The 51,946-nt window shown below is 38.0% G+C and carries 61 protein-coding genes; 55 read left to right on the top strand and 6 right to left on the bottom strand.

All coding sequences use genetic code 11. The features are described 5' to 3' along the window. A partial coding sequence (locus tag CRG87_RS05805; RefSeq protein ID WP_458118140.1) for a DNA-directed RNA polymerase subunit beta occupies positions 1-551 on the top strand: 551 nt, incomplete at its 5' end. A 16-nt stretch (positions 552-567) separates the two neighbouring features. Beyond that, positions 568-4,227 carry a DNA-directed RNA polymerase subunit beta' gene (gene rpoC, locus CRG87_RS05800; protein WP_074425755.1) on the top strand — a complete coding sequence of 1,220 codons (3,660 nt, stop codon included), beginning with the start codon at positions 568-570 and terminating at the stop codon, positions 4,225-4,227. 67 nt (positions 4,228-4,294) lie between these two features. Here the strand turns inward: rpoC and CRG87_RS05795 are convergent, their stop codons facing one another. After that, positions 4,295-4,663: a DUF3021 family protein gene (locus tag CRG87_RS05795; protein ID WP_074425754.1), complete on the bottom strand. Its 369-nt coding sequence runs from the start codon at positions 4,661-4,663 to the stop codon at positions 4,295-4,297. Between the two features lie 172 nt (positions 4,664-4,835). Further along, complete coding sequence (locus CRG87_RS05790) at positions 4,836-5,525, bottom strand: prepilin peptidase (RefSeq protein ID WP_074425753.1); 690 nt, start codon at positions 5,523-5,525, stop codon at positions 4,836-4,838. 180 nt (positions 5,526-5,705) lie between these two features. Here CRG87_RS05790 and rpsL point away from each other — a divergent pair, with 180 nt between their 5' ends. The 40 genes from rpsL (at position 5,706) to CRG87_RS05590 (ending at position 33,538) form a co-directional block, all read left to right on the top strand. Further along, positions 5,706-6,113, top strand: coding sequence for a 30S ribosomal protein S12 (rpsL, locus tag CRG87_RS05785; protein WP_046307589.1), 408 nt, complete (start codon positions 5,706-5,708; stop codon positions 6,111-6,113). Between the two features lie 15 nt (positions 6,114-6,128). After that, positions 6,129-6,599, top strand: a complete 471-nt coding sequence (gene rpsG / locus CRG87_RS05780; RefSeq protein WP_046307588.1) for a 30S ribosomal protein S7 — start codon at positions 6,129-6,131, stop codon at positions 6,597-6,599. A gap of 23 nt (positions 6,600-6,622) precedes the next feature. After that, positions 6,623-8,725 carry an elongation factor G gene (fusA, locus tag CRG87_RS05775; protein WP_074425752.1) on the top strand — a complete coding sequence of 701 codons (2,103 nt, stop codon included), beginning with the start codon at positions 6,623-6,625 and terminating at the stop codon, positions 8,723-8,725. A gap of 386 nt (positions 8,726-9,111) precedes the next feature. Then, positions 9,112-9,420, top strand: a complete 309-nt coding sequence (gene rpsJ, locus CRG87_RS05770; protein WP_046307586.1) for a 30S ribosomal protein S10 — start codon at positions 9,112-9,114, stop codon at positions 9,418-9,420. 25 nt (positions 9,421-9,445) lie between these two features. Next, positions 9,446-10,075: a 50S ribosomal protein L3 gene (gene rplC / locus CRG87_RS05765; protein ID WP_046307583.1), complete on the top strand. Its 630-nt coding sequence runs from the start codon at positions 9,446-9,448 to the stop codon at positions 10,073-10,075. A 14-nt stretch (positions 10,076-10,089) separates the two neighbouring features. After that, a complete protein-coding gene (rplD, locus tag CRG87_RS05760) occupies positions 10,090-10,722 on the top strand; it encodes a 50S ribosomal protein L4 (protein WP_046307581.1) in 633 nt (210 codons plus the stop codon). Then, complete coding sequence (gene rplW, locus CRG87_RS05755) at positions 10,719-11,024, top strand: 50S ribosomal protein L23 (RefSeq protein ID WP_046307577.1); 306 nt, start codon at positions 10,719-10,721, stop codon at positions 11,022-11,024. Before rplD ends, rplW begins: the two co-directional genes overlap by 4 nt. A gap of 15 nt (positions 11,025-11,039) precedes the next feature. Next, complete coding sequence (rplB, locus tag CRG87_RS05750; protein WP_046307576.1) at positions 11,040-11,876, top strand: 50S ribosomal protein L2; 837 nt, start codon at positions 11,040-11,042, stop codon at positions 11,874-11,876. A gap of 18 nt (positions 11,877-11,894) precedes the next feature. Continuing rightward, entirely contained in the window at positions 11,895-12,176 is a 282-nt protein-coding gene (gene rpsS, locus CRG87_RS05745; RefSeq protein ID WP_046307575.1) for a 30S ribosomal protein S19, read from the top strand. Positions 12,177-12,195: 19 nt separating this feature from the next. Continuing rightward, positions 12,196-12,549: a 50S ribosomal protein L22 gene (rplV, locus tag CRG87_RS05740; RefSeq protein ID WP_046307574.1), complete on the top strand. Its 354-nt coding sequence runs from the start codon at positions 12,196-12,198 to the stop codon at positions 12,547-12,549. 13 nt (positions 12,550-12,562) lie between these two features. Continuing rightward, positions 12,563-13,234: a 30S ribosomal protein S3 gene (rpsC, locus tag CRG87_RS05735; protein ID WP_046307570.1), complete on the top strand. Its 672-nt coding sequence runs from the start codon at positions 12,563-12,565 to the stop codon at positions 13,232-13,234. Further along, entirely contained in the window at positions 13,234-13,674 is a 441-nt protein-coding gene (rplP, locus tag CRG87_RS05730) for a 50S ribosomal protein L16 (RefSeq protein WP_046307568.1), read from the top strand. The genes rpsC and rplP overlap by 1 nt, the downstream gene beginning before the upstream one ends. After that, a complete protein-coding gene (gene rpmC, locus CRG87_RS05725) occupies positions 13,664-13,861 on the top strand; it encodes a 50S ribosomal protein L29 (RefSeq protein ID WP_046307567.1) in 198 nt (65 codons plus the stop codon). Before rplP ends, rpmC begins: the two co-directional genes overlap by 11 nt. 18 nt (positions 13,862-13,879) lie before the next feature. Beyond that, positions 13,880-14,146 (top strand): 30S ribosomal protein S17, encoded by a 267-nt coding sequence (gene rpsQ, locus CRG87_RS05720; RefSeq protein ID WP_046307565.1) that lies wholly within the window; start codon positions 13,880-13,882, stop codon positions 14,144-14,146. Positions 14,147-14,178: 32 nt separating this feature from the next. Beyond that, positions 14,179-14,547: a 50S ribosomal protein L14 gene (gene rplN, locus CRG87_RS05715; protein WP_034980437.1), complete on the top strand. Its 369-nt coding sequence runs from the start codon at positions 14,179-14,181 to the stop codon at positions 14,545-14,547. A gap of 17 nt (positions 14,548-14,564) precedes the next feature. Next, positions 14,565-14,816 (top strand): 50S ribosomal protein L24, encoded by a 252-nt coding sequence (rplX, locus tag CRG87_RS05710; RefSeq protein ID WP_046307564.1) that lies wholly within the window; start codon positions 14,565-14,567, stop codon positions 14,814-14,816. Between the two features lie 14 nt (positions 14,817-14,830). After that, positions 14,831-15,373: a 50S ribosomal protein L5 gene (rplE, locus tag CRG87_RS05705; protein WP_046307563.1), complete on the top strand. Its 543-nt coding sequence runs from the start codon at positions 14,831-14,833 to the stop codon at positions 15,371-15,373. A gap of 12 nt (positions 15,374-15,385) precedes the next feature. Beyond that, positions 15,386-15,571, top strand: coding sequence for a type Z 30S ribosomal protein S14 (locus CRG87_RS05700; protein ID WP_046307561.1), 186 nt, complete (start codon positions 15,386-15,388; stop codon positions 15,569-15,571). Positions 15,572-15,593: 22 nt separating this feature from the next. Then, positions 15,594-15,992, top strand: coding sequence for a 30S ribosomal protein S8 (gene rpsH, locus CRG87_RS05695; RefSeq protein WP_046307559.1), 399 nt, complete (start codon positions 15,594-15,596; stop codon positions 15,990-15,992). A gap of 24 nt (positions 15,993-16,016) precedes the next feature. Then, positions 16,017-16,547 (top strand): 50S ribosomal protein L6, encoded by a 531-nt coding sequence (rplF, locus tag CRG87_RS05690; protein WP_074425751.1) that lies wholly within the window; start codon positions 16,017-16,019, stop codon positions 16,545-16,547. 24 nt (positions 16,548-16,571) lie between these two features. After that, positions 16,572-16,931, top strand: coding sequence for a 50S ribosomal protein L18 (gene rplR / locus CRG87_RS05685; RefSeq protein WP_074425750.1), 360 nt, complete (start codon positions 16,572-16,574; stop codon positions 16,929-16,931). Positions 16,932-16,947: 16 nt separating this feature from the next. Continuing rightward, complete coding sequence (gene rpsE / locus CRG87_RS05680) at positions 16,948-17,454, top strand: 30S ribosomal protein S5 (protein WP_046307555.1); 507 nt, start codon at positions 16,948-16,950, stop codon at positions 17,452-17,454. Positions 17,455-17,467: 13 nt separating this feature from the next. Continuing rightward, on the top strand, positions 17,468-17,653 hold the full coding sequence (gene rpmD / locus CRG87_RS05675; RefSeq protein ID WP_046307554.1) for a 50S ribosomal protein L30: 186 nt from the start codon (positions 17,468-17,470) through the stop codon (positions 17,651-17,653). 23 nt (positions 17,654-17,676) lie between these two features. After that, positions 17,677-18,117: a 50S ribosomal protein L15 gene (rplO, locus tag CRG87_RS05670; protein WP_046307553.1), complete on the top strand. Its 441-nt coding sequence runs from the start codon at positions 17,677-17,679 to the stop codon at positions 18,115-18,117. Further along, positions 18,117-19,412, top strand: a complete 1,296-nt coding sequence (gene secY, locus CRG87_RS05665) for a preprotein translocase subunit SecY (protein ID WP_046307552.1) — start codon at positions 18,117-18,119, stop codon at positions 19,410-19,412. The genes rplO and secY overlap by 1 nt, the downstream gene beginning before the upstream one ends. A 10-nt stretch (positions 19,413-19,422) precedes the next feature. Beyond that, a complete protein-coding gene (locus tag CRG87_RS05660) occupies positions 19,423-20,073 on the top strand; it encodes an adenylate kinase (protein ID WP_074425749.1) in 651 nt (216 codons plus the stop codon). A 71-nt stretch (positions 20,074-20,144) separates the two neighbouring features. Beyond that, the gene (gene infA, locus CRG87_RS05655; protein WP_046307550.1) at positions 20,145-20,366 is read left to right on the top strand and encodes a translation initiation factor IF-1; all 222 of its coding nucleotides are present in this window, start codon (positions 20,145-20,147) and stop codon (positions 20,364-20,366) included. A gap of 14 nt (positions 20,367-20,380) precedes the next feature. Next, positions 20,381-20,497, top strand: coding sequence for a 50S ribosomal protein L36 (gene rpmJ, locus CRG87_RS05650; RefSeq protein WP_046307548.1), 117 nt, complete (start codon positions 20,381-20,383; stop codon positions 20,495-20,497). Positions 20,498-20,520: 23 nt separating this feature from the next. Then, a complete protein-coding gene (gene rpsM, locus CRG87_RS05645) occupies positions 20,521-20,868 on the top strand; it encodes a 30S ribosomal protein S13 (protein ID WP_046307546.1) in 348 nt (115 codons plus the stop codon). A gap of 24 nt (positions 20,869-20,892) precedes the next feature. After that, on the top strand, positions 20,893-21,276 hold the full coding sequence (gene rpsK, locus CRG87_RS05640) for a 30S ribosomal protein S11 (protein WP_046307544.1): 384 nt from the start codon (positions 20,893-20,895) through the stop codon (positions 21,274-21,276). A 45-nt stretch (positions 21,277-21,321) separates the two neighbouring features. Continuing rightward, positions 21,322-22,260, top strand: coding sequence for a DNA-directed RNA polymerase subunit alpha (locus CRG87_RS05635; RefSeq protein WP_046307542.1), 939 nt, complete (start codon positions 21,322-21,324; stop codon positions 22,258-22,260). 26 nt (positions 22,261-22,286) lie between these two features. Continuing rightward, a complete protein-coding gene (gene rplQ, locus CRG87_RS05630; protein ID WP_074425748.1) occupies positions 22,287-22,670 on the top strand; it encodes a 50S ribosomal protein L17 in 384 nt (127 codons plus the stop codon). A 451-nt stretch (positions 22,671-23,121) separates the two neighbouring features. Further along, the gene (locus tag CRG87_RS05625; RefSeq protein ID WP_074425747.1) at positions 23,122-23,973 is read left to right on the top strand and encodes an energy-coupling factor ABC transporter ATP-binding protein; all 852 of its coding nucleotides are present in this window, start codon (positions 23,122-23,124) and stop codon (positions 23,971-23,973) included. Continuing rightward, a complete protein-coding gene (locus tag CRG87_RS05620) occupies positions 23,949-24,794 on the top strand; it encodes an energy-coupling factor transporter ATPase (RefSeq protein WP_101138696.1) in 846 nt (281 codons plus the stop codon). The genes CRG87_RS05625 and CRG87_RS05620 overlap by 25 nt, the downstream gene beginning before the upstream one ends. Positions 24,795-24,800: 6 nt before the next feature. Further along, entirely contained in the window at positions 24,801-25,598 is a 798-nt protein-coding gene (locus CRG87_RS05615; protein WP_101138695.1) for an energy-coupling factor transporter transmembrane component T family protein, read from the top strand. Beyond that, entirely contained in the window at positions 25,598-26,383 is a 786-nt protein-coding gene (gene truA / locus CRG87_RS05610) for a tRNA pseudouridine(38-40) synthase TruA (RefSeq protein ID WP_074425746.1), read from the top strand. The genes CRG87_RS05615 and truA overlap by 1 nt, the downstream gene beginning before the upstream one ends. 106 nt (positions 26,384-26,489) lie before the next feature. Further along, positions 26,490-26,933, top strand: coding sequence for a 50S ribosomal protein L13 (gene rplM, locus CRG87_RS05605; RefSeq protein ID WP_046307532.1), 444 nt, complete (start codon positions 26,490-26,492; stop codon positions 26,931-26,933). A gap of 13 nt (positions 26,934-26,946) precedes the next feature. Beyond that, positions 26,947-27,342, top strand: coding sequence for a 30S ribosomal protein S9 (rpsI, locus tag CRG87_RS05600; RefSeq protein ID WP_074425745.1), 396 nt, complete (start codon positions 26,947-26,949; stop codon positions 27,340-27,342). A gap of 112 nt (positions 27,343-27,454) precedes the next feature. Next, entirely contained in the window at positions 27,455-27,802 is a 348-nt protein-coding gene (locus CRG87_RS05595) for a DUF6176 family protein (RefSeq protein WP_074425744.1), read from the top strand. Between the two features lie 471 nt (positions 27,803-28,273). After that, on the top strand, positions 28,274-33,538 hold the full coding sequence (locus tag CRG87_RS05590) for a SpaA isopeptide-forming pilin-related protein (protein ID WP_074425743.1): 5,265 nt from the start codon (positions 28,274-28,276) through the stop codon (positions 33,536-33,538). A 140-nt stretch (positions 33,539-33,678) separates the two neighbouring features. Here CRG87_RS05590 and CRG87_RS05585 read toward each other — a convergent pair whose 3' ends face one another. Next, the gene (locus CRG87_RS05585) at positions 33,679-34,944 is read right to left on the bottom strand and encodes an ABC transporter permease (protein ID WP_074425742.1); all 1,266 of its coding nucleotides are present in this window, start codon (positions 34,942-34,944) and stop codon (positions 33,679-33,681) included. Continuing rightward, positions 34,944-35,624: an ABC transporter ATP-binding protein gene (locus CRG87_RS05580; RefSeq protein WP_074425741.1), complete on the bottom strand. Its 681-nt coding sequence runs from the start codon at positions 35,622-35,624 to the stop codon at positions 34,944-34,946. The genes CRG87_RS05585 and CRG87_RS05580 overlap by 1 nt, the downstream gene beginning before the upstream one ends. 244 nt (positions 35,625-35,868) lie before the next feature. Here CRG87_RS05580 and CRG87_RS08245 point away from each other — a divergent pair, with 244 nt between their 5' ends. The 5 genes from CRG87_RS08245 to CRG87_RS05560 all read left to right on the top strand — a co-directional run bounded on the left by CRG87_RS08245 (position 35,869) and on the right by CRG87_RS05560 (position 38,896). Continuing rightward, on the top strand, positions 35,869-36,018 hold the full coding sequence (locus CRG87_RS08245; protein WP_306452975.1) for a hypothetical protein: 150 nt from the start codon (positions 35,869-35,871) through the stop codon (positions 36,016-36,018). Beyond that, positions 35,967-36,182 (top strand): PadR family transcriptional regulator, encoded by a 216-nt coding sequence (locus CRG87_RS05575; RefSeq protein WP_306452977.1) that lies wholly within the window; start codon positions 35,967-35,969, stop codon positions 36,180-36,182. The genes CRG87_RS08245 and CRG87_RS05575 overlap by 52 nt, the downstream gene beginning before the upstream one ends. Then, on the top strand, positions 36,175-36,822 hold the full coding sequence (locus tag CRG87_RS05570; RefSeq protein ID WP_074425740.1) for a DUF1700 domain-containing protein: 648 nt from the start codon (positions 36,175-36,177) through the stop codon (positions 36,820-36,822). Before CRG87_RS05575 ends, CRG87_RS05570 begins: the two co-directional genes overlap by 8 nt. Beyond that, positions 36,822-37,694 (top strand): DUF4097 family beta strand repeat-containing protein, encoded by an 873-nt coding sequence (locus CRG87_RS05565; protein ID WP_083213199.1) that lies wholly within the window; start codon positions 36,822-36,824, stop codon positions 37,692-37,694. The genes CRG87_RS05570 and CRG87_RS05565 overlap by 1 nt, the downstream gene beginning before the upstream one ends. A 131-nt stretch (positions 37,695-37,825) precedes the next feature. Further along, positions 37,826-38,896: a S66 family peptidase gene (locus CRG87_RS05560; protein ID WP_165775964.1), complete on the top strand. Its 1,071-nt coding sequence runs from the start codon at positions 37,826-37,828 to the stop codon at positions 38,894-38,896. A gap of 67 nt (positions 38,897-38,963) precedes the next feature. Here the strand turns inward: CRG87_RS05560 and CRG87_RS05555 are convergent, their stop codons facing one another. Together CRG87_RS05555 and CRG87_RS05550 are read right to left on the bottom strand one after the other, a co-directional pair. Then, the gene (locus CRG87_RS05555; RefSeq protein WP_074425738.1) at positions 38,964-40,247 is read right to left on the bottom strand and encodes a glycosyltransferase family 2 protein; all 1,284 of its coding nucleotides are present in this window, start codon (positions 40,245-40,247) and stop codon (positions 38,964-38,966) included. After that, positions 40,244-40,738 (bottom strand): hypothetical protein, encoded by a 495-nt coding sequence (locus CRG87_RS05550; RefSeq protein ID WP_074425737.1) that lies wholly within the window; start codon positions 40,736-40,738, stop codon positions 40,244-40,246. The genes CRG87_RS05555 and CRG87_RS05550 overlap by 4 nt, the downstream gene beginning before the upstream one ends. A gap of 394 nt (positions 40,739-41,132) precedes the next feature. Between CRG87_RS05550 and CRG87_RS05545 the strand changes: the two genes are divergently transcribed. The 8 genes from CRG87_RS05545 to CRG87_RS05510 all read left to right on the top strand — a co-directional run bounded on the left by CRG87_RS05545 (position 41,133) and on the right by CRG87_RS05510 (position 51,727). Further along, entirely contained in the window at positions 41,133-41,582 is a 450-nt protein-coding gene (locus CRG87_RS05545) for a PTS sugar transporter subunit IIA (protein WP_074425736.1), read from the top strand. A 2-nt stretch (positions 41,583-41,584) separates the two neighbouring features. Then, the gene (locus CRG87_RS05540) at positions 41,585-41,902 is read left to right on the top strand and encodes a PTS fructose transporter subunit IIB (RefSeq protein WP_046307502.1); all 318 of its coding nucleotides are present in this window, start codon (positions 41,585-41,587) and stop codon (positions 41,900-41,902) included. A gap of 2 nt (positions 41,903-41,904) precedes the next feature. Continuing rightward, positions 41,905-43,005 (top strand): PTS fructose transporter subunit IIC, encoded by a 1,101-nt coding sequence (locus CRG87_RS05535; protein ID WP_046307501.1) that lies wholly within the window; start codon positions 41,905-41,907, stop codon positions 43,003-43,005. Positions 43,006-43,081: 76 nt separating this feature from the next. After that, entirely contained in the window at positions 43,082-45,889 is a 2,808-nt protein-coding gene (locus CRG87_RS05530) for a glycoside hydrolase family 38 N-terminal domain-containing protein (RefSeq protein ID WP_101138693.1), read from the top strand. A gap of 8 nt (positions 45,890-45,897) precedes the next feature. Beyond that, complete coding sequence (locus CRG87_RS05525; protein WP_074425734.1) at positions 45,898-48,519, top strand: glycoside hydrolase family 38 N-terminal domain-containing protein; 2,622 nt, start codon at positions 45,898-45,900, stop codon at positions 48,517-48,519. Between the two features lie 41 nt (positions 48,520-48,560). Continuing rightward, the gene (locus CRG87_RS05520; protein ID WP_074425733.1) at positions 48,561-50,492 is read left to right on the top strand and encodes a BglG family transcription antiterminator; all 1,932 of its coding nucleotides are present in this window, start codon (positions 48,561-48,563) and stop codon (positions 50,490-50,492) included. Between the two features lie 230 nt (positions 50,493-50,722). Further along, positions 50,723-50,983, top strand: coding sequence for a SemiSWEET family transporter (locus CRG87_RS05515; RefSeq protein WP_074425732.1), 261 nt, complete (start codon positions 50,723-50,725; stop codon positions 50,981-50,983). A gap of 291 nt (positions 50,984-51,274) precedes the next feature. Beyond that, positions 51,275-51,727 (top strand): hypothetical protein, encoded by a 453-nt coding sequence (locus CRG87_RS05510; RefSeq protein ID WP_165775963.1) that lies wholly within the window; start codon positions 51,275-51,277, stop codon positions 51,725-51,727. Positions 51,728-51,946 lie beyond the last annotated feature (219 nt).

Genomic DNA, 51,946 nt, shown 5'->3' with positions numbered 1-51,946 from the left:
TTTCCGTCGGAATTATGCACTATCTGAAATTAACCCACATGGTTGATGATAAGATTCACGCCCGTTCCATTGGGCCTTACTCATTAGTGACCCAGCAACCTCTTGGTGGTAAAGCGCAATTTGGTGGACAGCGTTTCGGTGAAATGGAAGTTTGGGCACTGGAGGCTTATGGTGCTGCATACACATTGCAAGAAATTTTGACTTACAAATCTGATGACGTTGTTGGTCGTGTAAAGGCATATGAAGCAATTGTTAAGGGTGACAGAATTCCTAAACCTGGTGTTCCTGAATCATTCCGTGTCCTTGTCAAAGAATTACAATCTCTAGGATTAGATATTCGTGTTCTTGATATGGATCACAATGAAATCGAACTTCGTGACATGGATGATGATTCAAATGAACATTTGAATATTGATACCCTGTCGAAGATGGCCGAAGAACAACAAAAGAAGAAGTTAGCCGAAGAAACCGCAAAATCTGAAGATGAAGAATCAGCCGAGATTGAAGCTCCAGTTGATGAGTCTGATGATGATAACAAGATTTCTAGATAAGTAGGGGGTTAAACTTTTGATCGACGTAAATAAATTTGAAAGCATGCAAATTGGCCTTGCTTCTCCAAATAAAATTCGGAGCTGGTCGTATGGTGAAGTAAAAAAGCCTGAAACGATCAACTACCGTACTTTAAAACCGGAAAAAGATGGTCTGTTTGATGAAAGAATCTTTGGACCGACCAAGGATTGGGCATGTGCATGTGGCAAATATAAAGGTGTGAGATACCGTGGTATCGTTTGTGATCGCTGTGGTGTTGAAGTTACCTCTTCTAAAGTTAGAAGGGAACGGATGGGTCACATCGAATTAGCAGCCCCAGTAACCCACATTTGGTACTTTAAGGGAATCCCGTCTCGAATGGGATTGATTCTTGATATGTCACCAAGATTGTTGGAAGAAGTTATCTACTTTGCGGCATACATTGTCATTGATCCGGGTGACACTGAACTTGAATTCAAGCAACTTTTAACTGAAGCAGAATACCGTGAAGAAAAAGCTAAGTATGGTAACCGGTTTGAAGCTAAAATGGGTGCCGAAGCAATTCGCGATTTGTTACGTAAAGTTGACCTAGAAAAAGAAGTTGCTGATTTAAAGAAGGAATTAGAAACTGCTACTGGTCAAAAGCGTACACGTGCAATCAGAAGATTAGACATTCTTGATGCATTTAAAGATTCTGGTAATAAGCCAGAATGGATGGTCATTGATGCTGTGCCAGTTATTCCACCGGACTTGCGTCCAATGGTTCAATTAGAAGGTGGCCGTTTTGCTACTTCTGATTTGAATGACTTGTATCGACGTGTAATTAACCGTAACAACCGGTTAAAGAGATTGCTTGACTTAAACGCACCAAATATCATTGTTCAAAATGAAAAGCGGATGTTACAAGAAGCCGTAGATGCATTGATTGATAATGGTCGTCGTGGTCGTTCTGTTGTTGGCCCCGGTAACCGCCCACTTAAGTCACTTTCACACATGCTTAAGGGTAAGCAAGGTCGTTTCCGTCAAAACTTACTTGGTAAGCGTGTTGACTACTCTGGTCGTTCAGTTATCGATGTTTCACCAAAATTGAAATTCTATCAATGTGGTGTTCCTCGTCCAATGGCACTTGAGTTATTCAAGCCATTTGTAATGCATGAATTGGTTAAGCGTAAGATTGCTTCTAACATTAAGAGTGCAAAACGTAAGATTGATCGTGAAGACGATGATGTATGGGATGTATTAGAAGATGTTATTAAGGAAAGAACTGTTTTACTAAACCGTGCGCCAACTTTGCACCGTTTGAGTATTCAGGCTTTTGAACCAGTTTTGGTACCAGGTAAGTCAATTCGTTTGCATCCACTTGCATGTGAAGCCTACAATGCCGACTTCGATGGTGACCAGATGGCTATTCACGTTCCTTTATCTGATGAAGCTGTCGCTGAATCACGTTTGTTAATGCTTGCAGCTCACCATATTTTGGCACCTAAGGATGGTAAGCCAATTGTTACACCATCTCAGGATGTAGTTTTAGGTAACTACTGGTTGACTCAAGCCGAAAAGGGCCGTGAAGGTGAAGGAATAATCTTCAATTCACCTGATGAAGCAACAGTTGCATATAATAATGGTGATATTCACTATCACACTATTATTGGTATGTCTGCCGATTCGATGCCTAAGAAGTCATGGCCTAAAGGTTTTGAACATGGCATTTTCATTACCACTTACGGCAGAATCATCTTCAATCAAATTTTCCCAGATGATTACTTCTACATTAATGAGCCAACTGAAGAAAACCTGAACCATCCAGTAAGCGCTAAGTACTTCTTAGAGCCTGGTGAAGATATCCATGAAAAGATTGATGATGTTGCTAGTGATTTAATCTCAACACCATTTAAGAAATCTTTCTTATCTGATTCAATTGCAACTATTTACAAGTACTACAAGGTTCAAAGGACTTCTGAATACCTTGATGACTTAAAGACACTTGGCTACACTAGTTCAACCACTTCTGGTATTACAATCGGCATGACTGATGTACCAGAAATTGAGGACAAGGACGAAAAGGTTGCTAAGGCGCACAAGCAAGTTGATGTCGTTTCTAAGCAATTTAGACGAGGCCTAATTACTGAGCAAGAGCGTCACGATCGTGTTATCAGCATTTGGAATGATTGTAAGGATCAAGTTCAGGACGAAATTGCTCAAATTTATGATCCTCGTAATCCAATTACGATCATGGCGGACTCCGGTGCTCGTGGTAACATTTCCAACTTTACTCAGTTAGCTGGTATGCGTGGATTGATGGCCACTCCTAACGGTGGATTGTTCGAAATTCCAGTTACTTCAAACTTCAAGGAAGGTCTATCAGTTCTAGAACTATTCATGTCCACTCACGGTGCTCGTAAGGGAATGACTGATACAGCATTGAAGACTGCCCAGTCAGGGTACTTGACTCGTCGTCTAGTTGATGTTGCTCAAGATGTTATTATCCGTGAAGATGATTGTGGTACTGACCGTGGTATCAATGTTCACGCCATCATGGAAGGTGACGAATTAATTGAGCCACTATACGATCGTCTATTAGGACGCTTTACTGCTGAAACTGTTAAAGATCCTAAGACTGGCGAAGCTATTGTTAGACCAAATGTCATGCTTGATGAAGAATTATCACATAAAATTTGTGATGCTGGTGTGACAGACGTTAAGATCCGTTCTATCCTAACTTGTGATACTTCCCATGGTGTTTGCCGTAAGTGTTACGGTATGAACCTTGCTACTGGTGAGGAAGTTGAAGTGGGGGAAGCAGTTGGTACGGTTGCTGCCCAATCAATTGGTGAACCTGGTACTCAGCTTACTTTACGTACATTCCACAACGGTGGTGTTGCCGGTGCAGAAGATATTACTCAGGGTCTTCCTCGTGTTCAAGAATTGTTTGAAGCACGTAATCCAAAGGGACGCGCTATTATCTCTGAAGTGGATGGTATAATTGATTCAATTCAAGAAAATCCAGCAGAGCATACACGTGAGATTACTGTTAAAGGTAAGATTGATACTAGAAGCTACAGTGTACCTTACACTGCATCAGTTGCAGTTAGTGAAGGTGATGAGGTTAGTCGTGGCTCCAAGTTAACTCTCGGATCAATCGATCCAAAGGAACTTATCCAAGTTACTGATACCTTAACAACTGAAGAATACATCTTGGTTGAAGTTCAAAAAGCATACCGGATGCAGGGTGTAGATATTTCTGATAAGCACGTCGAAGTTTTGACTAGACAAATGTTACAGAAAGTACGTGTACTTGATCCAGGTGAAACCAACTTACTCCCTGGTGAGATTATGGATATTGGTGAATTCAAGGAACGTAACACTTCAGTTATTATTTCTGGTGGTATTCCAGCCACTGCACAGAGTGTCATTCTTGGTATTACTAAGGCTGCTCTTGAAACTAACAGTTTCTTATCAGCTGCTTCATTCCAAGAAACTACTCGTGTATTAACTGATGCCTCAATCAGAGGTAAGAACGATCCATTACTCGGTTTGAAGGAAAATGTTATCATCGGTAAGATTATTCCTGCCGGAACTGGTCTTCCAATTTACCGTGATATGGAACCTGAAGCTGATGTTCCAAAACCTAAATCTGTTTATTCAATAGCTGATATTGAAAAGAAGATGCGGGAAGCTGACGAAGCTACAGAGTCATAAAATAATATAAATAAAAACTGTTCCGTTAGAAGTTACTAACGGAACAGTTTTTTGCTTGCTCGAATTATTACTTTAAAATCTTACCAAATAGAATATATGATATTGTCCATAAAATAATGCCAACAATCAGAAAGAAACCAAATATTTTTACTAAGTCTAGTATTGATTTAGTTGGGAACCAGCCACTGAATACTAAACAAGGATATATGGTAACCAACATGATTAGAAAATGAACGACAGATTGTTTTATTAATGACCAACTTTTGACATCATAAATAACAGAGGTTGCTGCAACTGCAGTTATTATTAGTCCCGTGATAAATGTCGATTTGACGCTATAATCATCGATATGTCGTAATTTCATAATCCATGATAATATACTCATAATGATAAAAGGTATGGCGCCACGTATTGCTGCAGATAAAATATAGTGCATCGTTTTTCCTCAATAAATTCTAAATGTTTTTATATAAAAGATTTTATCATAGGCTGAAATGCAAAAGAAAATAGGTGATAAAACTGGCTCATATTTAACTAAATTAATATTATGGTTAAATAGCAATCTTTTGATTTTCATCTTTAATTGGAGGCCTGATCTAAAAGACTTTTTATTTGCACAAAAGTTGAGTGACTACACCAATATAAATAAATGGAAGGAAAGCTACAGAATCCTTGCTACTTAACTCACCAATTTTAAAGAAAATAATTAAAATGACTGAGGCTACTAAAAAAGCTAAATTTGCAAATTGAGGACTAAAATAAAGAGCCAAAATTAGATAAACAAGTAAATCCCCACAACCCAATCTGTTTTTGAAGATTTCATAGACAAAAAGAGCAAAAATAGGAAAAAAGTGAATGAGATCAACAGAACTGATTTTTTTAAAATTTACTAGTAAGTGTATGGTTGCAATAATGGAAGCCGGAACAATGAATGCAACATCAAATTCTTTACTTTGATAGTCGCTAATAGCTGCAAGTAGTAGGCTAAATAGTACAAGTGCAGTATTAATGCCACTAATACTACTGAAATCAATTTTACAAAAGGCAAAGCCACCCAAAAATTCTACTAAGAAATATTCACAGGGGATGTGTATTTTGCAATAGTGGCAGCGACCTTTGAGCATTAAATAAGAAACTAAGGGGATTTCATCAAGTAAGCTCAGTTGCTGTTTACAATTAGTACATTTGGAACGAGTAAAAATAAAGTCCTCTTTGCCTGCTCTTTCAGCAATTACACATGCGTGGGAAGCCAAACAAGTCCCAATCAAAAAATTAGTCAATTGATAAAGTAAATTCATTTTTCCACCTCACATATTTAAATACGCAGAAAACTAAATTTTGCTTTTTCAAAAAAGAAAATTGCATTTTGTTGAAAAGGTAGTACAATAGTCTTTGTGTATTTTGGAGATAACTCAGGTCTAAAAAAGAAACTCCTGGGTGTGTGAACAAGATAATCAAATTTTAGGAGGAAAAAGTTTATGCCAACCATAAACCAATTGGTAAGAAAAGGCCGTCACACTAAGACGACTAAATCAAAGTCACCAGCTTTAAGCTATGGCTACAACAGTATGAAGAAGGAATTAGTAAACAACCCTGCACCACAAATGCGTGGAGTTGCAACTCGTGTTGGTACTATGACACCAAAGAAGCCAAACTCAGCTTTACGTAAGTATGCTCGTGTTCGTCTTTCTAACTTAATCGAAGTTACTGCCTACATCCCAGGTGAAGGCCACAACTTGCAAGAACACTCGGTTGTTTTAATCCGTGGTGGACGTGTAAAGGACCTTCCTGGTGTACGTTACCATATTATCCGTGGTGCCCTCGATACTGCTGGTGTTGATGGCAGAAAGCAAAGCCGTTCTAAATACGGTGCTAAGAAAGACTAAAGGAGGAGTTAAATAATGCCTAGAAAAGGACATATAGCTAAAAGAGATGTTTTGGCAGATCCAGTATACAACTCAAAACTTGTTACTAAATTAATCAACCACTTAATGCTTGATGGTAAGAGAGCTAAGGCATCTTCAATCCTTTACGATGCTTTTGACATTATCAAAGATAAGACCGGTAAAGAACCACTTGAAGTATTTGAAGAGGCAATGAACAACATTATGCCAGTTTTGGAAGTTAAAGCTCGCCGTATCGGTGGTTCTAACTACCAAGTCCCAGTTGAAGTTCGTCCTGAAAGAAGAACAACTTTGGGCTTAAGATGGCTTGTTTCATACGCACGTTTACGTAATGAACACACAATGGATGAACGTCTAGCTAATGAAATCATTGATGCTTCAAACAACACTGGTTCAGCTGTTAAGAAACGTGAAGATGTACACCGTATGGCTGAAGCTAACCGTGCATTTGCACACTATCGTTTCTAATTTTATAAGGAGAGAATGAATTTATGGCTAATAAACGTGAGTTTCCATTAGAAAAAACACGTAATATTGGTATCATGGCCCACATTGATGCGGGTAAGACTACCACTACTGAGCGTATTCTTTATTACACTGGTAAGATTCATAAAATTGGTGAGACCCACGAAGGTGACTCACAAATGGACTGGATGGAAGAAGAAAAAGAACGTGGTATCACTATTACGTCTGCTGCTACTACAGCTCAATGGAATGACTACAGAATTAACATCATTGATACCCCAGGACACGTTGACTTCACTATCGAAGTTGAACGTTCCCTACGTGTTCTTGATGGTGCCGTAACTGTTCTTGATGGTCAAGCAGGTGTAGAACCACAAACCGAAAACGTTTGGCGTCAAGCTGAAACTTACGGTGTTCCTCGTATTGTTTTTGTTAACAAGATGGATAAAATTGGTGCAGATTTTGATAAGTCTGTTACTTCTTTACATGAACGTCTAAATGCTAACGCAATCGCTGTTCAAATGCCTATCGGTTCTGCTGATACTTTTGAAGGTGTCATCGACTTAATCAACATGGTTGCTGATGTTTATGATGAAGACAAACTTGGCTCTAAGTGGGACACTATTCCAGTTCCTGATGAATACAAGGAAGAAGCAGAAAGACGTCGTAACGAGTTAATTGAACAAGTTGCTGACGTTGACGATGCAGTTATGGAGAAGTACCTTAACGGTGAAGAAATTTCTGTTGATGAAATAAAGGCTGCTCTTCGTAAAGCAACTTTGGAATTAAAGGCTTTCCCTGTCTTTGCAGGTTCAGCATTTAAGAACAAGGGTGTTCAAATGATGCTTGATGGTGTTGTTGATTACTTACCATCACCATTAGACGTTAAGCCTTATATCGCTCATGATCCTAAGACTGATGAAGAAGTTCAATTGATTGCTGGTGACGATAAGCCATTCTCAGCTTTAGCATTCAAGATTGCTACTGACCCATTTGTTGGTCGTTTAACTTACATTCGTGTTTACACTGGTTCACTTGAATCAGGTTCATATGTTTTAAACGCATCAAAGAACAGTCGTGAACGTGTAGGTCGTTTATTGCAAATGCACGCTAACTCAAGAAGTGAAATTTCTGAAGTCTTCTCAGGTGATATCGCTGGTGCTATCGGTTTGAAGAACACTACTACTGGTGACTCTTTAACTGACCCAGATCATCCATTGATTTTGGAAAGTTTGGAAGTTCCAGACCCAGTTATCCAAGTGTCAATCGAACCTGAATCAAAGGCTGACCGTGATAAACTTGATGTTGCTTTACAAAAGTTAACTGAAGAAGACCCAACTTTCAGAGCTGAAACTAACGCTGAAACTGGTCAAACTTTGATTTCAGGAATGGGTGAATTACACCTACAAATCATGGTTGAACGTATGAAGCGTGAATTCCACGTTGAAGCTAAGATTGGTGAACCACAAGTTGCCTACCGTGAAACCTTCACTAAAGAAGCTAAAGCACAAGGTAAGTTTGTTCGTCAATCAGGTGGTAAGGGTCAATACGGTGACGTTTGGATTGAATTTACTCCAAATGAAAGAGGTAAAGGCTACGAATTTGAAGATGCCATCGTCGGTGGTGTTGTTCCTCGTGAATTTATCCCATCAGTTGATGCTGGTTTGCAAGAATCAATGAAGAACGGTATCCTTGCAGGTTACCCATTGATCGATGTTAAGGCTAAGCTTTACGATGGTAGTTACCACGAAGTCGATTCATCAGAAGCTGCCTTCAAGGTTGCTGCATCTCTTGCTTTAAGAAATGCTGCTCCTAAGGCTGGTGCTGTAATTCTTGAACCAATTATGAAGGTACAAGTTATTACTCCTGAAGAATACTTGGGTGATGTAATGGGTTCAGTTACTGCTCGTCGTGGTACAATGGACAACATGGTAGACCGTGCTGGTGCCAAGGTATTGAATGCAATGGTTCCACTTGCTGAAATGTTTGGTTACGCAACTACTTTACGTTCATCAACTCAAGGTCGTGGTACATTTACTATGGTATTTGACCACTATGCTGCAACTCCTAAGTCAATTCAAGAAGAAATTATTAAGAGTCGTGGCGGTAACAACAATAACGCTGAATAATTTTAACTAAACAATTTGTTTAATCGAGCTATTGGTAAATCCAATAGCTCTTTTTTTGTTTAAAAATAAGCAATTTTCTTGCTTTATCGAGCTATAGATAGTAACTTAGGCGCTGTTGAAAATTTTTAATTTTAATTTTTGAAAAAAGTATATTAATTAATTGGTCAAAATTGAGAAAAATATCCTAAAACCCTTGATATCTAGCCATAAAATCGGTATACTAGTCTTTGTGCGCTTAGGGTATACTATGCTCTAATGCACATATTGTTGTAAAGCGTTGATGCAAAAGGTTGCGGCACACCAGGCTGCATTGCCACAGAGGTGGTGCCGGGAATTTTTGCGGAGGCTAGTCATCTTTTAAAAGAAGACGTTGAGGAGGTAATTCAATGGCAAGTCAATCAATTCGTATTAGACTTAAGTCTTACGAACATGGTATTCTCGATGAATCGGCTGCTAAAATTGTAGAAACAGCTAAGAGAACTGGTGCTGAGATCTCAGGTCCAGTTCCACTACCAACAGAAAGGGTTTTGTTTACTGTTCTTCGTTCACCACACAAGAACAAAGACTCACGTGAACAATTTGAAATGCGTACGCACAAGCGTTTAATCGATATTTTAAGTCCTACACCTAAAACTGTTGATTCTTTAATGAAGCTTGATCTACCAAGCGGCGTTGACATCGAAATCAAATTATAATTTTTAAAAAGAAAGAGGTGTAATCATGACCAAAGGAATCTTAGGAAGAAAAGTCGGTATGACTCAAGTCTTCACCAAAGATGGCATCCTTGTTCCTGTAACTGTTGTCGAAGCAACTCCTAACGTTGTTATGCAAGTTAAGACTGTTGAATCAGACGGTTACGAAGCAGTTCAATTGGGATACCAAGACAAGCGTGAAGTTTTGAGCAACAAACCAGAAAAAGGTCATGCTGAAAAAGCAAAGACTTCGCCTAAGCGCTTCATACGTGAAATCCGCGGAGTTGAGCTTAAGGACTACGAAGTCGGCTCAGAAATTACTGTGGACACATTTAAGGAAGGTGACGTCGTAGACGTTACTGGTACTACAAGAGGTCATGGATACCAAGGTAACATTAAGCGTTGGGGCCAATCACGTGGACCTGAAACTCACGGTTCAAGATACCACAGAGTTCCTGGTTCAATGGGTTCCATCATTAACCGTGTACCAAAGGGCAAGCGTTTGCCAGGTCACATGGGTATGAAGAAAGTTACCATTGAAAACTTAGTAATTGAAAAAGTTGTAGCAGACAAGAACGTATTACTTATCAAAGGTAACGTTCCAGGTGCTAAGAACTCATTAATTACTGTTAGATCTGCTGTTAAGAATAGTAAATAGGAAGGAGGACTAGAATGGCTAATTTAAAAGTTATCGATCAAAAAGGTAAAGATGCCGGTGAAGTTACTTTAAAAGATGAAGTATTTGGTATCGAACCAAACGAAAGCGTAGTTTTCGATGCAATCATCAGACAAAGAGCTGGCAAGCGTCAAGGTACTTCAAAAGTTAAGAACAGATCTGCTGTTCGCGGTGGTGGTAAAAAGCCATGGAAGCAAAAAGGTACTGGTCGTGCTCGTCAAGGTTCTATCCGTTCACCACAATGGCGTGGCGGTGGTGTAGTCTTCGGACCAACTCCACGTTCTTACGCATATTCAATGCCAAGAAAGCAACGTCGTTTGGCTATCAAGTCAGTTCTTTCCCAAAAGTTGATTGATAAGAATTTGATCGTTTTAGACCAGTTGACAATGTCTGCTCCTAAGACTAAAGAATTCAAGTCAATGTTAGACAGCTTAAATATTGAAGGTAAAGTACTTGTTGTTTCAGAAGACAAGAATGTACAACTTTCAGCTAGAAACTTACCAAAGGTTAAGGTTGTTCCTATCAACGGTTTAAACGTTGAAGACGTTGTCAACTATGACAAATTGATCTTGACTAAGGATGCTATTGAGAAGATTGAAGAGAATGTTGAGGGGGCTTCGAGAAAATGAGTGCACATGATATCATTTTAAGACCTATCATTACTGAAAAGTCAACGAACTTAATGGATGATAAGAAGTACACTTTCAACGTGCTTTTAACTGCAACCAAGACTCAAGTTCGTAATGCTGTCGAAGAAATCTTTGATGTCAAAGTTAAGAAAGTTAATATCATGAATGTTCGTGGTAAAGACAAGCGAGTTGGTCGCTACACTGGTAAGACTGCTCGTACGCGTAAAGCAATTGTCACATTAACTGATGATTCAAACGACATTAAGATTTTCAAAGACGAAAATCAAGAAGAAAATAAGTAATAGGAGGTCAGTCAATTGGCTATTAAAATTTATAAGCCAACCACAAATGGTCGCCGTAATATGACTTCTTCCGACTTTGCTGAGATTACTAAGACTACGCCAGAACGTACCTTACTTGAATCTCAATCACATACTGCAGGTCGTAACTCATATGGTCGTATTACAAGTAGACACCGTGGTGGTGGTCATAAACAAAAGTACCGTATCATCGATTTTAAGCGTAACAAGGACAATGCAAAGGCTGTTGTTAAGTCTATTGAATATGATCCAAACAGAAGTGCTAACATTGCGCTTTTACACTACACTGATGGTATCAAAGCTTACATTTTAGCTCCTAAAGGCTTAAAAGTTGGCGCTGTTGTTGAATCTGGTCCAAATTCAGATATTAAACCAGGTAATGCTTTACCATTAGCAAACATTCCGACTGGTACTTCAATTCACAACATTGAATTAAGACCTGGCAAAGGTGGACAATTCGTAAGAAGTGCCGGTACCAGTGCTCAAGTTTTAGGTAATGATGGTAAGTACACTTTAGTTAGATTACAAAGTGGCGAAGTTCGTAAGATTTTGTCAGCTTGTCGTGCAACTATCGGTGTTGTTGGTAATGAACAACACTCATTGATTCAATTAGGTAAGGCTGGCCGTAGTCGCTGGTTAGGCAGACGTCCACAATCTCGTGGTTCTGTAATGAACCCTAACGATCACCCACATGGTGGTGGTGAAGGTAAGGCTCCAGTTGGTCGTCCACAACCTATGACTCCTTGGGGTAAGAAAGCTCGCGGTATTAAGACTAGAGATAGTAAGAAAGCTAGCGAGAAGCTAATTATTCGTCACCGTAAGGGTAGCAAGTAACAGAAGGAGGGTTAATTAATGAGCCGTAGTATTAAAAAAGGGCCTTTTGCTGATGCATCATTGCTGAAGAAAGTCGATGCACAAGCAGACACAGAGAAAAAACAGGTTATTAAAACCTGGTCGCGTCGTTCAACTATTTTCCCTTCCTTCGTTGGTTTGACTATAGCTGTTTACGATGGTAGAAAACATGTTCCAGTTTATATTACTGAAGACATGGTTGGTCACAAGTTAGGTGAATTTGTTCCAACGAGAACTTTCCATGGACACAAGACATCTGACGACAAGGCCACTGGAAAATAGAGGAAGGAGAAACACTTAAATGGCAGAACAAATTAGTTCAGCTAGGGCTGAAGCAAGAACTGTTCGTATTGCTCCAAGAAAAGCACGTTTGGTCGTTGATTTGATTCGCGGCAAAGATGTTGCTGAAGCATTGGCAATCTTGGAATTTACGCCTAGAGCTGCTTCCCCAATCGTTGAAAAAGTTTTACGTTCAGCAATTGCTAACGCAGAACATAACTACGATCTTGAAAGTGCTAACCTTTACGTATCAGAAGCATACGTAAATGAGGGTGCTACTTTAAAGAGATTTAGACCACGTGCCAAGGGTATGGCTTCTCCAATTAACAAGAGAACTAGTCATGTAGTTGTTGTAGTTTCAGAAAAGAACGATTAAGGGAGGTATATTAATGGGTCAGAAAATTAACCCAAATGGTTTTCGTCTCGGCGTAATTCGTGACTGGGAATCTAAATGGTATGCTGACAGAGGATATAAAGAAACCTTAAATGAAGACTTGAAGATCAGAAACTTCATCTCAAAGAAATTAAAGGATGCCTCTGTTTCTACTATTGAAATTGAACGTGCAGCAAATAGAATCAACGTATCAATTAATACCTCAAAGCCTGGTATGGTAATTGGTAAAGGTGGTTCTGAAGTTGAAGCTTTAAGGAAACAATTAAATGCATTAACTAAGAAGCAAGTTCACGTTAATATTGTTGAAATTAAGAAGCCAGATCTTGATGCTAAGTTAGTTGCTGACAGTATTGCAGCCCAACTTGAAGCTCGTGTTGCTTTCAGACGTGCTATGCGTCAAGCAACTCAAAGATCTATGCGTGCTGGTGCCAAAGGAATCAGAGTTCAAACTTCTGGTCGTTTAAACGGTGCCGACATGGCAAGAAGAGAATGGCACACTGAAGGTCGTGTTCCATTACAAACTTTAAGAGCTGACATTGATTACGCTTGGGTAAATGCCTTCACTACATACGGTGAAATTGGTGTTCAAGTATGGATCAACCGCGGAGAAGTTTTACCTTCAAAGAGTAAAAATCCTGCAAAAGCTGTGAAGGGAGGAAACAAATAATGCCTCTAGTACCTAAAAGAGTAAAGCACCGTCGTGAATTCCGTGGAAAGATGCGTGGTGCTGCTAAGGGTGGTAAGACCATCGCTTTCGGCGAATACGGTTTACAAGCTCTTGAATCTCACTGGATTACTAATCAACAAATCGAAGCTGCCCGTGTTGCGATGACTCGTTACATGAAGCGTGGTGGTAAAGTTTGGATTAGAATTTTCCCTCAAAAGTCATACACTGCCAAAGGTGTTGGTGTCCGGATGGGTTCCGGTAAAGGTGCACCAGCTGGTTGGGTAGCTGTAGTTAAGAGAGAAAAGATTATGTTTGAAATTGGCGGAGTTAGTGAAGAAGTTGCTCGTGAAGCTTTAAGACTTGCTTCAACAAAATTGCCAATTAAATGTAAGTTTGTGAAAAGAAGTTCGGAAGTAGGTGGCAATTCTAATGAAGGCTAAGGATATCAGAGCACTAACCACTGATCAGATGTTGGATAAGGAAAAGCAATATAAAGAAGAACTCTTCAACTTGCGTTTCCAACAAGCAACGGGTCAATTAGAAAATACCGCTCGTCTACGCAAAGTCCGTAAAAACATCGCTAGAATTAAAACAATTCTAAGTGAAGATGCATTGAAGAAAGATTAGTGGAAGGGAGTTATTAACTTGAGCGAAACAATCGAAAGAAATCGTCGTCACGTATATCAAGGTCGAGTAGTTTCAGATAAGAATGACAAGACTATTACAGTTGTTGTTGATACTTACAAGAATCACCCTGTTTACAAAAAGCGTATCAAGTACTCCAAGAAGTACTACGCACAAGACGAAAAAAATGAAGCTAAAGTTGGCGATACTGTTCGTATCATGGAAACCCGTCCATTATCTCGTACAAAGCGCTTCCGTTTAGTAAAAATTGTCAAGAAATCTGTATAGTTTTGCGGATTTAGTGAGGGGAGGATTAAATAGTGATTCAAAATGAATCCCGTTTGAAGGTTGCTGATAACTCTGGTGCCAGAGAACTATTAGTTATTAGAGTCTTAGGTGGATCAAGACGTAAGACCGGTAACATTGGTGATATCGTAGTAGCAACTGTTAAACAAGCAACACCAGGTGGCGTTGTCAAAAAAGGTGACGTTGTCAAAGCTGTCATTGTTAGAACAAAATCAGGCGCACGCCGTGAAGATGGTTCATACATCAAATTTGATGAAAATGCCGGCGTTGTAATTAATGCAGATAAGAGCCCACGCGGTACTCGTATCTTTGGGCCTGTTGCACGTGAGTTGCGTGAGCACGACTTTATGAAAATCGTCTCTCTTGCTCCTGAAGTCTTATAATTAAGTGAGGTGCACTGATGTTTGTTAAAACTGGTGACAAAGTAAAAGTTATTGCCGGAAAAGACAAAGGCAAAGAAGGTACTGTTCTTTCTGTTAACGTTAAGAAAAACCGTGTGGTTGTTAAAGGCGTTAATACAATTAAGAAACACCAAAAACCTTCTCAAACCAATGCTAATGGTGGTGTAGTTGAATCTGAAGGTTCAATCCACGCATCAAACGTTAAGGTTATTGCTAAGTCTGAAAGCAAAAAAGAAGAAACTAAGAAATAGGAAGGAGGACACAAATGGCAAATTATTTAGCAGAAGAATATAAAGAAAAAATTGTTCCTGCATTGCAAGAAAAGTTTGAATACAGCTCAGTTATGCAAGTACCTAAAATCGAAAAGATCGTTTTGAACATGGGTGTTGGTGACGCTGTTACTAATGCAAAGAACTTGGATGAAGCTGTCGAAGAATTAGCTTTAATCTCAGGTCAAAAGCCTTTAGTAACTAAGGCTAAGAAGTCAATCGCTAACTTCCGTTTACGTGAAGGTATGTCTATCGGTGCTAAGGTTACCCTTAGAGGAGATAGAATGTATGACTTCTTGTACAAGTTAATTAGTGTTTCACTTCCTCGTGTTCGTGACTTCCGCGGTGTTTCAAGCCGTTCATTCGATGGTCGTGGTAACTACACTTTAGGTATTAAGGAACAACTTATCTTCCCTGAAATTGACTTTGATAAAGTTAATCGTACAAGAGGTTTAGATGTTGTTATCGTTACTACTGCCAACACTGATGAAGAAGCTCGTGAGCTTTTAAGTCAATTTGGTATGCCGTTTGCAAAATAATGGAGGACACTAATGGCTAAAACATCACAAAAAATTAGAAATCATCGTCCTGCTAAGTTTTCTTCACGTGAATACACTCGTTGCGAGAGATGTGGTCGTCCACACTCCGTATATCGTAAATTTGGTTTATGCCGTATTTGCTTGAAGGATTTAGCACACAAAGGTCAAATCCCAGGTCTTAAAAAGGCTAGTTGGTAATACGGTTAGGAGGATAGCATAAATGGTCATGACAGATCCGATCGCAGATTACTTGACTAGAATTAGAAATGCCAACATGGCAAAGCATAGTTCAGTTGAAATTCCTGCATCAAACATTAAAAAATCTATTTCAGAAATTTTGAAACGCGAAGGCTTCATCCGTGATTACGAAGTTACTGATGACAACAAGCAAGGCATGATTAAGATTTTCTTGAAATATGGTCCAGACGGAGAACGTGTCATTTCAGGCTTAAAGCGTATTTCTAAGCCAGGTCTTAGAAACTACGTAAGTGCTGAAAACTTACCTAAAGTTCTTAACGGTTTAGGTATCGCCATCGTTTCAACTTCTGCCGGTGTAATTACCGATAAAGAAGCTAGACAAAAAGACGTTGGTGGCGAAGTTGTTGCTTACGTTTGGTAATTTTGACAGAAAGGAGAACAATCAATGAGCCGTATCGGTTTAAAAACAATTGAAGTCCCAGATAGTGTCACAGTTACCAAAGATGGTGACAACATCACCGTTAAGGGACCTAAGGGTGAATTAACTAGATACTTTGATCCAAAGATTACTTTCAAGCAAGAAGATGGCAAGATCAACTTTTCACGTTCAAGTGAAAGTGATAAGGCACTTCATGGTACTGAAAGAGCTAACTTAGCTTCAATGGTTGAAGGTGTAGTTAATGGTTATAAGAAGACTTTGAAGTTAATCGGTGTTGGTTACCGTGCAACTGCACAAGGCAACAAGTTAACTTTAAACGTTGGTTACTCACACCCAGTAGAAATGACTGCACCAGAAGGTGTTTCCGTAAAAGCTACTTCAGCAACTGAAATTGAAGTAGAAGGAATTTCAAAGCAAAATGTTGGACAATTTGCTGCTGAAATTCGCGATGTACGTCCACCAGAGCCTTACAAGGGTAAAGGTATTCGTTACACTGACGAATATGTACGTCGTAAGGAAGGTAAGACAGGTAGATAGTAAATAAATTTTTGAGGTGAAATTGTGATTTCAAAACCAGATAAAAACAAGTTACGCTTAAAGCGTCACAAACGTATTCGTGGCAAAATTTCTGGTACTGCTGAGCGCCCACGCTTAAGCGTTTTTCGTTCAAATAAAAACATCTACGCTCAATTAATTGATGACGTAGCGGGTGTAACGCTAGCAAGTGCCTCATCTTTAGATGATTCTGTTGCAAAGGATTCAGCTAAAGTAGAACAGGCTCAAGCTGTTGGTAAGGCAATTGCCGAAGCAGCTAAAGCTAAAAACATTTCAAATGTTGTGTTCGATAGAAGTGGTTACTTATACCACGGCCGTATTTCAGCTTTGGCAGATGCCGCTCGTGAAAACGGATTAGATTTCTAGGGAAGGAGATAAATACATGGCAAACCGCAACGATTCTCGTAATAATCGCAGAAATAAAGACGACATCGAAGATCAGTTAGTAGCAATTAATCGTGTCACCAAGGTTGTCAAGGGTGGTCAACGAATGAGATTTGCTGCCTTGGTAATCGTTGGCGACAAAAAAGGTCGTGTAGGCTTTGGTACTGGTAAAGCTCAAGAAGTTCCAGAAGCAATCCGTAAGGCCGTTGAAGCTGGTAAAAAGAACATGATTACTGTTCCTAAGGTTGGTACTACCATTCCTCATGAGGTAATTGGACACTATGGTTCAGGTAGTATTTTAATTAAACCTGCCCCAGCTGGTTCCGGAGTTGCTGCCGGTGGTGCCGTTCGTATCGTTATGGATATGGCTGGTATCGCAGATGTTACTTCTAAGTCACTCGGTTCAAACACTCCAATTAATGTTGTTCGTGCAACTATTGATGGTTTGAAGAAGCTTAGAACTAGTGAAGATGTTGAAAAGCTTCGTCACGCAGATTTAGATTAGGGAGACAATATAAATGACTGAATTAAAAGTTACTTTAATTAGAAGTGCTGCGCACCGTCTACCTAATCAACAAAAAATTGTTAAAGCTTTGGGCTTAGGTAGAATCAATAGTACAGCTACTCTACCAGACAACGCTGCTACTCGTGGTGCATTGATGAAAATTGCACACTTGATCTCAGTTGAAGAGATCAACAAATAAATTATTGAGGAGGTGCCGAATTAATGAAGCTTCATGAATTACATGCTGCTGAGGGTTCACGCAATACTAGAAAACGTGTTGGACGTGGTACTTCAAGTGGTTACGGTAAGACTTCAGGCCGTGGACAAAAGGGACAATTAGCCCGTCAAGGTGGACACACTCGTTTAGGTTTTGAAGGTGGACAAATGCCATTATTCAGAACTATGCCTAAGCGTGGTTTTAAGAATGTTAACCGTAAAGAATATGCAATTATTAATTTAGACGACTTAAACAAGTTTAAAGACAATGACGAAGTAACTATCGCAAGTCTTAAAGAAAACGGTTTGGTAAAGAAAGAATTATCAGGCGTTAAATTGCTTGCCAATGGTGAGTTGAAAGTTAAGTTAAACGTAAAGGTTAACAAAGTTTCCGCCGCTGCCAAGAAAGCAGTTGAAGCTGCAGGCGGATCTGTTGAGGTGATCTAATGTTTTCGACTTTGAAGAACGCCTTTAAGGATAAAGAAATTAGAAATAAGATTTATTTTACCCTCTTTATTCTTTTGCTTTATCGCATTGGAGCTAACATTACTGTTCCAGGTGTCAATGCAAAAGCGATTACTCAAGTTGCACAAACTGGTTTGGTCCCAATGCTGGACACTGTGTCCGGTGGTGGACTAGATAACTACTCAATCTTTTCACTGGGTGTTTCCCCGTATATCACTGCACAAATTGTTATTCAATTATTGCAAATGGATATAGTTCCTACATTAGTAGAATGGGGAAAGCAAGGTGAAGTAGGTCGTCGTAAGACAAACAATGTGACAAGATGGCTTGCATTGGTTGTTGCTTTCATTCAGAGTATTGGAATCACGCTTGGTTTCAACGCTTTGACTGAGATGGGATTAGTCAAATCGCAGACTTGGCAATCCTATGTTGAGATTGCAATTGTGATGACTGCCGGAACAATGTTATTAACCTGGTTAGGTGATGAAATCACTGATAAAGGTTTAGGAAACGGAGTTTCAGTTATCATTTTTGCTGGTATTATTGCTCGACTTCCGCGCGGCCTATGGCAGCTTTATAAAGATGAAGTTATTAACAATAGTGCGAGTGACCGTTGGCAAGGAATTGTGTTCTTCATTGCGATTATCATTGCAATACTCATCGTAACTCAAATTGTTACTTGGGTTGAACAGGCAGATCGCCGAATTCCAATCCAATACACTAGACGAGCAACTACCAGTGGCTCAGAAAGTTTCTTACCATTAAAAGTTAATGTTTCAGGTGTTATTCCAGTAATTTTCGCTAGTTCGTTTATCGTAACACCAGCGACAATTTTAATGGCCTTTCAAAGAACCCAAGGCGATCAACAATGGTACAAGGTAATGACTACAATCTTTAGTCTGCAAACTACGCCTGGTGTAGTAATTTACACAGTGTTGATTGTACTGTTTACTTTCTTTTATGCTTTTGTTCAGGTTAATCCTGAGAAGCTTGCTAAGAACTTGCAAAAACAAGGTGCATACATTCCTAGTGTATGGCCAGGCAAGGATACTCAAAAATACGTTTCAAAAGTGTTGATTAGATTATCAACTGTTGGTTCAGTATTTTTAGGTTTGGTAGCATTGCTACCACAACTTGCAACTAATTTGTGGGGCTTACCAAGTTCAATCGGACTAGGTGGAACTAGTTTATTGATCGTAATTGGGGTTGTCTTGGAGTTATCTCGTCAAATTAACGGCTTGTTAATGAAGAGAGAATATGTAGGATTCATCAGATAGGAACGAATAAATGATTAATTTATTTCTTTTAGGTTTGCCAGGTGCTGGTAAAGGAACAGTATCAGAGCAAATTGTTGATAAGTATCATCTAACTCATATTTCAACTGGGGATATGTTTAGAGAAGCAATGGCTAATGAGACCAAGGTTGGTCTTGAAGCTAAGAGTTATATTGACAAAGGTGATTTGGTACCGGATGAGGTTACAGCTAGATTAGTTGAAGAACGTTTGGGCCAACCTGATATTAAGGAAGGCTACATTCTAGATGGTTTTCCAAGAACTATAGTTCAAGCAGAACTTTTAGAAGAAATCACTAAAAAGCTAAATAAACCTTTGACTAATGTTATCTCACTTGAAGTTAAAGAAGATACTTTAGTAAATCGTTTGTCAGCACGCTTCATGTGTAAAAAATGTGGTGCAACATATAATAAGATTACAAAGATGCCTAAAGTTGAGGGTACATGTGATCGTTGTGGTAGCCACGAATTTTACCAACGTGAAGATGACAAGCCAGAAGTAGTAAAGAATCGTTTACAAGTTAACGAAAAGATGAATACACCTTTAAAAGACTATTATCAAAAGAATGGAATTCTCAGCGTCGTTGACGGTGAGCAAACTCCAGAAAAAGTCTTTGAAAGTGTTGATGCGGTTTTAAGTAAATAGTAATAATTTGTATATTTACTTTTCCGTGTTATAATTTCAAAGTATGACTGTTTAAATGCGGAGGAACCACTTTGGCAAAAGATGATGTCATTGAAGTAAAGGGTAAAGTTATTGATACTTTACCTAATGCTATGTTTAAAGTTGAATTGGAAAATGGAGCTGAAATTTTAGCACATGTTTCTGGTAAAATCAGAATGCACTATATTCGTATTTTGCCTGGAGACCGTGTTACTGTTGAACTTTCTCCTTACGACTTAACAAAAGGTAGAATTACTTATCGGTATATAAAATAATAACGGAGGGAAACATGAAGGTTAGACCATCTGTTAAACCAATGTGTGAACATTGTAAGATTATTAAAAGACATGGTCGTGTAATGGTTATTTGCCCTGCAAACCCAAAGCACAAGCAGCGTCAAGGTTAAAAACAAAATAGGAGGTGCAATTTATGGCACGTATTGCTGGTGTTGACTTACCAAGAGATAAAAGAATCGTTGTTGCATTAACATATATTTACGGTATTGGTGAACCAACAGCTCAGAAAATTTGTGCGGATGCTGGTGTTTCTGAAGACATACGTTCAAAAGATTTGACTCCAGATGACCAAGAAAAGCTTCGCGCAGAAGTTGATAAATACCGTGTTGAAGGTGACTTACGTAGAGAAGTCAGCATGAATATCAAACGGTTAATTGATATTGGTTCTTACCGTGGTATGCGTCACCGCCGTGGACTTCCAGTTCGTGGACAAAATACCAAGAATAATGCCCGTACACGTAAGGGCAGTAAGAAGAGATAAATAAAATTATAAGGAGGTTTATTGATGCCTAAAACAGCACGTAAACGTCGTGTAAAGAAGCACGTTGAAAAAGGCGTTGCTCACATTCACTCTACGTTTAATAATACTTTAGTCATGATTACTGACGCTCAAGGCAATGCAATTGCCTGGTCTTCAGCTGGTGCATTGGGCTTTAAAGGTAGCCGTAAATCTACACCATTTGCTGCTCAAATGGCAGCAGAAGCTGCAGCTAAGAGTGCAATGGACCAAGGAATGAAACATGTAGAAGTTTCCGTTAAAGGTCCTGGTGCTGGACGTGAATCTGCTATCAGATCACTTCAAGCTACTGGTTTAGAAATCACTGCAATTCGTGATGTTACACCAGTTCCCCACAATGGTTCTAGACCACCAAAACGTCGTCGTGTTTAATTTTGTTCTTAATGAAGGACGTTGCGTTTTGAAAGGGGCCTAGTAATGATTGAATTTGAAAAACCAAATATTACCGTTGTGGACCAAGAGAAGTCTTATGGTAAATTTGTCATTGAACCACTAGAACGAGGCTTCGGTACTACTCTAGGTAACTCATTGCGTAGAGTTTTACTTACATCTATTCCAGGTACTGGACTTGTTTATGTTCAAATTGATGATGTTTTACACGAATTCTCAACCGTTCCAGGTGTTAGAGAAGACGTTGCTAAAATAATCTTGAACCTAAAGAAGCTTCAATTGAAATCATTTTCTGATGAGCAAAAGACAATTGAAGTAGACGTTGAAGGTCCGGCTACTGTTACTGCAGATGACTTAAAAGTCGACTCAGATGTGCAGGTTCTTAACCCAGAGCAATATATTTGTACTATTGCTGAAGGTGGACACTTACACATGCAAATTGCAGTTAAAAATGGCCGTGGTTACGTTGCAGCAAGTGAAAATAAGAGTGAAGATATGCCAATTGGTGTTATTCCAGTTGATTCTCTCTTTTCACCAATTGAAAAAGTTAATTATCAAGTTGAATCAACTCGTGTTGGTAAAAGAGATGATTTTGACAAGCTCACTTTAGAGATTTGGACTGATGGTTCAATCAAACCTAATGACGCCCTTAGTTTTGCTGCTAAAATTTTGGTAGCACACTTTAAAGTGTTTGAAACTGCTGATGCAAATACCCAATTCAATGACGTGATGGTTGAAAAAGAGGACGACACTGCAGAGAAGAAGCTTGAAATGACAATTGAAGAGCTTGATTTGTCTGTTCGTTCATACAACTGCCTGAAGCGTGCTGGTATTAATACTCTGCAAGAACTGACTGATAAGACAGAAGCAGATATGATGCGTGTACGTAATTTGGGACGCAAGTCATTAGAAGAAGTTAAAAACAAATTAACTGATTTGGGACTTTCACTTCGTCAAGAAGATTAACCTAACAAATAAAAGGAGGTAAACTGATGGCATACCGTAAATTAGGTCGCGATAGTGCACAAAGAAAAGCAATGCTTAGAGAAATGACCACTCAATTGATCATGAACGAACGTATTGTTACTACTGAAACACGTGCTAAGGAAGTTCGCAAAACTGCCGAAAAGATGATTACTTTAGGCAAGCGTGGTGACTTAGCTGCAAAAAGAAGAGCTGCTCGTTACGTACGTAATGAAGTTGCTGATATTCAAGAAGAAAAAGATGCAGTTGTTGTAAAATCAGCATTGCAAAAGCTTTTCAGCGATATTGCACCTCGTTATAAAGACCGTAATGGTGGTTACACCAGAATTATGAAGTTGGCTAAACCTCGTAGAGGCGATGCAGCTCCAATGGTTATTCTAGAATTAGTTTAATTTAGATAACCAACTTAATAGCTATTAAGAATTACCCGTGAGAGTGAGAATAAGCGTTAAGATGATGACGAAAGTTTAGTCTAGCTTAGATAAGTAAATTATCCCTCCTCATGGGTGATTTTTTTTGCTCTTTTTTATTCTGCTGAGTCAGCTTGCTTAAGCTATCAGCAGGATTTTTATTTTTAAAAATCATCTTTTTGAATGTCTAGTTTTCACCTTAGCCGTAAGTTATTATAATAGATACAGTAATAGAAAATTTAACTCTTAAAGATAGAATTACAAAGTAAAAAGTTTACCAATAACGTTATGCGGTGTGAAACAGGTGAACTGATAATCATCTAGCGAAATATGTGATTAATAGTCTTAAAGAGAAAAATAAAAAAGCATGATCATCGAAGAATTTTAGTTATTTTTTGGTACAATTAAATCATACTGTGAGAAAGGTGAAATCATGACAATAGATAATATTATAAAAATCAAAAATATCAGCTTCACGTATCCTGAGTCTGATTCGCCTGCTATTGATCAACTTAGCTTTGAGATTCCGAGAGGATCTTGGACATCAATTATCGGTCATAACGGAAGTGGTAAATCGACAATCGTCCGTTTAATAAATGGCTTATTAGTTCCGAATGAAAATGAAGACTCATTTATCGAAGTTGATGGAACAAAACTAACTGATGATTCTGTCTGGGACATTAGAAATAAAGTTGGGGTAGTTTTTCAGAATCCCGATAATCAATTTGTAGGGGCAACAGTTGCTGATGATGTAGCCTTTGGATTGGAAAATCGAGGCGTACCCCGGTCGGAAATGGTAAAGCTTGTTCCAGAAGCAATTAAAGCTGTGGGAATGACGGATTATACACATACTGAGCCAGCTAACTTATCAGGCGGTCAAAAGCAGCGGGTAGCAATTGCCGGTATTATTGCAATTAGGCCAAAAGTAATTATTTTGGATGAGGCAACTTCAATGCTTGATCCTGAAGGCAGAGATCGGATTTTAAAGACAGTTCATCAGATGCAGGATGATTACAATTTAACGGTTATTGCAATTACACATGATATCGATGAAGCAAGCTTGGCAGATAATGTGATTGTCATGGACGACGGTCATTTAATTACCCAGGGCACTCCTAAAGATGTATTCGCACAAGCCAAGTTGTTAAAAGAAATTGGTTTAGATATTCCTTTTTATATGCAAGTAAAACAGGCATTACTCGAGGATGAATTTCCAATACCAGAACAAGTTAATTCAGAAAAAGAGTTGATTAAGTACTTATGTCAATTAAATTCGAAAAAGTAGGATATACATATTCACCAGGCTCACCACTAGAGAAAAAAGGACTTGATGATATTAGCTTCGAGTTAAAGGAGGGCTCCTTTACTGCAATTATAGGGCATACTGGAAGTGGTAAGTCCACGCTGATGCAACATTTTAATGCGTTGCTTAAGCCTACCGAAGGACAAATTGAAATTGCAGGAACAACGATAACACCTGAAACTTCCAACAAGAACCTAAAACAACTTCGTAAACATGTTAGTTTAGTATTCCAATTTCCAGAGTCGCAGTTGTTTGAAAATACTGTACTTGATGATATAGCATTTGGACCAAAAAACTTTGGTTTTAGTGAAGAGGAAGCTAAAGAAAGTGCACGTTCGTGGCTAAATAAGGTTGGTTTACCTGATGAAATTAGTGAACGCTCTCCCTTTGAACTTTCCGGCGGACAGATGCGTCGTGTGGCAATTGCAGGTGTAATGGCCTATGAACCAGATATTTTATGCCTTGATGAACCCGCAGCTGGTCTTGATCCACGTGCACGTAAGCAGATGATGAATTTGTTTTCTGAATATCAAAAAGCTGGTCATACTATTATTTTGGTTACACATAATATGGATGATGTAGCTAATTATGCTGACGACGTTCTTGTCTTGGAGCATGGTAAGCTATTGATGCATGATTGCCCTGACCAAGTATTTAAAAACCGTGCGTGGCTTGAAGAACATCATTTAGAAGAACCCAAGGCTTCACTTTTCGCTGCACAGCTGGAAAATTTCACTTTTGCTAAGCCACCGTTAACAAAACGCGATTTGGTAAAAGAAATAGAAAAGAATTTAAAGGGGTGAGTGTGCGTGAGTAAAATTTTAATTGGGCGCTATATTTCTGGTAACTCGCTGGTTTATAAAATGGATCCACGCGGTAAATTACTAGCCACTATCTTTTTTATTCTGATTGTTTTTATGGCGAATAACCCTCTTTCTTATTTAATTGTTACAGTATTTAGCTTAGTTGCTGTTGCTGCTACTAAGTTAAAGCCAAAGATTTTTTGGGATGGTGTCAAACCGTTAATATGGTTGATACTATTTACTTCCTTTTTGCAGCTCTTTTTTACTGTGGGAGGCAAAGTATATTGGCGATGGACAATATTTGCAGTTTCAAGCTATGGTATTGAGAATGCGATATTCATTTTTATTCGCTTTACGGTAATTATTTTAATTTCAACCGTTATGACGGTTACAACTATGCCACTTGAAATTGCTGATGCAATTGAATGGATCTTGACACCGCTGAAGCTAATAAAGGTTCCTGTTGATAAAATTGCTTTGGTTATGTCGATTGCGTTGCGTTTTGTTCCAACATTATTTGATGAAACATTTAAAATCATGAATGCGCAGAGATCGCGGGGAGCGGACTTTAATAATGGTGGATTAATTACCAGGGCTAAAGCTGTAACACCGCTTTTAGTACCACTGTTCATTAGTTCGCTTGAAACTGCGATTGATCTGTCGACGGCAATGGAGTCACGTGGTTATCGCGGAGATGACGGTAGAACCAAGTTTCGCGTTTTAAAGTGGTCAAAATATGACTTAGTGAATTTGGGCTACTTTGCTATTTTAATTGTACTGTTATTAGTTTTTAGGACACATTAATGACTACTAGATATAAGATGACTTTGGCCTATGACGGTCACTTGTTTCATGGCTTTCAATCTCAACCCAATCAGAGAACGGTGCAAGGAACAATTGAAGCAGCTTTGAAAAAAATGACGAAGGGACAAGATGTTCCAATTGAAGGCTCAGGCAGAACAGATTCTGGGGTTCATGCATTAGGACAGGTTATTCATTTCGATTATCCGGGAACAAGAATTCCGCCAGAAAGAATGATTCGTGCTCTTAATTCAATTATGCCTCTCGATATTGTTTTTAAAGAATGTGAAATAGTTGATGAAAGTTTTCATGTTCGCTATAGTGCAAAAGGTAAATGGTATCGCTATCACGTTAGCTTAGATCGCTTTGTTGATCCATTCAAACGTTTTTATACAGGACATTATCCGTATCCAGTTAATTTGAAAAAGATGCAGCAGGCTGCTACTGACCTAATTGGTACTCATGATTTTACTAGTTTCGCTGCAAGTGGAGGACAAATAAAGAATAAAGTACGGACAATGTATTATGTTAATATTCAAAAAGATGAGCAAGAAAACGAAATTGTTTTTGATTTTATTTGCTCCGGCTTTTTGTACAATATGGTGCGAATTCTTGTTGCAACTTTATTAGAGATTGGCAATGGGAAAAGACCGGTGGATGATCTTCCTAGAGTAATTGAGGCAAAAGATCGGGAACAGGTCAGAGAAACTGCACAAGCAAATGGTCTATTTTTATACCATGTTTTTTATGAAGATATCCCCAAAAAATATCGACTGGACAAGGATTAATATTGACAAACTGCTCAAATAGACGTATTCTATTTAAGTATGTTTGTCCACGATAGGCCCCGGAATCTTATTGTTTTCAAACAACGTATTAACGGAGGAAATTAAATTGCGTACTACACAATTAGCAAAACCTAATGAAATTGAACGTAAGTGGTATGTTATTGACGCAACAGACGTATCTTTAGGTCGTCTGTCTACTGCAGTAGCAACTATTTTAAGAGGTAAAAACAAGCCTCAATATACACCAAACGTTGACACTGGTGACAACGTTATTATTATCAACGCTGCTAAGCTTAAGTTGACTGGTAAAAAGGCTACTGACAAGATTTACTACCACCACTCTTCTCATCTTGGTGGCTTAAAAGCTACTCCAGCAGGTGACTTACTTGCCAACAACCCAGTTAGATTAGTTGAATTGTCAGTTAAGGGAATGCTTCCAAAGAACACTCTTGGTCACCAAGAATTCATGAAGATGCATGTTTATGCTGGTGAAGACCACAAGCATGAAGCACAAAAGCCTGAAAAATTAGACATTAACAAATTAATCTAGGAGGTTAAATTAAATGGCACAACAAGTTGCATATGCAGGTACTGGCCGTCGCAAGAATTCAGTTGCGCGTGTACGTTTAGTACCAGGCAGTGGTAAAATTACTGTTAACAACAAAGACATTGATGAATACATTCCATTCCCTAACTTAGTTAAGGACTTGAAGCAACCATTGACTTTAACAGAAACTGACAACCAATATGACGTTAAAGTTAACGTAAATGGTGGTGGATTCTCAGGTCAAGCTGGTGCGATCCGTTTAGGTATTGCTCGTGCTCTTCTTGAAGTAGACCCAGATTTCCGTGGTCCATTGAAGAAGGCAGGTTTCTTAACTCGTGATCCAAGAATGGTTGAACGTAAGAAACCAGGTCTTAAGAAAGCTCGTAAAGCTTCACAATTCAGTAAGCGTTAATTATATTTCATATTTATTAACGTTTTGCCGTAAGATTGCAGAGCTTAAAATAAAAAAGCACTTACTAAACTACAGTAAGTGCTTTTTTGTTGTAATTTTTTGGAGATAGATAATGGTACAAATAGAATTAACTCGCTTTAGAATTAAAAAAGGTAAAGAACAAAGGGCTGAAGAGTGGATGAAATTCCTAAATGATAATCATGCTGATACAGTTGCAACGATGCCAAGTGAGAAAATGTTTGTTGAAACCGTTTTTAAAGAAGAAAATGCCGATGGCTATATGTACTTTTACTGGTACTCAATTCAAGGTGAAAATGGTAATGCAGTTGAAGACTCGGAGAGCTATATTGATAAAAAGCACCTAGAGTATTGGGAAGAGTGCATTGATAGTACGTATCGCCCTGTTGATATGACCTTGATGCAAAGTTTGCTTGCACCTAAAATTGAAGAAAATATGTAGTAATGCATAGATAAATATTCAAAGCTGGAACCAATTATAGTTCCAGCTTATTTCTTTTCTCAAGTTTTGAAAAAAGAAGTATACTAGTATAATATACATGAATTCTATGTGTCATTAATAAAAAATATAATTTGATTATAGATGAGTAAAATTACATTTAACTGTTATTTATAAAAATCGGTTCACATATAGATATAAAACAAAGAAGCGATAGTTCCTGCTGTAATGCTACGTTATTTTATTTTTATAGTTTGTTATTTAGCTTATAAATGCTATGTTGACGCAAAAGTTACCATAATATATAATCATAAAAAGTAATGATTAAATAAATAATTATATGATATATGTTATTTAATTTGGTGTAGTTGTTACTATACCTACTGCTTGTAAGACATTTTATAGAAATTTTCATTTAATAGTATAGTCATTATTTTTTTTGAAATATAAAAATATGGAGAAGTGTAATTTAATATGGAAAAAATTAAAAAGGCACTATTTTGCTTTATGAGTTTAATGGTTCTCTTGCAGTATATGATGCCGACAGTTGTCTTTGCTGTAGAAAATCAAGGCGACTTTCAGTTAACTTCTTTATCTGTCGATAAAGATGAGAAAGACACGATTGAAGCGAAAATAAGCCTTTCTTTTAAAGCTCAGACAGAAGAAAGCCAAACGTTGATCTTTAACGAAGACGCAACCGTTAAAGATGTAAAAATAGAAAATGAAACTGAGTCAACTAAAGTTGATTACGTTATCAACAAAAATAAAATAGAGATGAAGATTGCTCCTAGAACTGAGGGAACAATTATCCTTTCTGTTTTACTCGACTCTTCAGATTTAAAAGATGATAATCTGATGCTTACAAATGGTGTTCAAACACTAAAGGCTCCGCTAAAAATGCATGAGTCAGAATCAGAAGAAGATGCAACTAAAGAAACAGAAGAGTCTGAAAAGGAATCTGAATCTGCTGATAAAGCTAAAGAAGTAAAAATAAAACGTGATGGCGGCAAGCAAAACATTCGTGATTTATTAACTAAAGTGGGAATTAGTCCTGCAACCATTATTGACGATGTAAAAGTTGTATATATTGATAGCAAGGGTCACATATGCACGGACCTTGATAACATACCAGCTGATGCAAGTGTTGAGGTAAATTATTCTTGGAGTCTTCCTGAAGAACTATTCGGAGTGATTGAAGAAGGTGATTATTTCGAATTTAACTTGCCGGATGCCATTCGGGTTTTTCCAGGGACTGGGCCACTTATAGGAAAACTAGGTCAATATGGATCATATGAAGTTTTCACTGATGGTAGAATACGGCTTGAATTTAACAAGAATGTAGAAACTGATCATGATATAGCAGGTGGCTTCAGTTATTCAACAAAGTTTAAGCGGACTGAACCTGGAGTAGTTGTCATTCAAACACCAAATGAAGATAATGCTGGACCAAGCGAAATTCGTATTCGTCCAAATTATGATCAAGCTATAGATAAAAGCGGTCACGTTAATAAAGTACCTAATCCAACTGGAATAGTTTGGGAAGTCAATATTAATCGTCCCTTAAGTAATATGAAGGATGCCGAGCTTGTTGATATTGTACCTGCTGGTACAAGTCTGAAGAGTATTGAGATTTATCCAGAAACTGTAGATGGCACTGGTGCTATTGTAAATATTGACAGGGATCACCCATTAACCGAAGGCGTAGATTATAAAAGAATCTCATCTGGTTCGACTGAAACCATTAAGTTTATTGGAAAGTACGCAGAGACTCATCAAGCCTTTCATGTTGTTTATACAACAATGATTGATGAGGATAGAAAACCCGAGAAGGGTGGAAACGTAGAATTCAAAAACCGTGCTATTCTTGATGATGGTACTTCCAGCACCTCTGCTGAAGCGAGCGTCACTGCCCATTATGAGCGACCAATTACAAAAAATGGTCCGTTTGCCACAGGTAATGATCAAATATATAAATGGATTGTTAGATACAACTACAATGAAAGGAAGCATCCCGCTGGCTCAACGATTACGGATACAATGTGTGATAGGCTTTCTTTAGTCAAAGATTCCGTTAAGTTATTTAGGATTTCATTTACTGGTGCTGGTGATGACGAAATAATTGGCGATTCCTTGGTAGAAGGTAGCGATTACGTAATAGAAGAAAGTTCATCTAATGCGCACCGATTTATCATTAGGTTTTTAAAGGAAATCGATTATCCAGTTAGAATTGACTACCAAACAAAAGTGAACGGTTATGTTGACGAAACTACTCCAATTTCTAATTCTGTCATAACAGATATCGGAGATAGTGACGAGAGTGAAGGTACTGGACATAAAGATGAGATTAAAGGGGATGCAAACCAGCAGAGTATCGCTAAGAGTATTGATGGTGATATTAACTACGTAACTCATGAAATTCCATGGCAAATTCAAATTAATAAGTCTGGCTATTTGCTGAAAAATTGGTATTTGGAGGACACATTCAGTAAAGGACAAAAATTAGTAGATGGTAGTTTCAGAATCATCGATCTAACCGAAGGGAAAGCGTTGAGTTCAGATCAATATACATTTACTAAAACCGACAATGGCTTTAAGGTAGAATTTGAAGGCGAACTGAAAAACGGCACTGATCATAAATATGCCATAACCTATAAAACTAATTTTGATATTGCTGCAATAGAAGGCACTGGAAGTGAAGATTCATTTATATTTAAAAATACGGCTACTGCAAACTGGATGGATAAATTTGGTGGCAGTCATTCAAGCACAGATTGGGTAGAATTTGATCCACTGCAAAGATTTAAATACAATGGAAACAAAATTGGTGTGTATAATGCGATTAACAAGAAGATTACTTGGACAGTAGCAGTAAACTATCGTCATCAAGAGTTGAAAAATGCAACGATTACGGATGTAATAGAAGCGCCGCAAGATTATGTTGCAGGTAGCGCGAAACTATATGAAGCAACGGTCAATAGTAATGGTACTTACACTTTAGGTGATCAAGTTGGGGCAGACCTAGTTGAGCCTACGACTGCTCTGCCAACATTACAGGTTAACTTGCCAGAGAACAGTAACAAAATGTACGTACTTGTCTTCGAAACAAGTCTGGCAGGAAAAGTAATCAATCAACAGTATTATAATAATAGGGCTGTCTTTACCACTGAAGGTGTATCACATAATTTAAACTCGAGTATTTCACCAGCCCATTTCGGCGAATTACTTGATAAGGATGGTGCACAGGATCCTGATGATAGTGGTTATGTAAAATGGAACTTAACAGTTAATGCTTCACAATCTACTTTAAACAACGTAAAAATTGTGGATACCCCATCAGCTAACCAATTTATTTCTAAAGATGGGATCGTAATATATGGAACTATTGTTGACAGTGCAGGGAATATCGAAAAAGATAGTTCAACTGTTTTAGCTGAAGGTACAGATTACAAAGTAGATATTGAAACTAACAATGCAACAGGTGCTCAGGTAGTTACAATTGAGTTTCTAAAGCAAATTACCACATCATATATAGTGGAGTATCGTTCATTAGTTCTTTTAGATAAATTGGTTGACACAGTTGCAAACTCTGCCAGTATATCTGGAATGAATGAACAAACTATAGTTCGGGAGAAAGGTAAAGAGATTGTTGTAACTAGTACTTCTGGAAATGCTACAGGGTCAAAGGGATCGATTAAACTTATTAAAGAGGACTTAAGTGGAAAGAAGAGATTAGCAGGTGTTCACTTACAACTGTGGACAATTAATAAAAAGCTGGAGAAAAATAAACTTGTCCGTGAAGGTGTTACAGATTCAAAAGGAGAATTGGAGCTTGGAAACTTGCGAGTTCAAGAATATCTCGTTGTTGAAACTGAAGCTCCTGATGGTTATACAGTCAGCGATGAACTGGCAAAAGGTAAGAGAATAAAAGTTATAAAAGATGAAGCAGGCAGTACTGCTAAAGTGGTTCATATTTATAATGAAACAACAAAGGTAACTTTTAGAAAAGTTAGCGAGCCTGACGAAAAAGGCTCAAAACTTCCATTAAAAGGAGCAGAATTTAAAGTTCTTGATTCTAATGGAAAAGTTATAGAAGGATATGAAAACGTCGTTTCAGGCGATGAAGGAATCGTCACGATTGAAGGTTTGGCTCCAGGCAAGTACCAAATTGTAGAAACAAAGGCACCTACTGGATATAAATTAGACGATAAGCCAAGAGATTTTACGGTGGAAAAGAAAGATGACGGAATAATTCCTCCAATTAACTTAGGTGATTGGGAAAATAAGCGTCTAAATTATAAAGGATCTGCTAAACTACTCAAGACTGATAGTAAAGGCAATCCTCTAGCTGGAGCAGAATTTAAAGTAGTCGATAGGGATGACAATATTGTTAAATCTGGTTTGACTTCAGATGCCAATGGAGTTGTTTTAGCTACATCATTGGCACCAGGCAAATATGAATTTATTGAAACTAAAGCTCCTGAGGGATATGTTATTAACGCAGCGCCAGTTAGTTTTACAATAAGTGAAGAAGCCAAGGAAGATCCAGCTGCTATAGTTACAGAATGCGAGTTACCTAACTATAAGGGATCAGCTCAATTAGTCAAAACTGACAGCAAAGGGAATCCTTTAGCTGGAGCAGAGTTTAAACTGGTTGACAAAGATGGTAAAACAGTTCGCGAAAACTTGGTATCATCCGAGAGCGGTATTGTCTTTGTCTCAGACTTAGCACCAGGAAAATATGAATTTGTCGAAACTAAAGCACCAGCAGGCTATTTGCTGAATGCTGCACCTGCTAGTTTTACAATAAGTGAATCAGCCCAAGGTGAGCCTGCAGTTGTTGAAGCAAAATTAGTTAACTATAAGGGATCAGCTCAATTAGTCAAAACTGACAGTAAGGGTACTCCTTTAGCTGGAGCAGAATTTAAATTAGTTAATAAAGATGGTGAGATAGTTCAGGAGAACTTAGTGTCGTCTGATAAAGGTATTGTCTTTGTCACCGACTTAACACCAGGCAAATATCAATTTATCGAAACTAAAGCACCAACTGGCTATGTTATTAATTCGACACCGACTGATTTCATCATAAGTGAGTCAGCTCAAGGTGAGCCTATTGCTGTTGAAGCAAAATTAGTTAACTACAAAGGTTCAGCTCAATTAGTTAAAACCGACAGTAATGGTAAACCTTTAGCTGGAGCAGCATTTAAAGTAGTTGATGCAGATGGTAAGACAGTACTGGATAAATTGGTCTCGTCTGACAAAGGTATTGTTTCAGTATCTGATTTAGCACCAGGTAAATACCAATTTATCGAAACCAAAGCGCCTAAAGGTTATTACTTAAATAGTAATCCAGTTGATTTTACAATTGATAAAGAGGCAGCAGGTGAGCCAGGTTTAGTGAGAGCTGGAAACTTAGTCAACATGGAAATTAAGAATGATACACCAGAATGGCCAAGTAATCCTGAAACTCCAAGTGCACCTGACGAACCAGATAGTCCGGATAATCCTGAAAAGCCATGCATTCCAACAGATCCTGGAAAACCAAGTATTCCGGATAATCCGACTACGGCAAAAACTGTGTATGATAAGAGATATAATAAAAAAACTCGGCACGATACAAGTCAAAAACTGCCGAAGACGAATTATCAAAATACATTATGGCTAACAATTTTAGGCTTGGTTATCCTTATGCTTGTAGTTTTAGTTATTTATCGAAATAAGAAAGCAGACCAAGCTGAATAGTTATCTAGTTCATATCATGAATTAATAAAACTAAGTTTTTAAAACAACAAAATAGGTACAGAGTAATATAAAACTCTGTACCTATTTTTTACTAATTACAAGTTAAAAAGAAGTTAGACTACTTGAGTGATCCTATCTTTTTATTCATAGCGCAAGGCTGTAATTGGATCTAATTTTGCAGCTCGTCTTGCTGGCAACGTTCCTGCTAAAAATGTAATTAGGCAAATAATACCGACGATTAACAAGCTACTGGACCAATTAAACTGGACTAAAACAAAACCATCTATTCCTTTAAGGAAACTACTTGTTGCTGCTTTATTCAATAATTGGCCTAAGCCCATTGCAGAAATTAATCCTAACAATGACCCGATTAATCCTATTAAAATAGCCTCACAGCTAAAAATTGAGAATACTTTCCCGCGGCCTAAGCCAAGGGCTTTCATCAAACCAATTTCACGTGTTCGATCACGAACTGACATGTAAAGCGTATTGATAACACCGAAACTAGCAGCAATCAAGGCAATTGCTCCAAAGATAATTAACACTCCTGTTGCTGCATTAAAGGTTTGAAATAGTTGTTTGACGGCTTCCTTTAGAGTTTGTGCGTCATAGCCCTTTTTGCTAAGGGCCTTTTCGGCCTTTGCAACTGCTGCGTCGCTTTTTCCAACTGGAGTTGCCACAACTTCGGTATAACGATCCTTAAGTGCTTTTGGCAGTCCATCTTGGTTGGCGGTAACAATTTTTTCACTTAAGCCATGACTATATACTGATTGACCGCTGTTTACCATACTCTCGTTTCTAATACCAACAACTTTTGCAGTGATAGTTGATTTTTTCTTGGTAACAGGTGAAATGACAACCAAGTTTATCTTTTTGCCGAGAATTTTACGAACTTTTTTATAGCCAAAAGCCTTAGCCATTTCTTTTGTTAATAAAATCTCTGATTTATTTCCAGAAGTAGCCACTTGTTTACCAGCAAATAAATCATATTTGATACCAAGGGTAGTTTGCGCATTGATCACATATTTAGTCTTACTTTTACCTTGAGCATATTCAACGTTATCATCTTTCATTGCTTTAACGTTTTTAATTCCCTTAGTGCGCTTGATTTTTTCGACATCTTTTTTAGTCATCATGCCGTCAGCGTTTTGACTACTTTTCTTAGTACTATATTTCTGCGGTCCTGTACCATCTCCAGCTGAGTATTGCGGTGAAATGATCATTTGTTCAGTGTTACCAACATTACCAATTTGTTTATGTAAATAGTCATTAACACCCGTATTGATTCCTAGCGTAATACTTATTGTTAAAGAACCAATTAAAACGGCAATAATAGTTAATAGAGTTCTTCCTTTGTTATGCCATAAGTTGGATCCAGCAGAGTTTAAAATATCACGGAATTTCATTAGAAATCTCCTTTCACTACTTGACCATCTTTAATTTGGATTTGACGATCACATTTTTGGGCTAAGTCTGGATCGTGGGTAACGATAATCAAGGTAATACCTTTTTCACGATTCAGTTTGAAAAGAATATCTTCAACTTTTGCACCGGTATTAGAGTCTAAATTACCTGTTGGCTCGTCGGCAAAGATGATTTCTGGATTGTTAACAAGTGCTCGGGCGATACAAACGCGTTGCTTTTGACCACCTGATAGAGCACTAGCTTTATTATTCATTTTTGCTTCTAAACCAACCGCTTCAAGTGCAGAAGTTGCTAATTCACGTCGTTTTTTGCCAGTTACACCGGCTATTTTCATTGGCAACATAACGTTCTCAAGAACATTATCTTGTGCATTGAGAAAAAACTGTTGAAAAACAAAGCCAAAAGTCTGGTTTCGCAACTTGTTTAATGACTTTGCCTTAATTTTTGCTGTTGGTTGGTCATTTAGTAAAATGCTGCCTGAAGAGGGATGATCTAGCAAAGCCATAATATGCATTAAGGTTGATTTGCCAGAGCCACTTTTACCAATGATAGCAACTGATTCTCCTTTTTCAATCTTCAAACTAACGCCGCGTAATGCCTGAAAGCTAGTTGTTCCTTTCCCATAAGTACGTGTAATATCTCGCGCCTCAATTAAACTCATTTTATTCACTCCTTTTTGTACTGCTGTCATATATAAATAATACACTAGATGATTAAAAATTCAATACATTATGGAACTAAAATTAAAAAAAGATGTAAATGAGAGTAATGTAGTAGCGTAAAATTCATTAGTTGCTTAACTAATTGAAGTTTAATTGACACTTCGGTTGCAATCTGATGGCTTGCATAACATATTTTTAAGTTCTACAATATTATATAAAATATAGTATAGAGGAGATGGAAGCATGCATTTTCAAATTCAGTCACGCTTGCTTGACGGTGCAATTTTATCCTTTATTAATGAAGAAAGTCTTTATGGGTATGCAATTGCTAAGCGTGTTAGATCTTTTTTGCTGTATCAGATTCTTCAATATATCCCGTACTTAGACGGTTAAAAAAGCAGCAGCTTGTTACTACTTATGATCATTCATATCATGGTCGTAATCGCCGTTACTATAAGATTACAGCAGCAGGAAGCACTGAATTACACACAATTGCTAAGGAATGGTGGAGTTTTAGTAACAAAATTAATGAGTTGATGGGAGAAGAAAATGGATAAAATAATTAAAAAGTATATTAATGACTTAAACAATAATTTACTAGATCTTCCGCATGATGAACGCCAAGATGTAATTGAGTTTTACCAAGAATTTTTATTTGATGGCAATTTTAGTAGTGAAAAGGAGATTATCAAGGATTTAGGTACACCAAAGCAGTTGGCACGTATGATTTTGGCAGATTACTCAGTCTCCAAGGATGTACCCCAACCTGATATGCATGAAAAACCAAGCTCCAAAACCAACCTAAAAACAATTTGGCTAATTTTGCTTGGTGTTTTAGCGGCGCCCGTTGGCATTCCCTTGGTCTTAGTAACGTGTTTTTTGATGATTGCGGCTCTAGTTGCATTTTGCGGAATTTTTGTTGCTGTTGTACTGACTACGGTTGGCTTATTTGCATTGGGAGTTTTCATCCTGTTAAAAACTTGTGGATTACTTTTTAGCAATTCTTGGTCAACAGGGTTGTTTTACACAGGAATTAGTATTTGCCTGATTAGCTTGAGTCTATTCTTATTCCCGCTAATTATTAAATTCATTCACTTCTTGATCGCTGAATGCACAATCTTTTTCCGCTATCTAGGTAGAAAAATTTTCAAGAACCATTATTATAAAACAAATTCTGCAATGAAAACGGAGGGATAATGATGAAAAAATTTTACCAAATAACTGGGCTAATCGGGGTTATCGGTATAATTACTGCACTACTAGGTTGGGCGAATGCTGGAGTCAATCCAGTATTCGATAATCATAATCAATTTACCTTTGAAACTTCTGGCAGTACGCTACATAAACGCGAGTTAACTACCAGCCCTAACTTTGATCAAATTATTGTACAAACTGACAACTCTGATATTTATTTGCATTCTGGTAAAAAGTATCAAATTACAGTTACTGGATTAAACCCTAACGCAGTCAAAGCCAAAGTTAGAAAAAAGCGACTTGAAATTAACGAATCTCGTCCGGTTGCGATTAATTGGCGAAATGACAGCTCTCGAATCGATATCACGATTCCTAAAAACAAATATTTAGCTGAAGTTGATAGTAGTAGCGACAAAGGCAACCTTAATATCAAAAGTATCTCAATAAATGATCTTTTTGCGAATGCACAAAATGGTAAAGTTACTGTGGATAAACTAACTGCTAAGAAGACCATTTTTGCTAGCTATGGTAATCATCGGATAGATATTGGTAATTCAGATATCGGTAAGTCGCTTATTACAATTCATGGAGGTCAATTAAAAATTGATCACAGCAAATTAACTGCGGATGCCAAAGCATACTCAAGTCAGGTAGCGATTACTGACTCACAACTAATTAACCGAAACTCTTTCCAAATGCTAAGAAAAGGCGATTTTACAATTAAAGCTGCGCCTAACCTCAGCTACAAGCTCGCAGCCGGCGGACCAAATATTAGATACAAGGGGCAGAAAATCAATAATAAGTTAACCAAGAAGTTGTCAGCTAAAAACAACCTCGAAGTATTCGCAGCAAAAGGAACAATTACAGTGGAATAGGACTAAAGTAACTGAACTCATTTTCAAAACCACCTTTAATTCAAATTGACTTCTTGTCTTTAAACCAGCATAATCAGCAATAACAATTTTTTACTAAGTGCAAACGGCACAAGAAGGAGTGGATTATAATGTTGAAAAAACCATCTAAATTAGCTCAAGGTGACAAAATTGCTGTTGTGAGCCTTTCGCAGGGAACACTAGGTGAGGACTTTGCAGCTCATCAACTTAAGCTGGGTAAAAAAAGAATTGAAGAACTTGGGTTAACCCCTGTTTTTATGCCTAATGCCCTTAAAGGAATAGATTTTGTCAAAAATCATCCTGAAAAAAGGGCGGCCGATCTGAAACAAGCTTTTCTTGATCCAGAAATAAAAGGAATAATTGCGGCTATTGGCGGCGATGACACATTCAAGATTTTGCCCTTTTTAATGGAAGACGAAGAATTTAAACAGGCAGTGGTTAAGCAGCCAAAACTGTTCACCGGTTTTTCAGACACAACAATTGACCATCTGATGTTTTACCGGCTAGGGATGCAGAGCTTTTATGGTCCAAGCTTTTTAAACGATTTTGCAGAACTTGATACAGAAATGCTGCCGTATACGAAGAAGACAATCGAGCACTTTTTCACTAATCCTGCCACTACTGAAATTCCAGCGAGTGAAATTTGGTATGAGGAAAGAACAGATTTTTCTGCTGCCCAAGTTGGCCAACCACGTTTCAGTCACCAAGATTCTGGATATCAAGTCTTGCGTGGACACGGACAAGTTCAAGGTCATTTGTGGGGTGGCTGTATCGATAGCATTTATGATGCACTAGATGGAGAGCGCTATAGCGATGAACCAGCAGTGATTGCACGTTATCAATTGCTTTTAAAGCCAGAAGAAACTAAGGACAAAATCATCTTTCTTGAAACTTCTGAAGAACAGCCGGAACCAGCTTTGTATCGGAAAAAGTTGACGCGCCTCGCTGAAGCTGGAATTCTTGAAAATGCGCAAGCAATTTTAGTTGGCAAACCTCAAAACAAAAAGTACTTTGCTGAATATCAAAAAGAACTGCTTGAAGTAACACAAGAATACAATACACCTATTTTGTATAACGCTAACTTTGGACACGCTTACCCACATACGGCATTGCCGTATGGTGCGTTAGCGGAAATCGACTTTGATCAGCCAAGTCTGACAATTATGGAACCATGGTTTGCATAATTACAGGAAAAAATAAAAGCCATCTAGCATAGAGCTAGGTGGCTTTTTTGTGTGGATAAATTAAAAACTAGCGTGAAGGACTGATCCAAGTTCCAGAGCCATGACCCAAGATAGTTTTAATTGCAGGAACAAAAGTTGTCACAATAGTAAGTGTGTTGATAATCCACAAACATAATAGGTAAATTGGCGCAAATAGTAAATACTCAATCTTATTGCCTTTGCGGTCAATCATTAGTGCGATAACTAATTGCATTGTACCCGCAATCATTTCAAAGCAAATCAAGATTAAAGCGGAGAATAACAAGTAAACTAACTGGGACCAATTTTGTGTAAGTGCAAAATTACCTACTAAATAGGTGAAAACAAATGTGGCTAACCAGAAGAAGAAAGACCAACAAATGCTAAGTGTTTGATCCAGTAACATTAATGACTCACCTAAATTTTTGAGTGGATGGCGTAAAACCTTTCTTAAATTGGTCAACCAAACTTCGGTTCCACCCTTTGCCCAGCGCTTACGTTGGTGGTAGAGTTCTTTGAGCGTTTCTGGGACAAGTGTGTAAGAAATGATTTCAGGGGCAAAAACTGCCAACCAGTTGTTCAGTTGGTGGTCCCAAGCAACACTGATGTCTTCGGTTGCCCGGTCCTGTCGAAACATCCCCACATCAATTAAGGCGCTCTTGCGGTACATCGTGTTCGCACCGCTATAGGCAAAAATACTGCCGAACACACCCATTTCGGCCCTTTTAATAATGCCAACAATGCTTGAAAATTCAACTGTGGTCGATTTGGTAATCAACTTGGTTCTATTTCTAACTTCCACATTAGAAGTCACGGCAGCGATATTTTGACCTTCGGGACTATTAAAATAGTTAACGTAGCGCATCAGAGCATCTGCTTCTGGAAGTGTATCCGCATCGTTGCTGAGTACTAAATCACCTTTAGCAAAGGCGAGCCCGATATTAAAAGCATGAGCCTTACCCTTATTTTCAGCTAAGCGAATTACACGCAATCGGTTGGATTGTTGCTGCAATTTACGCAGAATTTTGGGCGTATTGTCGGTTGAGCAATCGTCAATCACTAGTACTTCATAATTAGTGTAGTTTAACTCATTAAGAAGATAGCTAATCGTTTCTTCAATTGTGACCTCTTCATTATGAGCAGGCACCATGATGGTAATAAAAGGCTGTTCACGTGAGTCCAAAATCGTGAAGTCATTCTTTTTGTTTTTAAAAACATATTTGTAACAAAGTCCACCGACGAACCAGGCCAAACCGCCTAAGATTGGGTAGGAAACTAAAATCAAAAATAATACTTTAAAAACTGTTTTAGCTAAGAGCCAGATTGATGTCATAACTTCCTTTCTCCTTTGGCGAATAGTGTCTGAGCAAAGTCAGTCTCAAGGTTTTGTTGCGGCTCAACGCAGTAAAAACTGCAGTTGTGCCGTTCGTCCAAGTTACCAAATTTCTCCTGCCAGGCCTGTTCGACTAGTTGTGAACGCTCTTGTTGCCGGTCTTGGTCAACTACGAGATGGTCGCGCCAGCTAGCAGCGAAGCGATAATTGTTTAAAAAAGTTAATGTTAGATAGGTGATGCTGATAAAAACGAAGTAATCATCAAAGAATTTTGTTAAAAATTCCAGTGGACGCAAAATAGCAGTATTGTAGTTAAAGGGGAGTAGGGATGCAAAGTGAGGCTGCCAAAGTGGTAGGGCCAATCCAAAAAATGGTAAAAAAACAAATAGCCAGCCAAGCAAAGCTACGCTTGTTTGTTCGAGTTTTAGGTGCCAATCTCTGCTAGTAAAATAGTCATCTTCAATTAAGTCAATTGTTCTTTTCTGCTTCAAAGCAATTTCCCTCCTTGCTAGGTAAACTGTGCATTAACAAAGTGCGTTTTATACTTTATTATGGTTTGAACTTATGTGCAATTTTGAATACTCGGCTTTAGAAATTTTCAAGAAAGATTATCATTTACTTAATAAATGCCGAATTAGATTAAAGAACAATTTAAGTGCTCTAGCAGAGTCATTTTCAAATAAATGACTCTGTTTTTGTGCCAAAAATCATCGCAGAAGTCTGCGACATATTTGCATAAAGTGCTTTAGCACCTTGTTTATTAGCTGTGAATAAAAATATGCTTTTTCCACTTAATATGGAAAAAGCTTGTAATTACAAAATATTGATAACAGTCTAGTATAAATAAATGTAAAGGGTTTCAAAATAAGGAAGTGAGAACAGGTAATGAAATTTTCAGCTAATGACGTTTATTTGGACGTCAATGAGCAAAGTGTTGATTCCTTTTTAAAGTATGCTTCGCAAGTTGCTTGTAATGCAGGTTTTGCTGCAGATGCAAGTGAACTAGAGCAAAGCTTTTTGGCAAGAGAACAAGAATATCCAACTGGGTTAGAAGACGGTTTTGCAATCCCACATGCAAAAACGGAGACAGTCAAGCGGCCAGGTTTTATCTACTTCAGATTGACCACACCACTTGATTGGCAAACATACGATGACAAGCCGGTGACGGATGTATTTGCGTTGATGGTGCCACCAGAAAATGCTGGGGATGAGCACTTGAAAATGTTAGCAAGTTTGTCTACTGCCTTACTTGAAGATGATTTCAAACAAGAGTTACGTCAGTTGACTTCTAAAGAAGAGATAGCCAACTTTATTAATCAAAAGATTGGAGAATAACCATGAATGTAGTAGGAGTTTCAGCATGTCCAGCTGGATTAGCCCACACTCCGATGGCAGCTAAAGCCTTGGAAAAAGCGGGTAAGGAATTAGATTGGAATGTCAGAATTGAGCAACAAGGGATGATGGGTCCAGTTAATCCAATTACTCAAGCAGAAGCAGATGCAGCTGACTTTGTCTTGATTGCATCTGATCAAAAAATCACTAGTATGGAACGTTTTGAAGGTAAACCAATTATTCGAGTAGATATCAACACCTGTATTAAGGCACCTAAAGCTGTCTTGAAGAAGTGTGCTGCTGCGGTTAAGAAGGAGAACTAAAAATGAAGAGAATTTTGAAGGAATGGGAAGGAGCCATTATGAGTGGGATCTCTTACATGATCCCGACAGTTATTGGTGGTGCGCTAGTTGTTGGTGTTCCGCAATTAATTGGTATGTGTTTTGGTTATGGTGATCTTTCCAAGTTTGCTAAAACCGGTGGCTTTTTCCACTTGCTTTATCAAATTAACTCCGTTGGTTGGATAGGTATCGGCCTAGTTAACCTGGTTATTGGTGGCTACATTGCCTATGCGCTTGGTGACAAACCAGCTTTGGGAGCCGGCTTTATCGGTGGACAATTAGCAACCAATAACCAACTTGGCTTCATCGGTGCGATTGCAGCTGGTTTGATTGCAGGTTATGTTGCACGTTGGTGCCGTAAAATCAAAGTTCCAGAAAAGTGGAATTCAGCTATTGAATTAATTGTTATGCCACTTTTAACCGTTGGTTCGGTTGCTTTATTTGTCGGTGTAGTCTTAACGCCGCCACTTGCCTGGCTTAATAATGGCTTAACCTCATGGGTTAAGTTCATGGTAGAACAAAAGACAAACGCTATTTTGTTAGCTGCTATTATGGGCGCCATGATTGGTTCAGACCTTGGAGGTCCTATCAACAAGGCAGCTTGGGGTGTAGGTAACTTCTTCTTTATCGAAGGAATTTACCAACCATGTCTGTATACCAACATCGCCATTTGTGCAATCCCAATGGGTTATGCACTTATGAGTTTCATTTGGCCTAAGAAGCGTTTCTCAGCAGAATTGCTAGAAATGGGTCATAACAACTTAATTATGGGTACATTTGGAATTACTGAAGGGGCTATTCCATTTATGATGAAGGCTCCTCAATTAATCATTGTAAACGTTATCGGTGGTGCACTTGGTTCAGCAGCAGGTGCATGGCTAGGTGTTAAATCACATATCCCACCTCTAGGCGGTTTACCTGGAATTTTAACAGCCGACAATATTTTAGCTTACCTCGGCGGAATTCTAGTTTGTGCTTTGTTTATTGCAATTGTCGCTCCATTAGTTGCTGACTTTACTGACAAAGATTCTACACCTGGTGAAGAATCAATGAGTGATGATGATATTGAATTAAACATCCAATAATATGAAACCGAAAAAACTATAGTTGGGAATCAAATCAATCTTTTCTAGCTATAGTTTTTTATTTTTAGGAGAAAAAATGGTAAAAAAAGTTTTTGTCGTTCCACATACTCACTGGGATAGGGAATGGTTCTTTACCTCAGACCAAGCGAAAGTATATCTACTAAAAGATTTAAAAGATGTTCTTGATCATCTTGAAGCTTCAGGACAATATGGTTCTTTTTTGCTGGACGGTCAGTCTTCACTAATTGAGGATTATTTAAACTGGCGTCCGCAAGAGCGGAAGCGGGTTGAGAAGTTAGTTAAAGAAAAGAAACTAATTCTCGGACCATGGTATACCCAAACGGATCAGTATCTAGCTTCTGGGGAAAGCATTATTAACAACTTACGTATTGGAATGAAGCAGAGTGATGAATTAGGTGGGCATATGAACGTTGCCTATGTTCCTGATTCATTTGGTCAAGAATCAAGTATGCCCCAAATATATCAACAGCTTGGTATTGATGATGCTGTTTTGTACCGTGGCTTTTCACTTGATGACACTAAGCAATCCGAATTTACTTGGCAAGGTGAGGACGGTTCAGAAATCAGTGTTTTCCGGATGGCCTGTGGTTACTTTATTGGCGGCGTAGTCGATGAAACTAAGCTAGCCCAGTTAATGACTGAAGAACCATTTAAAACAGTTGTTGACCAAGCTTCAACTGATAATGTGCTGTTTCCAAATGGCTCTGATATGGCACCGCTACGTTTTGACCTACCTGAGTTTATCGAGCGGCTTAATCAAGCAAATAAAGGAAAGTTCACTTTTGAAGTTGCTTCACTCGAGGATTACATTACGGCTGTTAAAGAAGCTAAACCTGAATTGCGACTGATTACTGGAGAACAGGATTGTGGCAAGGACATGCGTGTTCATAAGTCAATCTCATCTTCACGTGCCGACTTAAAAGCCCTCAACACCAAATTGCAAAATTATCTTGCAAATGTCGTGGAACCAGTTCTTGCCCTGGGAAGCTATTTTGGCTTACCTTATCCAACCCAAACGCTTGAAGACTTGTGGAAAAAAATGGCTAAGAATGCAGCACATGATTCAATGGGGAACTGTGTGTCTGATCGGGTAAATGCGGATATTAAAGCACGCTATCAAAAGGTCGAAGATATAGCGACNTATCCAACCCAAACGCTTGAAGACTTGTGGAAAAAAATGGCTAAGAATGCAGCACATGATTCAATGGGGAACTGTGTGTCTGATCGGGTAAATGCGGATATTAAAGCACGCTATCAAAAGGTCGAAGATATAGCGACTGCGCTGGTTGAAGTAACTTTACGGCAAATTTCCACAGGTGTTAAAAATGATAGTCACCCAATTACACTGACCGTTTTCAATACCTTGCCAGTTGAACGCGGCGGTGTGGTAAGTAAACGGATATATTCCCCAAGTCGTAACTTCAAAATTCAAGATTATAACGGGCAAAATATCCCCTTTGAAATCACTGCTGTCAAAGATGTAACTGAGTTAATTACGTCCTCAACAATTCAACTTGATCCTGGTCAAGCAATTTATTTACCGGAAAAAGTGTATCAGCTTGATGTGAACATGCAATTAACAAAGATACCCGCTTTTGGTTACAAGCAGTTATCTTTGTTTTCAGAACAGGACCAGGAAATTGACTTACCAGCAAGACAAACTGGAACCAAGATTGAAAACGAATTCTATCAAATTTCAGTAAATGTTGATGGTAGTTTAGACATTTTGGATAAACTGAATAATCACTTATATCGGAAACAAGCAATCTTAGAAGAAAATGGTGATGATGGTGACTCCTACAACTATTCACCTGCCAAACAGGATCTAGTTAGTTATTCAACAGCGCAACCGCATCATTCACAATGCATCCAAAATGCACTAAGTAGCAAATTAATTATTGACTATGATTTTAGTGTACCAAGTGATTTGGCTGCTCGGGCTAAGGGCTTGACTGATGTGAAGATGCCAACGCAAATGATAGTGACACTTGATCAGGCATCAAAACTGATCAAATTTGAGCTTAATGTCGATAACAGACTGCCAAAGAGTCACCGTTTATGCATCGATTTTGACAGTGAAGTAGTTACTAATACAACTATTGCCGACATTCAGTTTGGTACGATAAAACGTCCGCTGACGAAGAAGCAAGCTTTAAAAGACTGGCACCAAAATCAAGGTGCGTGGCAAGAAAAGCCAATTTCGATTAACACTGTTCAAAGCTTTGTTGCGATGTCCGATCATGAACGTGGGCTTGCACTTATTCCACAAGGAGTTCGTGAATACGAATGTATTGGAAAAGACAACGCCACAATTAGATTAACTGTTTTCCGGACATATGGAATGCTAGGAAAACGCGACTTGCTCTATCGACCGGGAAGAGCATCGGGGGATGAAACCGTGACAACGCCTGAGGCTGAACTAAATCAGTACTTATCCTTCGAGTTAGCCATGACAACCATGCAAACTGGCTATGATCAGGCTGCTTTGGCTAGCGAAGTTAAAGCGTTTGAGACACCACTACAGGTCTATCAGTATGCGGAATTTTTGAATGGTCGATTAACTTTCCCATTCAATCCGGTTGAACGCACAACTGAACCTGAACTCAGTCTTTTTAAAACCGATGACCAGTTAGTTATCAGTACGGTTGAACAAACAGAAAAAGGCACAGGCTACCAAATGAGATTGTATAATCCGCTGTTTCACCCTGTTGGTGACAAAATTACGTTTAATAAGCAGCCACAAGTGGTTCAGCTAGTCGATTTATTAGGAAACAAAATTGCGGATTTGCAGGTAGACAACCGGACAGTTGTTCTGCCAGAAATTGATCACGCTAAGTTCATGACAGTTTATTTTGAATTATAGGAGAAATTATGGTTAAAGCATATTTTGTAAATCACACACACTGGGATCGAGAATGGTATTTCACTACTCAGGATGCTCAGGTTTTAAGTGACCAATTGTTTACACAAGTTTTGGACGAACTTGAGGATCATCCAGAAGCAAACTTTACTTTGGATGGCCAGATGTCAATTGTGGACGAGTATGTCGAAATTCATCCTGAAGCTAAGGATCGAATTCACCGCCTAGTTAACCGAAAGCAACTATTCATTGGACCATGGTATACCCAAACAGATGCAATGATACCGAGTGCTGAGTCGTTATTGCGTAACTTGATTATCGGTATTATCGATGCAAGAGAAAATTATGGTGAACCAATGATGTTAGGTTATTTGCCTGACACTTTTGGCTTTAATGCCAACTTGCCAATGATTTTAAACCAAGTGGGAATCCATGACTTTTTATCTTGGCGTGGGACGAATTTTAAACGACAAACTAATTCTGTATACTTTAAATGGAAAGCAATGGGTGGCAAAGCTGTCTTTGCGGCAAATTTCCCACTGGGGTATTACACCGGTCAAATCGATTTGGAATCAAAGCGCAACTTACAAGATTTTGTCAAAAATCGCTTAGATAAGGGAATTGAATTTGAAGCATTAAATGGCAATAATGACGAGGTTTTGGTTCCTTCTGGAATCGATCAAATGAACATCATTCAAGATGTTTCAAAAACAATTGAAAAAGTTAACGAGCTTTCGCAAAATGATGTCGAAATAAGTACATATCCACAGTTTATGAACAAGTTACGTTCTAAGAAACTACCAGAATATCAAGGGGAATTAAGATACCCAACTTATTCTCGAGTTCACCGGACAATTACATCGGTTAGATCACGTAATAAGCGTAGTAATTTTGAACTTGAACAAGCTATTACCAGACGTTTAGAACCACTTATGGTAATTGCCAAGTATGCAGATATTCCAATTTCAAATGGAATTGTGGTTAAACTGTGGAAATTATTATTTGAATTGCAACCACATGACACTTTGGGTGGAAGTGTTACTGATAATGTTGCAGTTGACATGGAGCACCGGATTAAGCAAGCAAACGAGATTGCTGATGGTGTGGAAAACTATATTAAGAAGAGAATCGCACAACGGTTAAATCTGTCTGATCACGATGTTATTGTCTTTAATACTGATCCATACGAGTTTAATGGACGCAAAACAGTTGAAGTAGTTAGTCAAAGTAGTCAAGTTAAATTCCCAGCAGAGAATAAGGCTGTGATTGTGGACAAAGAAGAAGTTAAATCGCGTCCACATATTATGCAGTTAACGCCAAACGGCTATGAATTTAAGGATGAACCAGGCTACTTTAAGCTCAAGGTCAGTCTAGAAGTAAAAATGACTGGTTTAGGTTATCAAGTGCTGCATTTCGAGGATAGTGATCAAGCAGTAGACGAGTTCCAAAGCGTAAGTGGAAAATCAATTGGTAATCACCGGGTTCAACTGGCCTTTGAAGATGGTGCCTTTTATTTAAGCACTAAATACAAGACATTCAATGATGTTATTAGTATTTATGATCAAGCGAATGATGGTGATACCTATGATTTCTCGCCACTTCGAGGGGATGAAGAGAAGCAACTTGATTGGAATGGAACAATCAAAAAAGAAGTTGCTGATGGAATTGAAAGATTGATTCTAACTGGCACATGGCAATTACCGTTTGATTTGGAAGACCGGGTTGATGGCGAAGCGCCTAAAACAGTTGATGTGAGCTATCAATTAATTTTAACGATAGCAGCCACTTCGGATGTGATTTCAGCCAAATTAACGATTGATAATCAGGCTTTGTCACATCGCTTACGCTTGCGTCTAAAAACTGGTATTACGACTAAGGCGGCACACGCGCAGATTCAAGGTGGTTTTCGTCAAACAGAAAATGAAGCGATTGATGATAACTGGAACGATGAATTTGTTGAAAAACCAGTTAACATTTATATTTTTGATCGTGCAGTCGGGTTACATGATAAACGAGACGGTCTCTATTTCTTTGGAACTGGTCAAAAGGAATATGAAAAAGTTGACGATTCCCTTTATATCACGCTTATGGCAACTACGGGACAACTGGGTAAATCAGACTTATTGTGGCGTCCTGGACGTGCATCTGGAGACACAACTTCTGTTGGCCATATCATGATGCCAACGCCATTAGCTCAAGAAACTGGAATTAATGAGTTCTCGTTTGGTTTGTATGCCCCAAGTAATGCTGAGCTTGCAGAAAATAAACTGACAAAAGTAATCAGCGATTGGTATGCACCATCTGTTAGTTACCAGATGCAAAAATATAATCTCTTTGTTAATCGTCTTGATAACAAGTTATGGGATATTGAATTTTCACCAAAATTAACCAAGATTGAACAAACTGAATCTTGGCTAAATATCAAACAAAATGTTGAAGTTTCAGCACTGTATCCTGCATACACAATTAAAAACAACTTGGTTCTCCGTCTTTCAAATCTGACAGCAGAAGTAGTTGATGTTTCTTATCTAAAGGACGCTGGCTTTACTGTAGTGAACGGTTTGGAAGAGATAATTGACCAGGATTACCAAATTGCCCCTTATGACATGTTGACCTTGATTAAGCAAATATAGCAGTTTGTAACTTATATAACTAAATGAGAAGAAGTGATTGTATGAAACTATCTTATAAACGATTGGGAATAATCCTCGAATTTTTATTAAATAATTCCGCCAACCGCTACGTTTCTGCCTCCTTTTTAGCTCAAAAGTGCAATGTAAGTACGAGGACAATTAGATCCGATATTCAAGCATTAAACCGTGAATTAAGCAGCTTGCAAGTTGAAATAAAAAATAAGCGAGGCGAGGGCTTTTACCTAAGTGATTTTGATAAAAAGACGGAGCAAAAGCTAACGGAATTGGCACGAAGTGATTTACCAGCCTCAAGTTCAGGTGAGCGAATTGCTGAAGTTGAGCAGTACTTATTGGTTAATAGTCGTGTTAAATTAGATGATCTGACAGAGAAGCTGTTTATCAGTGATAATACTTTCTTCACATACTTGGTAACAATTAAGAGAGAGTTCAGTGATTTTGAACTACGAGTTGTGAAAGATGGAGATGAGTATTATGTTGACGGCTCTGAATCTGCCAAACGCAATTTTATTATTAGTAAACTTATTAATAAGAAGTCGAATAGCTATATCGTTGACTTTACAGAACGCGAGAAGAGTATTTTTGCTAACTTAGATTTGAACTTGTTAAAAGAAACGGTGCATGGTTTTTTACGTCATTATAGTTACCACTTATCGGACATTAATACTAAAAACATTATCTTGCATCTAGCTTTAGCAATCTCGAGAATTAAGATGGGCTATCGCTTAGAGACTGGTAATTCGGTGGAAATTAAGCCCCCAGTTCAAAGAGCTGTCCAAAAGCTACTTCAAAAATTGGAAGCAGAATTCCAAGTGGAGTTCAATCAAGTAGAGGCCAATGACCTAATTTATCATTTTGCTTTGAATTATCCTGAATGTGTAAGTGAAAATGATCACGTTAGTATAAAGGACAATATTAATAGTGCCATTACGATTTTTTTGGAAAACATCAAAAAAGAGTTTGCAATCGATTTATTAGATGATCGTGAACTGCGGGTTAATTTGACGCAACACTTAACCAATCTAGTGAAAATTAAGACGGTTAATGGTAATCGGAAGAATCCGTTGTTAAACGTCATATTGTCCACTTTTCCCTATGCGTATGAGATTACGGCTTATTCAGCACCAATTTTGGAGCACATGCTCAATTTAAAATTGAATGATGATGAGCTCTCCTTCATTACGCTCCATATAGGTGCCTCAATTGAGCGACAGGGAAATCTTTCGTCTCAAAAAAACGCTGCACTAATTTGTGGGAATGGAATTTCAACAGCTGCACTTGTACGCGCAAAATTGCAAACTCAGTTTGCGTCCTTTTTAAACATTACGGGAACTTATACCTATGATGAGTATCTAGCAGGTAAAGCAAGTGGTAATGACTTTCTCATTTCGATGGTACCTTTGACTGATGCCAAGGTACCAGTGATTCAAATTGATTTAACTAATTTTCACAATGATATCTTGCAACTGTCTGAATATTTGAAGTCACTTAATAATCCATACCGCGCGATTAATAAGCTGTTTGATGAGGAAAATATCTACTTAGTGCAAGAACCGTTATCCAAAGCGCAATTACTCGATATGCTAATTAAAAACTTAGAGCGTAAAAAAATTGTTAACAAAGATTTCAAACAACGGGTAGATGAACGAGAAAAGATGTATTCAACCGCAATTGGTGGAAAAATAGCTATCCCGCATTCCTTAGGCTATGCTACGAAAAAATCAAAGGTATCATTTGCTCGCTTAGATAAACCAATCAAATGGGACGAAAAAAATGAAGTTAAATATGTATTTCTCTTGGCAATTGCCCGTCAAGACTATCTAAGTGTACAGAAATTATTTGACTTCATTGTTGATTTACAAACTAATCTGACTTTTCGCAAAATTATTGATAAGAGCTCGAGTCCCAAAGAAATTAAGCACGCAATTAGTTCATTAATTAAATCAAGCTACTGATAGTACAAAAATTATTTGATCAGCGAAACGAACTGTTTTAGCAGTTCGTTTTTTGCTAGTTTTAAGTCAAATTGTTCTATACTGAACTTGTAAATAAGCTTGAAGCTAAAGGCTTTTGTCATAGCAATCGGCCTCAACTAAGACTATATTTTTAAAAACTATAGCCAAACTAAATGCTCTTGAGTGAAGAATTACACAATGATAAAATTGTGCGACAAGGAGATGAAGCAATGAAATTAGAAAAAGCAATGACAATTTTAGGATGGGTTGCCTCTGTGACGGCAATTATTATGTATGTATCCTACATTCCTCAAATTATTAGTAATCTGCATGGAGTTAAAGGCAATCCAATCCAGCCACTCGCTACAGCAATTAATACGCTACTATGGGTTATTTACGGACTCTTTAAAGAAGATCGTGATATTCCAATAGCTGCCTGCAACGCCATTGGCTTTGTTTTCGGCTTAATTGCCTTTTTCACTGCTCTATAAGAGTTTAAATATTGAAAGGTCATTCCTACTTTTAGGGATGACCTTTTTTAATGTTCCTGTATATACTGTCGATAGGAAGCATTCATAATGACAGCACAGATTAATAATATATACATAAATAGATTTATTTTTCAGAGATCATGCCTACTTTTATTAAGTTGTTAATTCATCTACTATGAATATACTTTAGGTTAGGTGGACAAGTGTGTTATATTTTATATAAAATTAAAAAGAGGTTATTTAGTTCTAAAGACGCTCATTTCTTCTTTGCTGAGGTTTTTTATGAAAAATATGGAAAAGAAAATCATAGAGCAAATTATTTCAAGTGATCCAGAGAAAAATACTGATAGTCACGTGAATACCAGAGAGCCGCTAGTTGATCAAACCGAGGAAAACGTCCCTGTAAATAACGATGTGCGAAAATCAATTGCATATGAGGTAGCCTTAACAACATGCAAGGGTATAATTTCTTACTTTGAAACTAATTCAATGGTAGAAGAAAACGAGACTAAATTATTAAGTTCGGATGATAAAGGTAACGAAGACCATGACCTAAGTGATTATTGGCTGAGTCAAGTGAAACAAGCGTCTATCCTCAACAGTTGTTTAAAAGAGAGGGACGAACAAAAAACTGTAGCTAATATTAAATCGCCAAAACAACTAATTGATTTAGATAGACTAACTCCTGTAGAAATAGATTCGTTTACTAAACTAGCAGAAGTTTGGAATGATTCAAAAATTTGATAAAGACGGCGGAGAGGCAATTCAATTTCATTTTTGAAAACATATAAAAATGAAATTGTAGAGAGAAAAGCATTTAGTTAGTTAAGCTCAGTGTTTTTTAGGTAAATCCAATTTTTCAAACCGCTACTTGTATAAAAATTGAACGGTTGCTTTATCAATTTACCTTTAAGTTAAAATTAAGTAACATAGATTACTCTTGCAGTTACAGTAAATAAAAGA

This window comes from Lactobacillus apis (genome assembly GCF_002837055.1).
GTDB lineage: Bacteria > Bacillota > Bacilli > Lactobacillales > Lactobacillaceae > Lactobacillus > Lactobacillus apis.
This window is presented reverse-complemented; position numbering and strand designations above follow the sequence as displayed.

Excerpts from the sequence above, each read along its gene's own strand:
- rpsE (WP_046307555.1), top strand. The coding sequence starts at position 16,948 with ATGGCAAACCGCAACGATTCTCGTAATAATCGCAGAAATAAAGACGAC.
- rplC (WP_046307583.1), top strand. The coding sequence starts at position 9,446 with ATGACCAAAGGAATCTTAGGAAGAAAAGTCGGTATGACTCAAGTCTTC.
- fusA (WP_074425752.1), top strand. The coding sequence starts at position 6,623 with ATGGCTAATAAACGTGAGTTTCCATTAGAAAAAACACGTAATATTGGT.
- rplQ (WP_074425748.1), top strand. The coding sequence starts at position 22,287 with ATGGCATACCGTAAATTAGGTCGCGATAGTGCACAAAGAAAAGCAATG.
- CRG87_RS05585 (WP_074425742.1), bottom strand. The coding sequence starts at position 34,944 with ATGAAATTCCGTGATATTTTAAACTCTGCTGGATCCAACTTATGGCAT.
- rplV (WP_046307574.1), top strand. The coding sequence starts at position 12,196 with ATGGCAGAACAAATTAGTTCAGCTAGGGCTGAAGCAAGAACTGTTCGT.
- CRG87_RS05525 (WP_074425734.1), top strand. The coding sequence starts at position 45,898 with ATGGTTAAAGCATATTTTGTAAATCACACACACTGGGATCGAGAATGG.
- truA (WP_074425746.1), top strand. The coding sequence starts at position 25,598 with ATGACTACTAGATATAAGATGACTTTGGCCTATGACGGTCACTTGTTT.
- CRG87_RS05620 (WP_101138696.1), top strand. The coding sequence starts at position 23,949 with ATGTCAATTAAATTCGAAAAAGTAGGATATACATATTCACCAGGCTCA.
- CRG87_RS05595 (WP_074425744.1), top strand. The coding sequence starts at position 27,455 with ATGGTACAAATAGAATTAACTCGCTTTAGAATTAAAAAAGGTAAAGAA.
- rplD (WP_046307581.1), top strand. The coding sequence starts at position 10,090 with ATGGCTAATTTAAAAGTTATCGATCAAAAAGGTAAAGATGCCGGTGAA.
- CRG87_RS05580 (WP_074425741.1), bottom strand. The coding sequence starts at position 35,624 with ATGAGTTTAATTGAGGCGCGAGATATTACACGTACTTATGGGAAAGGA.
- CRG87_RS05510 (WP_165775963.1), top strand. The coding sequence starts at position 51,275 with ATGGAAAAGAAAATCATAGAGCAAATTATTTCAAGTGATCCAGAGAAA.
- CRG87_RS05590 (WP_074425743.1), top strand. The coding sequence starts at position 28,274 with ATGGAAAAAATTAAAAAGGCACTATTTTGCTTTATGAGTTTAATGGTT.
- rpsG (WP_046307588.1), top strand. The coding sequence starts at position 6,129 with ATGCCTAGAAAAGGACATATAGCTAAAAGAGATGTTTTGGCAGATCCA.
- CRG87_RS05795 (WP_074425754.1), bottom strand. The coding sequence starts at position 4,663 with ATGCACTATATTTTATCTGCAGCAATACGTGGCGCCATACCTTTTATC.
- rpsJ (WP_046307586.1), top strand. The coding sequence starts at position 9,112 with ATGGCAAGTCAATCAATTCGTATTAGACTTAAGTCTTACGAACATGGT.
- CRG87_RS05660 (WP_074425749.1), top strand. The coding sequence starts at position 19,423 with ATGATTAATTTATTTCTTTTAGGTTTGCCAGGTGCTGGTAAAGGAACA.
- CRG87_RS05565 (WP_083213199.1), top strand. The coding sequence starts at position 36,822 with ATGATGAAAAAATTTTACCAAATAACTGGGCTAATCGGGGTTATCGGT.
- rpsS (WP_046307575.1), top strand. The coding sequence starts at position 11,895 with ATGAGCCGTAGTATTAAAAAAGGGCCTTTTGCTGATGCATCATTGCTG.
- rplX (WP_046307564.1), top strand. The coding sequence starts at position 14,565 with ATGTTTGTTAAAACTGGTGACAAAGTAAAAGTTATTGCCGGAAAAGAC.
- rpmC (WP_046307567.1), top strand. The coding sequence starts at position 13,664 with ATGAAGGCTAAGGATATCAGAGCACTAACCACTGATCAGATGTTGGAT.
- rpmD (WP_046307554.1), top strand. The coding sequence starts at position 17,468 with ATGACTGAATTAAAAGTTACTTTAATTAGAAGTGCTGCGCACCGTCTA.
- secY (WP_046307552.1), top strand. The coding sequence starts at position 18,117 with ATGTTTTCGACTTTGAAGAACGCCTTTAAGGATAAAGAAATTAGAAAT.
- CRG87_RS05625 (WP_074425747.1), top strand. The coding sequence starts at position 23,122 with ATGACAATAGATAATATTATAAAAATCAAAAATATCAGCTTCACGTAT.
- CRG87_RS08245 (WP_306452975.1), top strand. The coding sequence starts at position 35,869 with ATGCATTTTCAAATTCAGTCACGCTTGCTTGACGGTGCAATTTTATCC.
- CRG87_RS05570 (WP_074425740.1), top strand. The coding sequence starts at position 36,175 with ATGGATAAAATAATTAAAAAGTATATTAATGACTTAAACAATAATTTA.
- rpsL (WP_046307589.1), top strand. The coding sequence starts at position 5,706 with ATGCCAACCATAAACCAATTGGTAAGAAAAGGCCGTCACACTAAGACG.
- rplE (WP_046307563.1), top strand. The coding sequence starts at position 14,831 with ATGGCAAATTATTTAGCAGAAGAATATAAAGAAAAAATTGTTCCTGCA.
- CRG87_RS05545 (WP_074425736.1), top strand. The coding sequence starts at position 41,133 with ATGAAATTTTCAGCTAATGACGTTTATTTGGACGTCAATGAGCAAAGT.
- rpsC (WP_046307570.1), top strand. The coding sequence starts at position 12,563 with ATGGGTCAGAAAATTAACCCAAATGGTTTTCGTCTCGGCGTAATTCGT.
- CRG87_RS05515 (WP_074425732.1), top strand. The coding sequence starts at position 50,723 with ATGAAATTAGAAAAAGCAATGACAATTTTAGGATGGGTTGCCTCTGTG.
- CRG87_RS05790 (WP_074425753.1), bottom strand. The coding sequence starts at position 5,525 with ATGAATTTACTTTATCAATTGACTAATTTTTTGATTGGGACTTGTTTG.
- CRG87_RS05520 (WP_074425733.1), top strand. The coding sequence starts at position 48,561 with ATGAAACTATCTTATAAACGATTGGGAATAATCCTCGAATTTTTATTA.
- rpsH (WP_046307559.1), top strand. The coding sequence starts at position 15,594 with ATGGTCATGACAGATCCGATCGCAGATTACTTGACTAGAATTAGAAAT.
- rplP (WP_046307568.1), top strand. The coding sequence starts at position 13,234 with ATGCCTCTAGTACCTAAAAGAGTAAAGCACCGTCGTGAATTCCGTGGA.
- CRG87_RS05540 (WP_046307502.1), top strand. The coding sequence starts at position 41,585 with ATGAATGTAGTAGGAGTTTCAGCATGTCCAGCTGGATTAGCCCACACT.
- CRG87_RS05555 (WP_074425738.1), bottom strand. The coding sequence starts at position 40,247 with ATGACATCAATCTGGCTCTTAGCTAAAACAGTTTTTAAAGTATTATTT.
- CRG87_RS05635 (WP_046307542.1), top strand. The coding sequence starts at position 21,322 with ATGATTGAATTTGAAAAACCAAATATTACCGTTGTGGACCAAGAGAAG.
- rpsI (WP_074425745.1), top strand. The coding sequence starts at position 26,947 with ATGGCACAACAAGTTGCATATGCAGGTACTGGCCGTCGCAAGAATTCA.
- rplO (WP_046307553.1), top strand. The coding sequence starts at position 17,677 with ATGAAGCTTCATGAATTACATGCTGCTGAGGGTTCACGCAATACTAGA.
- rpsK (WP_046307544.1), top strand. The coding sequence starts at position 20,893 with ATGCCTAAAACAGCACGTAAACGTCGTGTAAAGAAGCACGTTGAAAAA.
- CRG87_RS05535 (WP_046307501.1), top strand. The coding sequence starts at position 41,905 with ATGAAGAGAATTTTGAAGGAATGGGAAGGAGCCATTATGAGTGGGATC.
- rplW (WP_046307577.1), top strand. The coding sequence starts at position 10,719 with ATGAGTGCACATGATATCATTTTAAGACCTATCATTACTGAAAAGTCA.
- CRG87_RS05700 (WP_046307561.1), top strand. The coding sequence starts at position 15,386 with ATGGCTAAAACATCACAAAAAATTAGAAATCATCGTCCTGCTAAGTTT.
- rplF (WP_074425751.1), top strand. The coding sequence starts at position 16,017 with ATGAGCCGTATCGGTTTAAAAACAATTGAAGTCCCAGATAGTGTCACA.
- rpsM (WP_046307546.1), top strand. The coding sequence starts at position 20,521 with ATGGCACGTATTGCTGGTGTTGACTTACCAAGAGATAAAAGAATCGTT.
- rpmJ (WP_046307548.1), top strand. The coding sequence starts at position 20,381 with ATGAAGGTTAGACCATCTGTTAAACCAATGTGTGAACATTGTAAGATT.